This is a genomic window from Streptomyces sp. NPDC001292 (genome assembly GCF_042896465.1).
Lineage (GTDB): Bacteria > Actinomycetota > Actinomycetes > Streptomycetales > Streptomycetaceae > Streptomyces.
The window spans coordinates 1-57671 of record NZ_JBIAXG010000042.1 but is presented as its reverse complement, the minus strand read 5'-3'; the positions used below and the strand labels follow the sequence as shown (position 1 = coordinate 57671).

Below are 57671 nucleotides of genomic sequence, written 5' to 3'. Positions count from 1 at the left end.
CCTCGCCCCGCCAGACTTGACAAGAGAGCGCTCAAGTTTTATTCAGGCTTATAGGCAAGTTGATCCGAAATCGCAGCTCACAGCGGTCGAGGAGGTGGCCTGGATGGAGATGCCGGACCTGTATGCGGAGCTGGGAGTGGAGCCCTCGGCCACGGTCGAGGTGATCACCTCCGCCTTCCGGCGTCAGGTGCGGGAGCTGCGCCCCGACACCCGGGTGGATGCCGTCACAGCGGAACGGTTCGGGCAGCTGCGCTCGGCGTACGAGACGCTGCGTGATCCCATCCGGCGCGCGGCCTACGACCAGACGTACGAGCGGACGTACCGCAGCCCGGCCGAGTCCCCTCGGGCTCCGGCACCGCCCCGGCCGCCCCGCAGGTTCGTCGTCGTACTCGGCACCACAGACCCCGAACCGCCATTGCGCGCGGGTCCGGTCCGATGGGAGCCCCACAGCTGAACGAGGCCCTGGCAGACAGGGCAGGGACGAGGAGGGAGATTCCAGATGGCACGTCCGGTCGGTATTGACCTCGGTACGACGAACTCGGTGGTCTCGGTCCTGGAGGGCGGCGAGCCCACCGTCATCACCAACACGGAGGGAGCACGGACCACACCCTCGGTCGTGGCCTTCGCCAAGAACGGCGAAGTTCTCGTGGGCGAGGTCGCCAAGCGGCAGGCGGTGACCAACGTGGAGCGCACCGCCCGCTCGGTCAAGCGGCACATGGGGGACCATGCGTGGCGGTTCCCGGATCACGGTGACATCGACGGCAAGCGGTACACCGCGCAGGAGATCTCCGCGCGGGTGCTGCAGAAGCTGAAGCGGGACGCCGAGGCGTATCTCGCGGAGGACGTCACCGACGCCGTCGTCACCGTGCCCGCGTACTTCGACGACTCGCAGCGGCAGGCGACGAAGGAGGCAGGGGAGATCGCGGGCCTGAACGTGCTGCGGATCATCAACGAGCCGACGGCGGCGGCACTGGCCTACGGGCTGGACAAGGAGAACGATCAGACGGTGCTCGTCTTCGACCTGGGCGGCGGCACCTTCGACGTGTCGTTGCTGGAGATGGGAGAGGGTGTCATCGAGGTGAAGGCCACCAACGGTGACACGCACCTGGGAGGTGACGACTGGGACCAGCGGATCGTGGATCACCTGGTCAAGCAGTTCAAGAACGGCTACGGCGTCGACCTGTCCAAGGACAAGATGGCCGTGCAGCGGCTGCGCGAGGCGGCGGAGAAGGCGAAGATCGAGCTGTCCAGCTCCTCGGAGACCAACGTCAACCTGCCCTACATCACCGCCTCTGCCGAGGGCCCGCTGCACCTGGACGAGAAGCTCACGCGCGCCCAGTTCCAGCAGCTGACGTCCGACCTGCTGGAGCGGTGCAAGGGGCCGTTCCACAACGCGATCAAGGATGCCGGGATCAAGGTGTCCGACATCAACCACGTGATCCTCGTGGGCGGTTCGACGCGGATGCCGGCGGTGACCGACCTGGTCAGGGAGCTGACCGGCAAGGACCCGCACAAGGGCGTCAACCCGGACGAGGTCGTGGCGGTGGGCGCCAGCCTGCAGGCCGGTGTGCTCAAGGGTGAGGTCAAGGACGTCCTGCTGCTGGACGTCACCCCGCTGTCCCTGGGTATCGAGACCAAGGGCGGCATCATGACCAAGCTGATCGAGCGCAACACAACCATCCCGACCAAGCGTTCGGAGATCTTCACCACGGCCGAGGACAACCAGCCGTCCGTCCAGATCCAGGTCTACCAGGGCGAACGCGACATCGCCGCCTACAACAAGAAGCTCGGCATGTTCGAACTCACCGGTCTGCCGCCGGCCCCACGTGGCGTGCCGCAGATCGAGGTGGCCTTCGACATCGACGCCAACGGCATCATGCACGTCACGGCCAAGGACCTCGGCACCGGCAAGGAGCAGAAGATGACCGTGACCGGCGGCTCCGCCCTGCCCAAGGACGACATCGACCGCATGGTGCGGGAGGCCGAGGAGCACGCCGAGGAGGACCGCAGGCGCCGGGAGGCGGCGGAGACCCGCAACCAGGCCGAGCAGCTCGTCTACTCGACGGAAAAGCTCATCAAGGACAACCCCGACACGATCCCGGCCGACGCCAAGACCGAGACCGAGGCGGCGCTGGCCGACCTGAAGGAGAAGCTCAAGGGGGAGGACACCGCGGCCGTCCGCCAGGCCATGGACCGGGCGGCACAGGCGGCGCAGAAGATCGGCACGGCACTGTACGAGCGGTCGCGCACCGAGCAGCCCATGGGTGGGCAGGCTCCGGGCGCCTCGGGATCGGACGACGAGGTGGTGGACGCCGAGATCGTCGACGACGAGAAGGGGGAGGCGGGCTGACGATGGACAACGGCCGGCCACTGAACACGGACCCCACCGAGCTGCAGCGTCTGCTTCGGGAACGCACGGAGGACCTGCAGTGGGTGAAGGCCGAGTACGACAACTACCGCAAGCGGGTGCGACGGGACCGCATGGCCGTACGCCAGATCGCCGTGGCGAACGTCCTGCGCGTCCTCCTGCCGGTCCTGGACGCCGTCGACCGCACATGTGCCCACGAGCCCATGACGCCGGGCCTGAAGGACATCACGGACACCCTCCGGACCCAGCTGGGGTCCCTTGGGCTGGAGGCGTTCGGCCAGGCGGGCGACCTCTTCGATCCCGCCCGCCACGAGGCCGTGGTCCATCACGTCTCCCCGGATGCCGACCGGCTGATCTGCACGGAGATCCTGCGAACCGGCTACCGGCTCGGTGACCAACTGCTGCGTCCGGCCCACGTGGAGGTCACCGGGCCGCCCCCGCCCGCGAGGAACCCACTCGCGGGAGATGACGAAGAACCCCACGGCGACGCGGAACGAGACGACGAACGGCCCAGCCCCCCAGTCCGGCCCGCGGCACCGAATACGTGGGCTCCGTCGTCCCGGCGTGCTCCTCCCCGGCCCTCGATCTGACCGGGCTGCCGTCGCCCGCCGGTGGCCCTGCTCATTGTCTGTTCGCAACACGCAGCCGGGCTGTGTCGCCGGCACCGACTGGACGGCTGGGCGTTTGCCGCTTGGCGCTCGAGTGTCATTCCGGGCGGCGGCGTGGTGGCACCTCCGGGACGACCAGGGTTGCGGCTTCGGCGGTCTCCTCGTTCGGCAGGGAGCTTGACGGCGATGTCCGATGATCTGGCTGACCTGGCGCTAGTTCCGTGCCCAGGCCGCCGTGATGTTCGCCGCGGTGGCAGCCCTCGCCGCCACCCTCGCGGTCACCGGCCCGCATTTGTCCGACCTCTACCGGACGGCCGGCAGCAGCCTGGTGGACCAGGTCTCCAGTTCGGACCAGACCGTCTACTACGCCGGACTGCTGGTGGTGCTCGCCGTGCCGGCGGTCATCGGGATGTTCTGGGGCGCGCCGCTGATCTCCCGTGAACTGGACCGGCACCCACTACCTTGCGTGGAACCAGGGCGTCACCCGCACGCGCTGGCTGGTGACCAAGCTGGGCCTTGGTGCGGCGGCCGCCATGACCGCTGCCGGACTGGCCAGCCTCGCGGTGAGCTGGTGGAAGCCCCATCGACCGGGCTGTCAACGGCGGTGGCGCGACGGACACGTACTTCCCCCGGCTCGACCCCGTGGCCTTCGCCGCACGGGGTGTCGTCCCCATGGCCCATGCCGCCTTCGCCTTCGTCTTGGGCGTCGCCCTCGGCCTCGTCATCCGCCGCACCCTGCCTGCGATGGCCACCACGCTCGCCGTCTACGCCGCCGTCCAGATCTCTGCGCCGATGTGGATCCGGCCCCACCTGGCTGCCCCGGACCGGACCACCGTGCCGATCGCGGCCGGTAACCCCCTCGGCATCCACGAGGATGGCAAGGAACTTGTTGTGCCACTCGACGAGCCCGGTGCCTGGCTCACCTCCCAACAGAGCCTGATCGCTGCCGGTCAGCCGGCCCCCGCGCCGTCGTCCTTCGCCGACTGCCTGCACACCGAGTCGGTCCTGCCCTCCATGGAACAGGTTGACCGCTGCGTTGCCGACCTCGGCAAACTCGGCTACCAGCAGCAGGTGACGTACCAGCCCGCCGGCAACCGAAGCGGAACGGCACATCCGCAAGGCGAGCCAGTTCTCCACCGTGGTGCAGCGGATGTTCGAGCCGGTCCGGGAGGCACTCGGCGACCTCGCCACACGGGAGACCACCGTCTGCCGATGCGAACTGGTCACCCGCGACACCCTCGACGGCTTCCTCGAATCGTCCCCGTTCGTCAGCAGCGTCAACGCCGTCAAGCTCTCCTGCCGGACCGGTATGGGCCCCTGCTAGGGGCGCTACTGCAAGAGCAGCGTCGGCGCGATCCTCGCGACGGCGCGCAAGCAACCGATCGGACTCGGAGGACGTTTCTCCGCTCACCTGCCGATCAAACCCGCGCCAGTCGGGGACCTCCAAGCCCTCGACGCACCCCCCGAGCAATCCGAATCGCAAGGTCCGGGCACTCCGCCTCACTGAACGACGCGCGACGTCCGCTAAATGCCGTGCAGCCATCCGCGCTCGATGCGCCACACGCAGAAGTGCGACAGTTGACCTGGCACCAGGCCGCGGGGAGCAGCAGGCGGGCCAGGTCCTCCCCTTCGTCGTGGGCCCGATGCATCGCCAAAGGTGTTTCGCGTAATAGATCGGCGACCAGGACCTGCCCGACCGTCGAGGTGAGCACTCACGGCGTCCAGGGGCGGTCGGGCCTGCTCGCGTCGACAAGTCGCCCCTGCCGCAGGGACTCGAGGGGATATACCCGAATAGTTAATTAAGGGTAGTCAGATACGGGATGTGCAGCCATTGGTTCCACCCTCCTTGGTCAACATTTCGTCATGCCAGTTTCAGGGACTCCCCAACACTTCCCCGCCAAAGCCAAGTCTCCGACACCCTCGCCCCCTCATGCACCCTCACCACCAGCAGTGATAACTTTCCGTGCCTGATCAATCGCAATCCGTTGCGGCATGTTGCGCACCCCGGCCGGGCTTAGTGTTCCGATCAGGAAGTGATCACCACTAACGCCCCTTGGACCACCGGGTGTTGGTGAATTCGACGTGTCCTCTACCAGGGAGAAGGCATGCCTGCAGCAGGGCAGGTGGTGCAGCCTAGGGGCTGGGCTCCGGCCGATGTCGGACAGATACAGCTGCGAGGCATCGCACAGGTCGCACTCAGTGCGAGCCCGTGGACCGGGTTGTTCTTCACCGTCGCGCTGTTCGCGGGCAGTTGGCGGATCGGTGTGTACGGTCTGCTCGGCGCGGCAGCGTCCACCGTGGCCGCAGCCGTGCTGGGCGCCGACCGGGACGGCCTGGCCAAAGGGTTGGAGGGCTACTGCGGTTGCCTGACCAGCATTGCCGTCGTGGTCCGGCTCGGCGCCTCGTGGCAGACCGCAGTGCTCGCCGTCATCGCCGCAGCGGTCTGCTCGGTGCTGAGCGCGGCGGCCGGCCGCCTGCTGGGTCGCATCGGGCTGCCCGCGCTGACGGCCCCGTTCTGCCTGGTCGCCGGGGCGCTTGCGATCGCGCTGCCGACCGCCCCGGCCGCGCCGCCGATCCCCGCCGCCGGGGCAACCACCCTGGCGGCCTCGGAAGTCGGCCACGCCTTCTGCAACAACGTCGGTCAGGTCTTCTTCCTCGACAAGTGGTACGCGGGCCTGATCCTGCTCGCCGGGCTGCTCGTCGCCTCCCGGACCGCCGCCGTCGCCGCCGCCTGCGGCAGCGTCGTCGCGATCCTGACCGCCTGCGCCATGGGCCTGCCCGCCGACCGGATCACCGAGGGGCTCTACGGCTACAACGCGGTGCTCGTCGCCATCGCGCTGGCCGCGACCTTCCTGACCCTCACTCCGTGGACCGCCGGGTACGCCACGCTCGCCGCCGTGGCCTCGGTCCCCTTCACCGCCGCCTGGCAGGCCTTCGCCCAGCCCTCCGGCGGATCCCCCTTCACCTGGCCGTTCGTAGTGACGACCTGGCTCTTCCTCGCGGCCGCTCCAGCGCTGGACCGGCCCGGCATCTCGTTCGAGAAAGCGAAGTGACGCCATGAACCTCGCACCGCGGGAAATCGACAAACTCCACGTCTACGTGGTGGCGGACCTGGCCCGGCGCCGCAGGGCCCGTGGCACCAAGCTCAACTACAGCGAAGCCGCCGCGCTGATCACCGAGGCCGTCCTGGAGGCCGCCCGCGACGGCCACACCGTGGCCGAGTGCATGGAGCTGGGCCGCAAGGTCGTCTCCGGCGAGGACGTCATGCCCGGGGTGCGCGAGATGCTCACCGTCCTCCAGGTCGAGACGGCGTTCGTGGACGGGACGAAGCTGGTCACCTGCCACGACCCGATCAGCGCCTGAATCACCGCTGAAACACCGAGGAGACAACGATGTCGGGTGGAGCCCACTACCTCTACGGGGACGATCCCGTGGAGATCAATTCCGGCAGAGCCAAGGTCAGGCTCACCGTCGCCAACACCGGTGACCGTGCCGTCCAGATCGGCTCCCACTACCACTTCTTCGAGGTCAACCGCGCGCTGCGGTTCGACCGCGAGGCCGCGTACGGGATGCACCTGGACATCCCGTCCGGCACCGCCGTGCGCTTCGAGCCCGGCGACACCCGCGAGGTCGAGCTGTGCGCCTTCGGCGGAACCCGTCGGCTCGTCGGCTTCGCCGGACTCGTCGACGGCGGCCTGAACGCCGACGACACCAGGCGCGCCGCACTGCGCCGCGCCGCAGAACTGGGATTCGCCAACACCGACGGCATCGCCGACACCGAGAACGAGGGGGCCGACGCCTGATGGCCATCATCCCGCGCAAGCAGTACACGGATCTGTTCGGCCCCACCGTGGGCGACCGGTTCCACCTCGCCGACACCAACCTGATCGTCGAGGTCGAGCACGACCACAACGCCGGCTCCTACGGCGACGAGGCCGTCTACGGCGGCGGCAAGGCCATCCGGGACGGCATGGCCCAGGACCCCGCCGCGCTCAACCGCGAGGGCGCCCTGGACCTAGTGATCACCAACGTTGTGGTCCTCGACCCGGTCCTGGGCGTGGTCAAGGGCGACATCGGCGTCCGCGACGGCCTGATCGTCGGGGTCGGCAAGGCCGGCAACCCGCACCTGCAGAACGGCGTGGACCCCAAGCTCGTGATCGGCCCCGGCACCGAGGTGATCTCCGGCGAGCACCTGATCGCCACCGCCGGCGGCGTCGACACCCACATCCACTTCATCTCGCCGCAGCAGGCCGAGGAGGGCCTGTCCAACGGCATCACCAGCTTCTTCGGCGGCGGCACCGGGCCGACCGACGGCAGCAACGGCACCACCTGCACCCCCGGCCCGTGGAACATCCACCGGATGCTGGAGGCCGTCGAGGACCTACCGGTCAACGTGGGTCTGCTCGGCAAGGGCAACGGCAGCCTGCCCGAGGCGCTGCGCGAGCAGGTCGAGGCAGGTGCGGCCGGTCTGAAGGTGCACGAGGACTGGGGCGCCACCCCCGCCTCCATCGACAACGCGCTGCGGGTCGCCGACGAGCACGACATCCAGCTCGCCATCCACACCGACACCCTCAACGAGGGCGGCTTCTTCGAGGACACCCTGTCCGCGATCGACGGCCGGACCATCCACACCTTCCACACCGAGGGTGCGGGCGGCGGTCATGCCCCCGACATCATGCGGATCTCCGGCGAGCCCAACGTACTGCCGGCCTCCACCAACCCCACGCTGCCGTACACCATCAACTCGGTGGACGAGCTGCTGGATATGGTGATGGTCTGTCACCACCTGTCCCGCAACATCCCCGAGGACGTGTCGTTCGCCGACAGCCGGGTGCGCGCCGAGACCATCGCGGCCGAGACGGTGCTGCACGACCTCGGCGTGATCAGTATCTTCTCCTCGGACTCCCAGGCCATGGGTCGGGTCGGCGAGTCCTTCGCCCGCGCCTTCCAGACCGCGCACCACTGCAAGGAGCTGCGCGGCCCGCTGGCCGAGGACCACTCCCGCAACGACAACGCGCGTGTGCTGCGGTACCTGGCCAAGCTGACCATCAACCCGGCGATCGCGGTGGGCGCCGCCGACGTGATCGGCTCACTGGAGCCCGGCAAGCTCGCCGACATCGTACTCTGGCCGATCCACTCGTTCGCCGCCAAGCCCAAGCTGATCATCAAGGGCGGCATGGTGAACTGGGCCCTGATGGGCGACCCCAACGCCTCCCTGCCGACGCCGCAGCCGGTCTACTACCGGCCGATGTTCGGCGCCCACGGCCGCGCCAGGCAGCGCACCTCGGTCACCTTCATGTCCCAGGCGTCCATCGCCGCGGGCGTCCCCGGTGAGCTGGGCCTGCAGCGGCGGATCGAGCCGGTGCAACGCTGCCGGACCGTCGGCAAGCAGCACATGGTCCGCAACGACGCGCTGCCGCGCATCGAGGTGGACCCGGAGACCTACAAGGTCACCGTCGACGGCGAGCCCGCCACCATCGAGCCGGCCGAGCAACTCCCGCTCAACCAGCTCTTCTACATCGTCTGACCGACCCCCTCAACGGTCCGTCGGGCGCCCTGGGCGCCCGACGGCCACCAGCGGCCGGACCGCCACGGACGGCCACCCGGCAGGAATGGAACCCCGGCGTGAACGACCCGATGCCGATCCCGGCGCTGCTGACCGGGCTCCAGCTTACCGACTCGGCCTTCCCCAGCGGCTACTACACCCTCTCCCACGGGCTGGAGGGTTTCAAGCAGGCCCGTGAGGTCACCCCGCGCAGCCTGCCCGCACTCCTCCACGACCTGCTCCGCCACAGCGCGGGGCCGGCCGACGCGACCGCCCTCGCCCTCACCCACCGCGCGGTGACCGCGGACGACTGGGCCCAGGTGGTGGCCGTGGAACGGCGGCTGTACGCCACCAAGCTGGGCCGCGAGGCCCGGCAGGCCGCCGTCCGCACCGGAAGGCAGCTGCTTGACCTGGCCGGCGAGGTATACGGCACACCGCAGATCGAGCGGTACCGGACCCTGTACCGGGACGGCGCGGTGCGCGGCTGCCAGCCGGTCGTCGCCGGCGTCGTCCACGCGGCCAACGGGCTGACCACGCGGCAGGCGGTCACCTGCGAGCTGTTCGCCTTCGCGGCCAGCTTCGTGGGGGCCGCCCTGCGGCTGCGGCTCACCGACCACCGCCGGGCCCAGGTCGTGCTGCACGCCGCCGCCCCGGTGATCGAGGAGACCGTGGCGGCAGCTCTGCGCCGGGAGTTGGCCGACCTCGGCGGATGCGTCCCGGTGGCGGACGTCATGGCCGGCCGTCACGAGCGCGCCGAGGCCCGGCTGTTCGCGAGCTAGGGCTCGGCCCTGGCCGCCACCACGAAGACACCACTCTGGACAAGGATCACGATGCACGACCCCACGCAGGTCCGACACTCCCACAACCACAGCCACGACGAGTTCGTACAGCGCCCCAAGGACGGCGTGCTGCGCGTCGGCATCGCCGGGCCGGTCGGCTCGGGCAAGACCGCGCTGATCGAGGCGCTCGTCCCGGTGCTGATCGGGCGCGGCCGAACCCCCGCCGTGATCACCAACGACATCTACACCTCGGAGGACGCCGCCCATGTGCGGCGCACCCTGGACGGAGTCCTCGACGCGGACCGGATCGTCGGCGTCGAGACCGGAGCCTGCCCGCACACCGCGGTCCGGGACGACCCGACGATGAACCAGGCCGCAGCGGACGAGATCCTGGAACGCTTCCCCGAAGTGGACACGCTGCTCTTCGAGAGCGGCGGCGACAACCTGACGCTCACCTTCAGCCCGGCGCTGGTCGACCTCTTCCTGTTCGTGCTGGACACCGCCGAGGGCGACAAGATGCCGCGCAAGCGGGGCCCGGGCATCACCGAGTGCGAGCTCCTCGTCATCAACAAGATCGACATCGCCCAGTATGTGCGGTGCGACCTGTCCGTGATGGAGTCGGACGCCCAACGCGTCCGGGAGGGGCGGCCGGTGGTGCTGACCAACTCCCTGACCGGAGAGGGCCTCGCTACGATCGCCGACTTCCTCCTGGCCCACGAGGCCGCCCAGCAGAACGCCCCGGAAGCGGCTACAGCATGACCAAGGCGCCCGCGCGGCTGGACTCCGCACACTACGAACCCCGACGGACACCGGCCCGGATGCTCGACCTCACCGGCACACCGGACACCCTGGCCGCCGGGCGCCCCGGCAAGGTCGGCCTGCTCGAACTGCGCTACGTGCGGGTCGGCGACCGCACCGAACTCGTCGACCGCTACCAGAAGTCACCGCTGCAGATCATGCGTCCGCTGTATGTGGACCCGCTGCGGCCCGACATGCCGGTGACCTACCTGATGTCCACCGGCGGCGGCATCGTCCAGGCCGACCGCAACCGCATCGACATCGACTGCGGCCCCGACACCGCCGTGCACCTGACCACACAGGCCGCCACCAAGCTGCACCGGGTGGAGTTCGACCACGCCACCCAGGTCGTCAACCTCACCGCTGGACCCGGCAGCTACGTCGAATACCTGCCCGATCCGTTGATCCCTTACCGGGACGCGCGCTTCTACCAGCACACCCGGGTCACCGCCGACCCCACCGCCACCGTGCTGCTGGGCGAGACGATCGCGGCCGGCCGGCTGGCCCGCGGCGAACGGCACGCCTACCGCCTGCTCTTCAGCGACCTGGAGATCCAGCGCCCCGACGGGGAGTTGCTGGTGGTGGACACCGTCCGCCTGGATCCGCACGAGCCCGGCTCGGTGACCGGCCCGGCGGTCTTCGCCGGCCACGACCTGATGGCCACGCTCTACGCCCTCACCCCTCTCGCCCCCGCGACGGATGTCGCCGACACCCTGCACGAGGCTCTGCTGGCCACCGGCCTGGCCTTCGGCGTGAGCGTACTGCCCGATGACTGCGGAGCATGGGCGCGGATCCTGGGAAGCGACTCGCCCTCGGTCACCCGCGCCATGCGCACCGCCTGGGACGCCCTGCGCCGCCTGCTCATCGGCGTCCCCGCCCCCGACCTGCGCAAGAGCTGACGCCCCGTTGCCCCGGACCCGTCCGTTCCGACGTTGTTGGTTGGTCCGGGGCTGCGTGGCGACGAGACATCCTGATCTGCCACCGCGACATGTGGGAGTTCATCACCGCGCACGCCGGACGCCATCCCCACTTCCGCGTCCCGCCGCAGATCACCGATCACGGCAACAAACGGGTCAGTACCACCATCTCCGGCCGCTCCCTGATCGCTGTTCTGATCAGCCTGTACAGCATCAAGCACACTACCGAGGAGGGAGATGGCGACTGGGAACTTGCAACCACCCTCTATCGCCGGATCCACCACCAGCTGACCACCCTCGAGGCCGACGGAGAACCAGTCACTATCACCCTGGACGACCGCTCCCACCCCGGCCCCGACGACGCCGGCGACGCGGGCGGCACAGCACCACCCGCCACCGACTCGCTCAACGACGGGCCCGAAGCAGCTGGCGGCACCCCGCCCCCACACCCCTCCGAATGGAACACACGCCATCCCGGCCTGGCACACCACCGTCCGCTGTAGGCACAGCGTCACGTCCACGCCGTGTGCCGCACGATCCTGGCCAGCGGCGCGTCGGCCGTGGTGCGGCCGACGCGCTCGGACGCGAACCTCCCCCTTGGCAGGGCCAGTTCGGGGCAGAGGTTGATCACAGTGGGCGTATTCCATGGTTCCGGGCCGGTGGGAGGCGGCCGCCGCGTACGGTCGCTTCAGCCAATAAAGTGACTGGCCGGTCACACAGGGTCGCAAACCTGGGAGGGGTTGATCATGATGATCGCCGGGACGTACCCGCTGGTGCAGCAGCTCGCCGTCACGGAGGAGCTGCCGGACGAGGCGTTGCCCGCGGTGATCGAGGCGCTGTGCACGACCTCCCGTGCCTTCTATGGCGTGGACAACCGTGGCGAAGAAGGGCGCAAGGAGGCCTTCGCGGCCGCGCTTCCTGCTGCAGCGGATTCCCGCCGCTCTCGGCCACGATCTGCTCTCGAACCCGTCCGTCCAGCGGTCCGGTGACGCCTGCACGCCCTCACTCCGGCGGTCGAGGCGGGCTTGATGGACATGTCCACCAGGGTGTGCTTCCGGCATCCGCTGCTGCGATCGGCCGCCTACCGGTCCGCGTCGGCGGCGGAGCGGCAGGGGGCTCATCGGGCCCTCGCGGAGGCTACCGATCCGACGACCGATGCCGATCGCCGGGCCTGGCACCGCGCGCAGGCCGCCATCGGTCCGGACGAGGAGGTCGCGAGGGCTCTGGAGGCGTCCGCCGACCTCGCCCTGGCCCGCGGCGGTCCTGCCGCCGGCGCCGCATTCCTGCAGCGCGCGGTGGTGCTGAGCGACGATCCGGTACGGCGCACCGAGCGCATCCTGGCGGCGGCACGGCGAAGCCTGCAGGCCGGCGCGTTCGAGACCGCGCTCGACCTTCTCGCGGCGGCTGAGGCAGGCCCCCTGGACGAACTGCAGGGTGCTCGGGTAGACCTGCTGCGCGGCCATGCCGGATTCGCGTCGGCACTCGCCGGCCAAGCCCCCGCACTGCTGCTCAAGGCCGCTCGGCAGCTGGAGCCGCTGGACCGGGACCTGGCGCGGGAGGCCTATCTGACGGCCTGGAGGGCTGCCGTGTCCACCGGCAGTCTCGCCGTCGGCACTGACGTCGGCGAGATCTCCCGCGCCGCGCAGGAGCTCCGGCCGCCGGAGCGGGAAACCGGCACCGCCGACTTGGTGCTCCAGGCATGCAGCCTGCTGGGCACCGAGGGGCTGGGGGAGGCGGCACCCGCGCTGCGGCGGATCGTCTCCCTCTTCACAGGCTCGGCGATCGGTACGGCGGACGAACTCGAGCTGGGCTGGTTCGCGCAGGCGGCAGCCGTCGCCCTGTGGGACACGGACGCGTGGCATGCCCTCCTGACCCGACAGGTCCGCCTGGCCCGCGAGGCCGGGGCTCTCGACAGGCTGCCAGCCCTGAGCGCCTGCCTGGGCGTGTCCGCAGCCTGGAGGGGAGACTTCGCGACGGCCCTGAGGCTGGGTGCGGAGTGCGATGCGGTCTGCGCGGAGACCGGTGTCACCATCGCCCCGTACGTCGCGATCAGGGTTGCCGCTCTGCGCGGCGACGAGGACGAGGCCCTGCCGCTGATGGTCTCCGCGCCGCTCGAGAGCAAAGCACAAGGACAGGGCCTCGCCGCGTCGTTCGCCCATTGGAACGGCGCGACCCTGTGCAACGCCCTGGGCCGCTACGGCCGGGCGCTGGCCCTGGCCGTAGCGGCCGCGACGGAGACACCAGGGCTGTTCGTATCACTGTGGGCGCGGATCGAACTCATCGAGGCGGCCGTGCGGGCCGGACAGCCGGAGCCGGCCCGCGAGTCCTTCGAGGAGCTGCGGCGATCGACCCGCGCGAGCGGCACCGCCTTCGCGCTGGGGATCGAGGCCCGCTCGCGGGCGCTGGTGTCGACCGGCGCCGACGCCGAGGTGGCGTACCGCGAGGCGATCTCCCGTCTGAGACGCACGTGCCTGCGCCCGGAACTCGCCCGCGCCCATCTGCTCTACGGCGAGTGGCTGCGCCGCGAGAATAGGCGTAGCGACGCACGCACCCACCTGCGCACCGCGCACGACATGCTCGTCGACCTAGGTTTCGCGGCGTTCGCCGAACGTGCCCGACGCGAACTGCTGGCCACCGGTGAACGGTTGCGACGCCCGGGATCCGGCGCCGGCGTCGCGCTGACGGCGCAGGAGACGCTCATCGCCCGGCTTGCCGCGGACCGGTGCACCAACCCAGAGATCGGCGCTCAGCTGTTCCTGAGCGCCCGCACCGTCGAATGGCACCTTCGCAAGGTGTTCATGAAGCTGGATATCGCCTCGCGACGGGAGCTGTCCGCGGCTCTGTCACGGCTCGACTGAAACTCCGCCCGTACGGGATTCCTTCGACCGTCCGGATCCTGCCGCAGGTCACGGGGTGGTCGGGGCCGCGGAGTGGTCCAGAGCGGAGCTGAGTTCTCTGCGGGACGAGACACCGAGTTTCCCGTAGACCTTACGGAGGTGCCATTCGACGGTGCGAGCGCTGAGGAACAGTTGGGCACCGATCTCCGGATTGGTGCGGCCTTCGCAGGCGAGCCGCGCGATGAGGCTTTCCTGTGCGGTCAGGACGCTGGTGTTCGCGGCCGTGTGTTTGCGTACCCTCTCGCCGGTGGCCAGCAGTTCGTGGCGGGCGCGCTCGGCAAAGGCGTTCGCGCCGATCTCGGACAGCAAGTCGTGGGCGGCGTGCAGGTGGGTGCGTGCGTCGCTGCGCCGGTTCTCGCGGCGCAGCCACTCCCCGTACAGCAAATGGGCGCGGCCGAGTTCGGGCCGCAGCCTGGTGCGGGCCAGCAGGTCGATGGCCTTCTCGTACAGGGCCTTGGCGTTCGCCCCGGTACTGAGCAGGGCTCTGGAGCGTGCTTCCACCCCGAGTCCGAAGTCGGTGGCGCCAGCCCGTGCCGACTCCGCGAGCCGCTCCAATGCGGCCTCAGCCTTCTCCGGGGCCCCGCTTCTGGCCGCGGCCTCTATCAGCTCGGGCAGCGCCCACAGTGACACGTACAACCCCGGCGCATCGGAACTCGCCTGCTCCGCGGCTGTGAGCGCCTTGTCGTAGCGGCCGTGTCCGTTGTGCAGGATCGCTTCCGCCCAGTGGGCGAAGGCCACGGCGATGCCTTGTCCGCCAGCGGTGGCTTCGGCGACGGCCGCCTCGATCAGTGGCAGGGCGACGGCCTGATCGCCGCGCAGGCTCGCGAGCATCAGTGAGGTGAACGGCGCCGCCTGGGTGCCGGTAGCCTCGCATACCGCCTCGGACTCGGTGATCAGCGCGGCCGCCGCGGCGAAGTCCCCGGCCCAGACCGTCGCGGTGCCGAGTGCCGCCAGCATGACCGGGTACGAATCGAACACACCGGCCGCACGCATGATGCCAACCTGCCGCTCCAGCATGGCGCGCCAGGCATCCAGGTCCCCCAGGGCGCTGCTGGCCGCCTGCGCGAACCAGCCCCACCGCAGATCCTCTGCCGGGGGTATACCGGGATCCGTGAAGATGTCCGCGACCCGTCGTAGCTTCGGCGCTGCGGCGGACAGGCCCTCGGTGACCAGCAGGGTGAGCGAGTCGAGGACCAGCTCGGCTCTCTCGGGCCGCGCTGACCTTGGCAGTTGCTGGGCGGAGGCGGACACCTCGGCCAGTCCACCGCCCGTTGCCAGGCTGCCGGCGAGCAGGGCCGAGATCCAAGCTGTCAGGTAGGTGTCGAGTGCCAGGCCCAGATCGAGCGCCTCGAGTCGCTTGGCAGCCTTCAACAGCAGTGGAGGCGCCTCGCTCCCGAGCCCGTGGGCGAAGGCGACATGCCCGCGCAGCAGGTCGACGCGTGCGCTCTGCAGCTCGGTCAGCGGGGCAGCCTCGGCCGACGCCAGCAGTTCCAGGGCCGGGTCGTACGCCCCTGCCCGCAGGTTCGCCTGCGCGGCTGCCAGAACGCGCTCCACACGGCGCATCGGATCGAGGGAGAGCCGGACCGAACGCTCCAGAAACGCGGCGGCCGCAGCGGGTCCGCCGCGAGCCTGAGCCCGCCCGGCCGACCGCTCCAGCGCCGCGGCGATCTCCTCGTCGGGTGTGTCACTCGATTTGGATCGGTGCCAGACCTGACGGTCCGGATCTACCTGCGGGTCCGTCGCCTCCGCGAGCGCGAGATGCGCGGCCTCGCGGTCCGTGGGCGATCCCGCCCGGTACGCCGCCGACCGGAGCAGCGGATGACGGAACCGCACCCGGGTGCCGAACTCCGCGAGGTCGGCGTCGATCGCGGGCGTCGCCGCCCACCGCGGAATGCCGAGGCGGGCCGCGGCTCGCCATACGAGAGCCGAGTCGCCCGACGGATCGGCGGCGGCCAGCCGCAGGAGCGACTGGGTCTGGTCGGGCATCGTGCTCAGCCGGCGGTGGAAACTTTCCTCGATACGGCTGGACAGGGGCACCGTGCTGGGCAGTCCGAACCCGCCCGCCAGTTGCGCGGGGGTCAGGTCCCGCGGCAGCTCCAGCAGAGCGAGCGGATTACCGTCGGCCTCGGCCAGGATCTGATTGCGGACCTGTGGGTCCATCGGACCGATCAGTGTGGAGTCGAACAGTGCGCGTGCGTCCGCCTCTGGAAGACCGGTGATCCGCATTTCCGGCAGACCGGTGAGATCCTCGCCGGGAACCCTGGTGCCGAAGACGAGCGCGATCGGGTCCGCCGCCAGGCGGCGCGCCACGAATCCGATTGCCTGCGCCGAGGCCCGGTCGAGCCACTGCTGGTCGTCCACCACGATCAGCAGCGGCTGCTCCTCGGCCACCGTGGAGAGCAGACCCAGGACGGCGAGCGCCACCAGGAACCGGTCCGGGGCCGGACCTTCGTCCAGCCCGAACGCCACTCGCAGCGCGTCGCGCTGCGGAGCGGGAAGGTCCGTCGTCCGATCCAGGAACGGCGCGCACAGTTGATGCAGCCCGGCAAAGGCCAGCTCCATCTCCGACTGCAGCCCGACCACCCGCATCACATGGCAGCCGGCGGCCTGGTCGGCCAGGAAATCCAGCAGTGCTGTCTTTCCTACGCCCGGGTCGCCGTACAGCACCAGCGCACGGCTCTCGGCGGCCCGTAGGGCGGTGATCAGCTGGGTGAGTGCGACCCGCTCAGCCCTCCGGTCGACGAGGGTGTTCGCGAGATGACCCATCTCATGCTCCCAAAGTGGCCTGATCTGCACCAAAGTGTCCTGATCATGCCATGCGTAGGAACCCACGACAATCCCCGGCGCCCAGCAGGTCGCTGGGGGTGGGGCCCGTGCCGCGTCAGGCCTGCGGATTCAGCTGTCCGAGGTGCGTCAGCTCGCGGCGCGATCGGATGCCGAGCTTGCCGAAGACCTTGCGGAGGTGCCATTCGACGGTGCGGGCGCTGAGGAACAGTTGGGTGCCGATCTCGGCATTGGTGCGGCCCTCGCGGGCGAGCCTGGCGATCAGCGCCTCCTGCGCGGTGAGGCTGCTGACCGTCTCGGGACTGCGCGTGCGAACCTGCTCGCCCGTTGCCAGCAGTTCCCGGCGGGCCCGCGCTGCGAACGCGTCCGCTCCGACGGCGCTCAACAGGCCGTCGGCCGTGCGCAGATGCGTACGGGCGTCGGCGCGGCGGCCGGCGCGGCGCAGCCACTCGCCGTACAGCAGGTGCGCGCGGCCGAGGTCCGGTCGGAACCCGGTACGGGAGAGCCGTTCGACGGCCTCCCTGTAGAGCCTCTCGGCGGCCTCGCCCTCGTTGAGCAGTGCACGGGATCGGGATTCGATGCCGAGACCCAGGTCGGTGCCGCCGGCCGTGGTCGATTCGGCGAGTCTGGCCATGGGGCCTGCCGCGAGCTCTGGTCTCCCGGTGCGCACCGCCGCCTCGATCAGCTCCGGCAGCGCCCATAGCGCGACGAACAGGTCGGGCGAGCTCTCACTGGAGCGGGTGGCCGCGGCCAGTGCTTCCTCGTAGCGGCTGAGGCCGTTGTAGAGGATCGCCGCGCCCCAGTTCGCATAGGTCACCGCGACGCCCTGTCCGGTGACCGGGGCTCCGGCAACGGTGGCCTCGATGATGGGGACCGCCTCGTCGGGTTCGCCCCGCAACGCGGAGAGCAGCAGGGGAGCGAAGAACTGGGCGGGGGCACCGGTCGCCTCGCAGAGCGTGTCGGACTCGGCGATCAGGGCGGAGGCGTCGGCGATGTCCCCGGCCCACACCGTGACGGTGGCCAGCGCGGCCAGCACGATCGGCAGGAGGTCGAAGGCGCCGGCTCGGCGCATGACGACGCTCACCTGCTGCAGGATCGAGCGCCAGGCGTGGTGATCCCACCGCCCGACCGCCGCCGCGTGTGCGAACCAGCCCCAGCGCAGGATCTCCTCGTCGGTGAGGTGCGAGTCGGTGAAGATGTCCGTCGTTCTCCGCAGAGCTTCCTTCGCGGCCTTCGGTCCCTCCGCGATCACCATAGAGAGTGCGTCGAGCACCGCCTCTGCCGGGTCAGGACGCTCGGATGCGGGCAGTTCGCGCGCGGCTTCGGACACCTCCCGCAGGCCTCCGCCGGTTGCGAAACCTCCGGCGAACATCGCCGCGAACCACGCGTTGAGGTAGGTCTCACGGGCCAGATCGAGGTCGAGCGGCCTCAGCCGTTCGGCGGCCTTGAGCAGCAGGGGCGGTGCGTCGCTGCCCAGCCCGGAGGAGAAGGCGACGCGTGCGCGCACGAGGTCCGCCCGGGCGCTCTGGGAGTCATTCAGCGGTTCGGCCTCCGCCACGTACAACAGGTCCAGGGCCCTGTCGTATGCGCCGGCCTGCAGGTTGGCCTGTGCCGCTGCCAGCGTGCGGTCGGCGCGGCGTCCAGGATCCGCGGTGAGCAGCACGGAACGTTCCAGGAACGCCGCGGCTGCGGCCGGTCCGCCGCGTGCCTTTGCCCGGCCCGCGGACTGCTCAAGGTCGGCCGCGGCCGCTTCGTCCGGTCCGGACGCGGCCTGCGATCTGTGCCAGGCCCGCCGGTCGGGATCGGCCAGTGGGTCGGTCGCATCGGCCAGAGCTCGATGCACCGCCTGCCGGTCCTGCGCTGACGACGAACGGTAGACCGCCGAGCGCAGCAGCGGATGCCGGAACGAAACCCTCGTGGCGAACCGGGCCAGCTCCGCCTCCGCCGCCGGCGGTGTCGCCGCGTGGACCGAGACACCGAGTCGCCCGGCGGCCCGGTACACGAGGGAGGTGTCACCGGACGGGTCGGCCGCTGCGACGAGCAGCAGCAACCGGGAGTCTGCCGGGAGGGAGTCGAGCTGCCGAAGGAAGCTCTCCTCGATGCGGCTCCACAGCGGCACGGCTCCCGGCAGCCCGAACCCGCCCGCCAGATCCGCCCGCTTCAGTTCGCGTGACAACTCCATCAGCGCCAGGGGATTTCCGGCTGTCTCGGCTACCAGCTGTTCGCGTACGCGTTCGTCCAGTGGTCTGGTCAGCATCGAGTCCAGCAGCGTCCGGGCGCCCCCCTCCGACAGGCCGGACACTTTCAGCTCGGGCAGCGACCGCAGTTCCTCGGGGAGCGTCCGCGTCGCGAATACCAATCCGACCGGTTCCGCAGCGAGTCGCCGTGCCACGAACCCCAACGCCTGGGCCGAGGCGCGGTCCAGCCAGTGATGGTCGTCGACCACGCAGATCAGCGGACGCGCTGACGCGACCTCCGAGAGCAGGCTCAGCACGCCCATTCCCACCAGGAACCGGTCCGGCGGAGCCCCCTCGCTCAACCCGAGAGCGACCCGCAACGCCGCGCGCTGCGGCACCGGAAGGCTGTCCAGCCGATCCAGCAGAGGCGCGCACAGCTGGTGGAGGCCGGCGAAGACCAGCTCCATCTCCGACTGCACACCCGCCAGACGGAGGACCTGGCACTCGGACGCCTGAACGGCCAGGTGGTCCAGCAGCGCGGTCTTCCCCACACCCGGTGCGCCGCGCACCACAAGAGTCTGGCTCCGGCCGCCACGTACCGTGTCGATGAGCTGAATGAGCCGGTCACATTCGCTCCGGCGGTCGATCAGCCTCGCCCCGGGCACCCCTTCTTGTGCGGGCAATTACGTCCTCCCCAGCGGATCCGAGATCCGGGCGCGGTGCCGCCGGAACGGAGCGAAATTCTATGACGCCAAGGCGCAGGACGGCCTGCCACACAGTCAATTGACCTGGACAGATGGCCGTCAGTGTCGCAGGAAGGGCAGCAGGATCCGGTTGACCTCGTCGGCATGCGTCCAGAGCAGGCCGTGCGGTGCGTCGGGGATCTGGTGGTACGCGGCCTGCGGCAGCAGTTTGTGCAGGGGTCGGCTGGTGGCGTCCGCGGGGAGAAGGCGGTCGTGGGTGCCGTGCACGATCAGCAGGGGGATGTCCAGTGAAGCGAGGTCGGCGCGGAAGTCGGTGATCCAGGTCGGGATCACCGCCACGGCCGCCCTGGGCGACGCGGCGGTCGCGATGTCCAGGAAGTGGTCCGTGGCATCGACGGCGATCCTGCTGCCGAGGTTCTCGTCGCTGTTGAAGTAGTCGCCGCGGAGTGCGGTGAAGTACACCCGGAGGTCGCGGCGGGCCAGGGCGATCAGCGCGTCGAACGCGGACAGCTCGATGCCGTGCGGATTCTCGGCCGTGCGCAGCAGAAATGGGCCGAGCCCGGACAGGAACGCCGACCTGCTCACCCGAGCCGACCCGTAGGTGGCCAGATAGCGGGTGATGTCACCGGTCCCAGAGGCGTGGCCGACCAAGGCTGTGTCGGTCAGGTCCAGTTCGGTGAGCAGCGCGTCCAGGTCCGCCGCGAGGACGTCGTAGTCGTAGCACTCCCCGTGGTGCGACGAGCGGCCGAACCCCCGGCGGTCGTTATGTGATCACGCGGTGGCCTGCGGCCAGCAGCGGAGGGACCTGCCGGTTCCATCCGCGGCTGTCGAGCGGATAGCCGTGTACCAGGACCACGGGGCGCCCGGTGCCATGGTCCTCGTAGAACAGTTCAACCGCAGTGTTGTCTTGGTCGACGGTGATGTGAGGCATGACCATTCCCAGGGCGGAGAGGCGCGCGGAGCCTGGGGCGGATGCCTCCGGCTCCCGCCCAGCCTGGCCGCGCGCCCGTCGGGTTCGCATCGGTCATTTGACTGCGGTGTGCCGTCAACGCAGGGATCTGAAGGCGGTGCGAAGCTCCTTGGAGAAGGCCGCGTCTGCTCCCAGGCTGCGAAGTGGGCCACCCTGGCGAGAGACTTTCATGCCTGTACGGAGTGCCGCCGGGAGGGCCACATCCGGCCGTCTGCACCTCGCGCCCGGAACTCCCGCTGGTCGGCCAGAGCCAGGGGGCGATCCGGGCGCCAGCGCCGTGTCGGTACGGCGTCAGTGGTTCTTCCACCACTCGATCACCAGTGAGGCGTAGGTGTCCGGGGCCTCTTCCCAGACGAAGTGGCCGGCGTCGACCACATCGAGTGTGCTGTTGGACAGCCGAGCGTGCAGGTACTGGGCGTTGCTGGGCGGGACGACGGGGTCGTGCGCCCCCGCGATGATCCGGACCGGCGTCTGGATGCCGGGCAGGGTGTCACCGAGGGCGGGCAGTTCGGTCGGGTAGGTGCGGACGTACAGCATCGAGTCGACGAACCGCCGGCCGGCGTACGAGGCGAGGTAGTCCGCGCGGATGTGGTCGGGGATCGGGCGGGCCGGGTTGATCTGGGCCATCGTGGCGGTGATGACCTGCTCCGGATCCTGGGCCCGGTACTGGTCCAGGTCGCCGGTGACCCATCCGGCGAGGGGCTCGCCCAGCTCCAAGGGGAACGAGGTCCCGCCGCTTCCGACGACGACGCTGTGGAAGCGGTCGGGGTGTCCCGCTGCCGCGAAGAGCGCCGCGCTCGTCCCCACATCGGGCCCGACGACGTGGACCCGCTCCAGCGACAGCTCGTCCATCACACGGATGAGGAAGTCGGCCGTCGCGCGCGGCGAGAACAGGTCGGCGCGGCTGTCCGACTGCCCGAAGCCGGGCAGGTCCACAGCGACGACGTGGGCCTGCCGGGTCAGGGCGGCCCAGGTGGGCTCGAACGCGAACAGGCTCTCGGGCCAGGGGCTCAGCAGCAGTGCGTGCGGGCCGGCGGCGCCGCTGTCGGCGTATCTGATTGACAGATCGTCGACATTGATGCGCTGGGTCCTGATGGGAGATTTCGCTTCGGTGCCGTACACCGGTTCGCCTTTCATTTTTTGGGATCTACTCGGCGAGGAACGCCAGCAGGGCCTTGTTGACCTCGTCGGTGTGGGTCCAGCCGATCGCGTGCGGCCCCTGTTCGACGCTGACCAGACGCACGTCCTTGATCAGCCCGGGGAGCCTCGCCGCCGTGGCCTCGAAGGGCAGGATCCGGTCCTCGGTTCCGTGGACGACGAGGGTGGGCATGTCGATGTACGGCAGGTCGGTGCGGAAGTCCGTCAGCCAGGTGTCGACGCATGCGAGGGAGGCGTGGGGCGATGCCCCCGCAGCCACGTTCCACGAAGCGCGGACGGCCGCGTCGCTGACCTTCGTACCGCCGAGGACGTCGATGTTGTAGAAGTCCGCGAAGAACGCGTCGAAGTACGAGTAGCGGTCGGCGACGATCGACTCCTTGATGTTCTCGAACACCGCGCCGTCGACGCCTTCGGGGTTGTCGTCGGCCTTCAGCAAATAAGGCGCCAATACGCCCAGCAGCACCGCCTTGCGCACCCTGGCCGACCCGTGGGTGCCGAGGTAACGCACGACCTCGCCCGTGCCCATGGAGAAGCCGACGAGCACCACGTCGGTGAGGTCCAGGTGATCGAGCAGCGCGGCGAGGTCGCCGGCGAACGTGTCGTAGTCGTAGCCCAGCGTCGGCCGGCTCGACCGGCCGAAACCGCGGCGGTCGTACGTGATGACGCGGTAACCCTGGGCGAGCAGTGCGGCTTCCTGGTGCTCCCAGGAGTCGCCGTTCAGGGGGTACCCGTGGATCATCACCACCGGCCTGCCGTTCCCGTGGTCCTCGTAGTGGATCTCGATGGGGGCGCCGTTCTCGGCACCGACCGCCAACTGCGGCATGATCCCTCCTTCGCGTCGGGGTCTTTCCGCCAGCCTGCTTGGGGCAAGCGGCCGTCGCACCGGTCGATGACCCGGGCCGACACCCTGGTCGGCTGGCCGTCCACCGCACCCGTGGGCGGCGCATCACTCGTAGACCTGATGTCCCTGGCGTGAAGGGCCCGCGGGTGAGACCCGGCCGGGCACCGGGCCAGTGACTTCCACTGGTGTGACGCCTCGACCGGCGATGAACAGTGGCCATGTGGAATCCACCCCATCGAGGAATGGAGGGAGCATGACCACGATTCACCTCACTGAGGTGACTACCTCGACACCCGAGCAGTTCATCGCCGGACTCACGGACTTCGGTCCGGGTCGCTCGAAGCTCTTCGTGAACAGCCACGACGACCACCTGAAGGTGCACGACGTGGGACGTGACCACGCCAACGTCACCGAGGGCTCGGCAGGTGTGTGGGAGCGGCTGTACTACGACTGGTCCGATCCGGACCACGTCGTCGCGACCACCATCGACTCCAGTGTGTGGGCTGGGCACTCCGGCCACACCTACACCTTCAAGCGGCGGATCGACGGGATGACCGAAATCGACGCCGTCATCGTGCGGGACGGCAAGAACGCCAAGGGCCTTCTGCTGGAGTTCGTGCTCGCGATCTTCGGCAGACGCGTGCTGGGCAAGGCCTTCCACAACAGCATCCGGGCGATCGAAGCCCGGAACATGTCAGCTACCACGACGAACCGGGCGGAGGCCTGAGGACCATGAAAATGCCGAAGATCGGATCGCTCGGCCGCTACATTCTCACCGCCGTTCTCGGCGTACTGCTGCTGGCCGGCGGGACGGTGGCGCAGGCCGACGTTTCGCAGACGACCAAGGTGAAGCCGACCATCGTCCTGCTGCACGGGGCGTTCGCGGACGGCTCCAGCTGGTCCGGAGTCACGAGCCGGCTCCAGAGCGACGGTTATCAGGTTGTCGCTGCCGCGGTGCCGCTGCGGGGAATCGCGTCCGACGCCTCGTACCTGCGCGGTGTGCTCGCCGGTATTCCGGGTCCGAAGGTCCTTGTCGGGCACTCCTACGGAGGCGCCCTGGTCAGCCAGCTGGCCGACACTTCTGGAGTGAAGTCGCTCGTGTACGTGGCGGCGTTCATCCCCGAGGCGGGCGAGACGCTCGGAGCGTTGAACTCGCAGTTCCCGGGCAGCGAGCTCGGTCCGGACACGACCACCACGATCAGCTACCCCGGTGGGGTCGACCTCGCGCTCAAGCCCGAGACCGCCCACGCGATCTTCGCTGCCGACATCCCCGCCCGGCAGGCGGCGGTCGCCATCGCCGCCCAGCGCCCGGTGGCGGCCTCGGTCTTCACCGAGCCGGTCGAGCGGACCGCACCGGCCGCGCTTCCGAAGTACGCCGTCATCCCGACCGGTGACCACGCGATCGCGCCCGCAGCTGAGCGGTTCATGGCCAATCGGGCCGGCGCCAGGATCATCGAGGTTCCCGACGCCTCCCACCTGGTCGCGATCTCGCGACCCGATGCCGTGACCAAGGTGATCGAACGCGCCGCGCGCTGATCCCGCACCGACCACGAGCCGACCGACGCCCCTGTCCGGTCGGCTCGTGGCGTTGCGGTCTTCCCGCCGGCATCAGGTGCCGGCAGTAGGCAGGTTGTAACCCAAGGGCAGGTTGTAACCCAAGGGCAGGTTGTAACCCAAGTGGCCGGCCGCGCAGTCGATCACGCGGCTCGCCTCGCCCCGCCTTGGCTATCCGCCTGCGCCGACGCGCCGATCGTCGCGACGCGGCGGCAAGGCCTGCCGCAGCTCTCTGCGTGAATTGATCCCGAGTTTCCCGAACACCTTGCGCAGATGCCACTCCACGGTCCGCGCGCTGATGTAGAGCTCGCCACCGATCTCGAGGTTGGTGCGGCCGTCGCGCGCCATCCGGGCGATCTGATCCTCCTGCGGAGTCAGGTCGTTGAGGGTGTCGGAGGTGCGCCTGCGGACTTTCTCGCCGGTCGCGAGCAGTTCGTGCCGGGCCCGCTCGGCGAACCCGTCGGCGCCCATCGCGACAAACTCCTCGAACGCGTCCTTGAGGTGACCGCGCGCTTCCGCGCGGCGGCGCTCCCGGCGCAGCCACTCGCCGAACAGCAGCCGGGAGCGGGCCGATTCGAACCGCAGCCGCGTGCCGTCGAGCCGCTCCACCGCCTCGGTGTACCAGCGCTCGGCCTCCTCGCCGTTGCTGAGCAATGCGCGGGATCGGGCCCGCAGACCGGCTGCCCAGTCCGACTCCGGGACGTCCGTGTACGACGTCAGCCGGTCCATCGCCTGCTCGGCGGTCGTGGTCGCGCCGCTGCGAACGGCCGCCTCGACCAGGTCGGGCAGGGCCTGGGCGGTGAACGGGCCCAGGCTGCCTGTGGCCGCGCGGATTCCGGCCGCGGTCGCCTCGGAGTAGTGTCCGAGCCCCAGCTGCAGCAGCGCGGTGGCCCGGTCGGTGATCTGCAGCCCGAGTCCCTCGCCGCGCACGGTTGCCTCATCGGCTGCCGACGCCAGCAAGGGTGCGGCCTCGGCGGCGTGGCCCTGGTACGCGAGCAGGAACAGGTCGCCGTAGGACACCCGCCGGGTGCCGGTGATCTCCTTGACCCGCTGCTCCTCGTGACCGAGGTCGCGGGCCCGTTCGACGTCCCCTCGCCAGAGCGCGATTACGCGGTGCGCGTTGAGCGCGTTGGCCAGCGGGGCGAGTGCGCCGGACGACCGGGCCAGTTCGACGTGCCGGGTACTCACGGAGTCCCACGCCTCGAAGTCCCACAGCGACAAGGCCGCGTTGGCGACCGGCACACCCCAGTGCAGGAATGCGTCGGCCGGCACCTCGGCGGCGAGGAAGGACGTCACCGCCCTGCGCAGGCCGGCCGCGGCCGCAGCGGTGCCGTCCGTGACCAGCGTGGCCAGTCCCTCGAGCAGCGCGTCTCCCGGATTCGGGTCATCGGGTGCCAGCCGCGCAGAGCGAGCAGCACGGGACACCGTGGTGAGGTCACCATCGTCGTACGCCAGTCCGCCGGCCACCAGCGACGCCCCCCATGCGTCCAGGTAGGTGTGCCTAGCCAGCCGCAGGTCGAGCGGCTCGAGCCGGCGGGCCGCTCGCAGGAGCGCGACCGGCGCCTCCCGTCCGGACCGGGCGGCCCGCTCGGTGAGGCCGCGCATCAGATCCACCCGGGCACGCTGCAGGTCGCCGACCGCATCGGCCTCGGCGCCGGCGAGGAGGGCGAGCGCCGTGTCGTAGTTGCCGGCGTCCAGGTGTGCGTGTGCGGCGGCCAGTGTGCGCTCGGCACGCAGGCCTGGATCCGAGGTCAGCACGGCCGACCGTTGGAGGAAGGAGGCTGTCGCTGCCACGCCGCCGCGGGACTCGGCCCGGCCCGCCGCGTCGGCCAGGGCAGCCGCGACCTCATCGTCGGGTGCGGTCGTCGCGGCGGCCAGGTGCCAGACCTGGCGTTCCGGTTCGGTGTCCGCGTCGAGTGCGGCGGCCAGCGCCGCATGGGCCGTACGACGATCGTCGACGCTGCCGACGGCGTACGCGGCCGAGCGCACCAGCGGGTGCCGGAAACGCACCTGGCTCCCGCCCCCGAGCAGTTGCTCTTGCTCGGCAGGGGCAGCGGCGTCCGGATCCAGCCCGAGCGACTGCGCGGCCCGCCAGAGCAAGGTGGCATCCCCGACGGGGTCGGCGGCCGCAAGAAGGAGTAGTCGGCGGGTGGGTTCGGGCAGGGCCCGGATGCGCTGCACATAGTGGTCGTGCAGACTCCCGCTGCCGACGGCCGGGAGGGCGAAACCGCCCATCAGCTCGGCCTTGCCCTGGCCGGACAGCTCCAGAAGCGCCAGCGGGTTGCCACCTGTCTCGGCAATGATCCGGTCGCGGACCTGGCGGTCCAGCCGTCCCGGAAATGTGTCGGTGAGCAGGGCCGCGGCGTCCTCGTCGGCAAGTCCTTCGAGGCTCAGTGTGGGGATCCCGGCAAGCAGCTTCTCCGCGGCGAGCTCGCGGACCGCGAACACCATGAGCACCGATTCGGCCAGCAGACGCCGGGCCACGAACCCGAGGAGCTGGGCCGAGGCCTCGTCGAGCCACTGTGCGTCGTCGATCAAGCAGACCAAGGGCTCCTTGGAGGCGGCCTCGGCGAGCAGCCCGAGTACCGCGAGGCCGACGACGAACTTGTCCGGGGCCGCCCCGGACACATGGCCGAAGGCCACCCGCAGCGCCTGCTGCTGCGGCTCGGGAAGCGCCTCGATCAGGTCGAACATCGGTGCGCAGAGCTGGTGCAGTGCCGCGAACGGCAACTCCAGCTCGGACTCGATGCCCGTGACCTGGGCCACCCGGCACCCGGTCGCCCGCTCTGCGAGATACTCCAGCAAGCTCGTCTTGCCGATACCGGCCTCGCCGCGCAGCACCAGCACCGCGCTGTCGCCACCCCGTACCCGGTGCAGCTCACTCTCGAGGCGGTCGCGCTCTGCCGAGCGACCGTGAAGGGCAGTGATCCGTGCGGCCATTCCGCCACCCTAGGGCCACTGCCCTCCGTATTACTTCTAGTCCGCGGTGCCGGACAGGAACTCCTCGACGAGCTCGGCGAACTGCCGCGGGTACTGAAACAGGAACCCGTGGGCCGCATCGCTGAAGACGCGTAGCCGCGCGTTCGGCAAGTGGTCGACCAGCAGCTGCGAGTTCACGGTTGGGATCATCAGGTCGTTGTCACCGTTCGCGACCAGCGTCGGCTGGGTGATGCCGGCCAGCCGGGCCAGCCGGCTCGGGTCCGGGATGCCCCACTCGACGATCGCGTCGTATTGGGCGCAGGCGACCGCGGGGCTGGTGGGCTCGTCGGCGTTCTCGGTGCGGCTGAAGATGCGCTGCACGTACTCGATGCCGAGCGCCCTGCTGGTCTCGGTGACCCCGAAGAAGATATGCAGCAGGTCCTCAAGGCCGTTGTCCGCCTGGTTCGCGGTCCGCTCGATGTCGAACGTCCAGCCGTGCATCTGCCGACCGCCGCGGGGACCGGTTCCGGCCAGCACGATCCGGCGCACCATGCGGGGCCTGAGCAAGGCGAGCTCCTGGGCGACCATGCCGCCCAGGGAGAAGCCGAGCAGGTCGATCCTGTCGAGGCCGACCGCGTCGAGGAACGAGATCGCGTCCCTGGCCATCTCGGTCACGGTCGTCGGCACCTTGCCGGTGGACAGGCCCACCCCTGAATTGTCCAGGAGGATGACTTCGCGGTGCTGGGCGAGGCCGTCGACCAGGATCGGGTCCCAGGAGTCGAGGTTGCCGCGGAAGTGCTGCAGGAACACCAGGGGCGGCTGCCCGGCCCCGGTGTTGCCGAAGCGGCGGTAGGCGTAGCTCACGCCGTTGGCGGCGTCTACGGTCTGGATCGGAGCCGTCATCTGCGACGGCTCGGCTGTCTGGACGGTGCTCATGGGGGTCCTCCTCGGATGCTGAATATGTGCGTGTCGGTGTGCCGGCGACCCCCGGGTGCCTGCGGTGCGCACCCACCAGGGGGACTGCTCGGACTTCCTAGGCCGCCTGGGCCGGGACGAACAGGACCTTGCCGTTCCGCTCGGTCTGCTGTGCGTGGCGCAGCGCGTCGACGTGTTCCTCCAGCGGGTACGTCGCGGCGACCTCGGCGCCGATCACACCCTCCGTGATCAGACCGGCGAGCTCGCCGTACATCTGCTCGAGCTGTTTCGGCGAGGCGGATCGCAGCCAGCCGACGATGTAGACGGACCGCAGCGAGATGCCTCGGTAGATCAGGTCCGGCAGCGGGATCACGGGTGCCTGTCCGGTGACGGAGGAGAAGGCCACGACCGTGCCTCCGTCCTCGACCGCGGTCACGAGCCGGGCCACCTGGGCAGGGTCGCCGGTGCCTTCGTACAGCACGCGCAGCCGGGCGCCGTCCAGGGTGGTCGCCATGCGCTCGGCGAGGTCGTCGCCGTCCACCAAAACCACGTCGGCCCCCAGCCGCCGCACCTCGTCGATCACCTCCTCGCGCCGCACCACGGCCAGCGTCCTGACGCCGGCCCGCCGCGCGAGCGGGATCAGATAGTGCGCCACCGCCGAGTTCGCCAGGTTCAGGCCGACCCAGTCGCCCGGCTGCAGGTCGACGTACTCGTGCAGCAGCACGTATGCCGTGGCCGGGTTGACCGCGAGCATGGCCAGCTGCAGCGGGTCGGCCTCCTCGGGCACCGGCACCACGTTGCTCACGGGCACCACGGTCCTCGTCGCCCAGGTGCCGAAGCGGAACGTCGGCAGCATCACCACGCGCCGTCCGACCAGCGCCGGGTCCACACCTGGCCCCACCTCGACGACCCGGCCGACGCCCTCGGCGCCCATATCCGCCGGCACCTCCGGGTAGACGCCGAACCAGCCCATGGCGAACAGCGGGTCCGCCCCGTTGATCGGCGCGGCCTCGACATTGACCACGACCTCGCCCGCTCCGGCCGAGATCTCGGCCTCGCCGACCAGGGTGATGGTCTCCTCGAGGTCACCGCCGACGGCGTTGAGCACCAGCTTGCTTGTCATCGTCCCTCTCCTCGTTCTGTTGTCGTTTCGGCCGGTGTTTTTCAGTCGGGGAGCTGCTCGCCGTGGCTTTCGGCGACCATGTAGGCCGCGTACCACTCCGGCCAGTTCGCGTCGTGCTCGCCGCCGTTGCGGGCCTCGTGCTCGCCGTGAGCGGCTGCGGCGCGCTTGAGTGCCTCGACCAGGTCGGTCACCGACGCGTACGACGTGGCAGTGGCCTCGATACGTCCGGGCAGCCGTTTGGTGACCTCCTGCAGCAGGAAGACGTTTCCGTCCGGGTCTGCGAACGTCGCGAACGACCCGTAGCTCGCCCGGTCCCCCGCGGTGCCGTCGGCGCGGCCCTCGTCGGCCATCGGCTGGAACTGTGAGCCCGGGGTCTCCGGGTGGAAGACCTTGCTGATGTCGAGGCCCTGGGCGGCGAGGAAGTCGCGTGCCCGGTGTACGTCGGAGACCACCAGGTACAGACCCTCCGCCGTGCCCGGCTCCGCGTTGGTGATGTTCGTGCCGAACTGGATCGACGCGGGCGACCCCGGAGGCGTGAACTGCACGACCCGGAACCCGTTGTCGAAGCTGAAGTCGGCGTCCAGCCGCCAGCCCAGGCCTTGGTAGAACGTCTTGGACCTGTCGACGTCGCGTACCGGGATGACGACCGCTTCGAGCTTCAGGTCGGCGGTAGCTGAAGTGCTCATTTCCTTCACTCCTCGATGCTTGTCAGCCGGGCTGCTGTCACGACCGAGGGTGCGCCGCCGTCCGCCTGGTAACACCAGGGATCGACCCTGGTCGGTGCCCGGGCTGCGGGCACCGGACGAACGGACACGGGGTGATCCGGCCGGCGGCATGTGAGGTCGGCGGTGGGGGGCTGCTGGACGCCGTCGGCGCCGGCGCCATTGGCGATCCCGGCCGTGCCGTGGCGCACGTAGTCGTGGTTCATCACGACTGGGTGGTGGGCAGGATCGGGCGCGGTGCGGTCGATGGCCTTGTGGGTGCCGGAAACCGCGTCCACGCAGGTCACCTCGCTCGCGGCCTTGTGCCCAGGGCGCGGCACGATCATCGCTCGTGCTGATCCGCTTCGCCTGTCTGGCCGTCACCCATGCCTTCGCCGCACTTCTGCTGCTGCCGATGAGCGACCGCGACAAGGATGTGGAGATCCTCGCGCTGCGCCGGCTCCGGTTACTCGTCCAGCCGGATACCGTGCTGCGTTCGCACCGCAATCTGATCGCTCACCGCCACGCCGTCGCATCCCGACCCAAGCGGCCCGGACGCCCCCGCACCGTGCGCTCCATCCGCGTCCTCGTCCTGCGCCTCGTGCGTGAGAGCCCGCGGTGGGGATACCGCAGGGTGCACGGCGAACTCGCCACCCTCGGCATCAAGATCGCCGCCTCCACCGTCTGGGAGATCCTCAAGCAGGAGGGCATAGACCCTGCCCCCGGCCGGACCAGCAGCAGGGCGGACTTCCTATGCTCCGAGGCTGGAGCTTTGCTGACCAGCGACTCCATCTAGACCGTCACGCTTACCGCCGCGCCGGTACATCCCGCATGAACTCGATCATGGAACGCTGGGTCCAGAGTTGCCGTCGCGAGCTCCGCGACCGCACCTTCGCCACGCACTCCGCGAGTGCGAACGGCACCACAACGAGCACCGCACGCTCCACGGACACGATCAGCCATACCGAGGGTCCGACGTCGTGATGCGGCACGATCGTTCTGCCGTTCTTCGGCGCCGACCTGCCGGCCGCCGAGGCTGCGCTCCTCACTGCCTCGCAACGCCCGGTGTCCGCAGCGGTGTTCACCGAACCCGTGCTGCCGGGTGTCTTCGGCGCGTTGCCGAGGTACGCCCTCACCCCGACCGGTGACCACGCCAGAACCCCGGTCGGCAATACGTGCGCGCTGCCTGGACCGGGGGACGGCCCACCTCAGGAACTCCGAGGTAGGGGCCTGAACTTCATGCCAGCACTTGGTACCCCGTCATGCGCCCCGCCAGATGTTGTCGAACGCTGCCTCCTCGATGCTTCGGCGCTGGCGCTCGCCCTCCAACTCGAGTTCCGCATCGCCGACGGCGGCCAGCACGGTTGCCGTATCGTCCGTCAGATCCGATGCGTCGGCGGCTGTTTCGGCCGCCAGCCCGACGGTTGCCGCGAGCGCGGCGAGAAGGGGCTCGCCCGCCTTCCAGCGCTCCTGCGCCCGGCGGCGCGCGGGGGAGTCAGTGAGCACCGGCTCGCCCCCGCCCCGAAAGGACAGTCGGCGCCGGCGCGTCCGGCTGAGGTCTCCGTCCGATTCCAGTGCCGCTTCGTAGCCGTCTGCCAGAGCGCGGCCTCGGCGCCACAACCAGTCGTCCAGCGGCTCGAACGGCTCGTGCCGAACGAGCGCGGTGCATGCCTGGTGCAGGAGGGCGTCATGCGGCGTCGGGTCGCCGTCCGGCACGATGCGGTCGCCGTCCAGCCGGATGGCTCCGAGGTCCAGCAGGTCGATCACCTCGGCGCCTGCGAGCGCCAGCGACAGGGCGCCCCGGCCCACGGAACGGCTCGGGTCGAGTTCCATGACGGTGATCCACAGATCGCGTGCTGTGCTCACAGCTGACTCCCGGAGAGTCCGACGACGTACACGATCAGGATCCGCCGGGCAGGCCCTGGGAGCGATCCGTGGCGTCGGCACGTGCCTCGACGGCTGCTATGGTGCCGTCGAAAGCCTTGCCCAGGACGCGTTCACCGACGAGCCCGAGTACGAGCCCGAGAATACGTCCCTTCAAGTTCTTGCCTTCGCGGATCACCACGACGTCGATCTCCGTCGTGCCGTTCGGCCCCCGGCGCAGGCTGTAGGTATGGCCGGAGTCGTCTCCCCAGACGTTGGAGTCGATGGTCGTGAGGACAATGTGGCTCGGGTCGGACCAGTCGTAGTACAGGCGTTCCCACGTGCCTGCCGAGCCCTCGGTGACTTCGGCGTGGTCGTTTCCGCGGTTGTGGCACCTTCAGGAAGTTGTCGGAACTGTTGGCGAAGAGTTCGGAGCGGCCCGGTCCGAAGTCGGTGAGTGCGGCGAGGAACTGCTGGGGTGTCGCGGTGGTCGACTTCGTGAAGCGAATCGTGGACATACGCCTTCCTCCGTTGCGCGATCCGGTTTCCCCACTGTCCGCACTGTGGGAGTGCGCCACACCCGTGGAGGGCACTGGCCCGTCACCTGGCCCCTGGCCCCTTCGGACCCGCGTGCCGGCCAGGGCTCCGCACGGGTGCCGGGTTGCCGGGCCGCTGCGAGCGTGGTCGCGACCCTGTACCGGCGAACCAGGAGATACGTCATGAACCGACATGAGGAGCCGAGGCCATGAGATTGATGCGCTCAGGGCGTGCTCGGCTTGCCGCCCTGTGTACGACAGCTGTCGGCCTGACACTCGTAGTGGCCGGCATCGCGCCGGCGACCACGGCCGCGGGCGGAGCGGACTCGGCCGACGCCCCGGTCGTGATCGTTGAAGGCGGCCCCGTTCGTGGCGTCACCGTCGGCGATGCCCAGATCTATCGAGGCCTGCCGTACGCGGCCCCGCCCACGGGGCAGCTGAGGTGGCGGCCTCCTCAGGCCCCCGCCGCGTGGACCGGCGTCCGTGACGCGTCCGACTTCGCGCCGAATTGTCCCCAGCCGGAGACGCCGTTCACGGCCGGGCCCCAGGCGGAGGACTGCCTCTACCTCAATGTCACGGCACCGCGGACCAGCCCCGGCCACGCGGGTGACCGACCGGTGATCGTGTGGATCCACGGCGGCGGACTGACCCTCAGCGCCGGCCGTGACTTCGACGCCGCCAAGCTCGCGGCGGCGGGCAGTGTGGTCGTCACCGTCAATTACCGGCTCGGCGCACTCGGCTTTCTGGCGCATCCGGCGCTGGAGTCGAGTCGCGGCTCGGCGGGCAACTACGGGCTGATGGACCAGCAGGCGGCGCTTCGCTGGGTGCAGCGCAACATCGGCCGGTTCGGCGGCGATCCGTCCAACGTGACCATCGCCGGCCAGTCGGCCGGTGGCCTGTCGGTCCTCGCCCACGTGGTCTCCCGCAGCTCCACCGGGCTCTTCCAGCGGGCCATCGTCAGCAGTGGGACCTTCGCCCTGACACAGCAGTCCCTTGCCGCCGCCGAGGCCGGTGGCAAGGAACTCGCCAGCCGCGCGGGCTGTGCCGACCAGAGCGCACGCTGTCTGCGCGCCCTGCCGGTGAAGAGCCTGCTCGACGCCACACAGGGCTTCGAGATCCCGGGCGTCGTCGACGGCGCCGTACTGAAGGAGTCGATCGGCACGTCGTTGGCCGCCGGACGCTTTACGCAGGTGCCGATCATGAACGGTGAGAACCACGACGAACAGCGCGGATTCATGCCGAACGGCGCGGTCGTCAGCGGTGGCAGGTTCGTGCCGCTGCCGCAGGGCGGGGTGACGGCGGACAACTACCAGTCGGCGATCGCGTCCGTGCTGGATGTACCGGCCGATCGCGCCGCGGCGATCGCGACGGAGTACCCGCTCGGCTCCTACCCGTCCCCCGACTGGGCCTTCAGCGCGCTGACAACCGATTCCGAGTTCGCGTGCACGGCACTGCGGACGAACGAGTGGACCGCTCTGCGGATGCCCACCTTCGCCTACGAGTTCAACGACGACGCGGCGCCGCCGCGCTACCCGCCGCAGCTCGACCCGCCGGTGGCGACGCACGGATCCGAGCTCCCGTACATCTTCGACCTGCCGAGCGCGACCTACCAGGACCCCCTCAGTCCTGATCAGGAGCCGCTGGCGGACGCGATGCGGGAGGCGTGGGTGAACTTCGCGGCCACCGGCAACCCCTCCACGTCCGACGTGCGCTGGCCCGCGTACCGCCCAGGCGGCCGGGGGCTGTCACTCGTGGCACCGACACCGCAGACCGACACTTCATTCGCGGCGCGGCACCACTGCTCCTTCTGGGCCGCGGGCTGAACCGGTGAGAGGCGGGTCCGTGCTCCGGGGGAGCGCGGACCCGGCCACTTCGCGCAGGTGCCGCTCCCGCCCGGTCGTCCGCGCCACACCCTGGGGTCCGGGCGCGACGACCAGGTGGAGTGGCCAGTGGATCCCCCTGGCGCGTCGGCGGGCTGTCGCGGACGAACCTGTGGTGGAACTCAGTCGAGAACTGCACAGGAGGCGCCGCCATGCGAACAGTCCCACTCGGCTCCGAGGGCTTGACCGTGAGCGAGGAAGGGCTCGGCTGCATGAGCATGAGCAGCACCTACGGCCCTGCTGACGAACCGCTTGGACTGGCGACGCTGCGCCGGGCGGTCGAGCTCGGGGTCACCCTCTTCGACACCGCCGAGTCGTACGGCTCGGGCCACAACGAGACGCTGGTCGGCAGGGGACTGGCGCCGTACCGGGACCAGGTTGTGCTGGCGACGAAGGTCGGATTCGTCTTCGACGACAACCACGACCTCGTCGTCTCCGGCGGGCGACCGATCGTGGATGGACGGCCCGAGCACATCGTCGCAGCGATCGAAGGATCGCTCGGACGGCTCGGTGTCGAGTACATCGACCTGGTCTATCTGCATCGCATCGACCCCGAAGTACCGGTCGAGGACACCGTCGCGGCGATGGCCGGGCTCATCGATGCCGGGAAGATCGGGCACATCGGGCTGTCCGAGGCGTCCGCCGAGACCATCAGGCGCGCCCATGGCACGCACCCGGTGACCGCTGTGCAGACCGAGTATTCGCTGTTCGAGCGCGGCGTGGAAGCCAACGGAGTCCTGGCCGCCGTGCAGGAGCTGGGCATCGGGTTCGTGCCCTACTCTCCGCTGGGCCGCGGGTTCCTGACCGGCACGCTGGACACGGCCACGCTGCATGCCTCGGACTTCAGGAACGACGATCCGCGGCTGAACGGGGAGAACCTCGCGCGTAATCGAGGCCTCCTGGACGCGATCACGGCGATCGCTGACGCGAAGGGTGTGAAGCCGGCTCAGCTGGCGCTGGCGTGGACCATGGCACGCGGCGGGGTGCCCATTCCTGGCACCCGGCGGATCAAGTACCTGGAGGAGAACGTCGCCGCCGCCGATCTCGACCTCACGCCGGCGGAGATGAAGCAGCTGGACGAGGCCGCCCCGGTCGGCGCGGCCTCGGGAGACCGGTACTCGCCCGCGAACATGGATCTGCTCACCCGGTGACCACCGCGACCCGCGAGCGACAGGAGGCAGGTGTGCTACGGGAAGTGTGGCCGTTCGTCGATGCGCATCGTCGGTCGGGGCGGCCGGTGGCGCTGGCGCGGCTGATCGACCGGGACGGCCCCGGGGCGCGTCCGCTGGGGGCCACGTTGGCCACCGCTGAGGACGGCACCTGGCGCGGCTCGCTGTCCGGTGGCTGCGTCGAGGGGATCGTTCTGGAAGCGGCGCGTGCGGTGCTGGCCGGGGGTTCTCCGGAGATCATCGCGGTGAATCCGGGGGAGCAGCTGCTGCCCTGGGAGGAGGCCCCGGTCTGCGCGGGTGAACTGCGGGTGCTCATCACGGCTGCCCCGCCGGATCCGGTGCACGGTGCCATCACCACGGCTCTGGCCGAGGATCGTGTGCTTGCCGTGCGGGTCGGGCTCCGGCCGCCGTACGCCTGGGCCACTGCCGCCGAGCCCGGCCGTCTGCCGGACGACGGGCCCGCGTTCACCGAGGAGCTCGCCGTCCGGCCGAAGCTGGTGCTGGCCGGCGCGACCGATCTCGCCGCGATCCTGGCCGTCCTGGCGGTGCCGCTGCAGAGAAGGGTCGTGATCGTCGATCCGCGGGTCGGTCATGTCACCTCGGGCGCCTTCCCGGGCACCGCCGAGGTCGTGCGTGCCTGGCCCGACGATTGGATCGCCGCGCATCCGCTGACCGAGTCCGACGCGGTGGTCTCGCTGAGTCATGATCCGCGCATCGACGACCGGGCCCTGCGCGCCGCGCTGGCCGGTCCCGCCGGCTATGTGGCCGCTCTCGGCAGCCGGGCAACTCACACCCAGCGGCTGCGGCGGCTGGCCGACGCCAGGGGCGTGGAGCGCTTGATCGGACCGGCGGGGCTCGACCTCGGCGGGGCTTCGCTCGCCGAGAGCGCCCTGTCGATCCTCGCCGAGCTCGCCGCCGTGACCAACGGACGCGACGGGCGCCGCCTGCGCGACGGCACACACCGCATCCACGCCGAGCGTCTGACGGCCGAGAGCGCCGCCCGGCATGTCGTCTGATCGAGCGCCAGTGTCCCTGAGGGCGAGCCCGGGAGCAGGGCCAGTGTGTCCCCTGGTGCGCGGCGCACCGACCGTTGCCAGGCTCTTGAGTTCGAAGCGAAGGCACAGCTCGAAGGGCGGAACACAGTGAAAGTCGCGGTGGCATTGCGGGTCAATGACAGTGATGCGCGGTTGTCGCTCGACAGCCGCGAGACCCTGTTGGACGCGCTGCGGGATCAGCTGGGGCTCCAGGGGACGAAGAAGGGGTGCGACCAGGGGGCGTGCGGTGCGTGCACCGTGCTGCTCGACGGGAAGCGGGTGCTGTCGTGCCTGACCCTGGCGGCGCAGTGCGACGGCCGTGAGGTGACGACGGTCGAGGGACTGGCGCCCGACGGGGACATGCATCCGGTACAGGAGGCCTTCGTCCGTCACGACGCCTTCCAGTGCGGCTACTGCACACCGGGGCAGATCATGTCGGCCGTCGCACTGCTGAAGGAGGGACGGGCGGGGTCCGACGAGGAGATCCGCGAGTTCATGAGCGGGAACCTGTGTCGCTGCGCCGCCTATCCGAACATCGTGGCCGCGATACGCGACGTCGCCGGACAGGAGGAGTCGCACGATGCTGGGCTTTGAGTACGTACGAGCCACCACCGTGGACGAAGCGGTCGCCGCTGTCACCCACGATCCCGAGGCCGCCTACCTGGCCGGCGGCACCACGCAACTGGACCTGGTACTGAAGGACGGCGTGTTCTCCCCGCAGAGGCTCGTCGACATCACCCGGCTGCCGCTGCGGGGCGTCAGCCGGATCGGAGGGATGCTCCAGGTCTCGGCTCTGACGACGATGGAGGATCTCGCGGCCGATCCGACGGTGGCCGAGGAGCTGCCGCTGGTGCGCGAGGCACTGTTGGCGGGCGCGTCGACGCAGCTGCGCAACATGGCGACCATCGGAGGGAACGTGCTGCAGCGCACGCGCTGCCGCTTCTTCCGCGACCCGGGGGTGGCGGCCTGCAACAAGCGCACCCCCGGTTCCGGCTGCGCGGCGGTCACTGGCCCCGCCCGGATGCACGCGATTCTCGGCGCGAGCGAGCGGTGCATCGCGCTGCACGCGTCCGACCTCTGTGTGGCTCTGGTCGCGCTGGACGCCGTCGTGGAGATCCGGGGCGCCGCGGGGCAGCGCACTGTTCCACTGCGGGAGTTCTACCTTCCGGCAGGGGAGCGGCCCGACCGTGAGAACGTGCTGGAGCACGGAGAGTTGGTCACAGGCATCCGCATTCCGCTGCTGCCCTCCGGTGCCCGCTCCGGATACCTGAAGGTGCGAGACCGCGCGTCGTACGAGTTCGCGCTCACCTCGGCGGCCGCCGCGCTGGTGATCGAGGACGGCGTGATCGTCACCGCGCGTCTGGCTCTCGGCGGTGTCGGGACCGTGCCCTGGCGCGCACCCGAGGCGGAGGAGATCCTCGTCGGCGCTCCGGCGGACGAGACGACGTTCCGCGCGGCCGCCGAGGCCGCGATCCTCGACCCGTTCACGGTGCCCGGTACCGCGTTCAAGGTCGAGCTCGCCAAGCGGACGGTCGTCCGAATCCTGCAGACCGTGTCGAGGAGTGAACGATGAACCGGACCAACGCGGGCGCGGCGCTCATCGGCGCCGGCGTCGACCGTGTCGACGGGCAGCCGAAAGTACACGGCCAGGCGCCCTTCCCCAACGACGTCACCTACCCGAACCTCGCCCACGCCGCGCTCGTCCGCAGCACGATCGCGGCTGGACGCGTCAGCCGTATCGACACCGGCACGGCCGAGTCCGCGCCTGGGGTTCTGACGGTGATCACCCACGAGAACATGCCCAAGCTCGAGCGCGGTCCGGCGTCGGTGCTCGGCCCCGCACCGATATCCCCCCTGCAGGACGACCTGGTGACGTACCACGGCCAGATCGTCGCGGTCGTCGTCGCCCAGACACCCCAACAGGCGACTGCGGCGGCACGCCTGGTCGAGGTCGAGTACGAGGCGACCGAGGGGGTTTTCGACCTTGACGACCCTCGCGGTGAACTGCGAGTCAACCCGTGGGGCACTGGCGGGCAGCGCGGCGATGCCGAAGCAGCGCTGGCGTCGGCGGACGTCACCTTCGAGGCGGAGTACGAGACCGCCGCCAACACCAACAACCCGATTGGCCTGTTCACGACCGTGGCGACGTGGGAGGGCGACACCCTCACGCTGCACGACTCGACTCAGTGGACGTCCAACGTCCGGACGGGCATCGCGACGCTCTTCGGCCTGTCCGAGGACGCGGTGCGCGTACACGCCCCCTTCCTCGGCGGCGGCTTCGGCGCGGGCCTGCGCGTGTGGCCCCACACGATCCTCGCCGTCGTCGCCGCGCGCGAGACGGGGTGTCCCGTCAAGCTGGTGCTGACCCGCCCGGAGATGTTCACGGGGCTCGGGCACCGGCCCCGTACCAAGCAGACCGTCAGGCTCGGCGCGACACGAACCGGGGAACTCGTCGCCCTCCAGCACTACTCGACCCTCGCGATCGGGATGGTCGACGAGATCCTCGAGCCGGTGACGCTCATCAGCCGCTCCGCGTACGCGTGCCCGAACATTGATGTCAGGGATGACGAGCGCCGGCTGAACATCCCGACGCCCGGGGCGTTTCGGGCACCGGGTGCGGCGCAGGGCGTCTTCGCGTTCGAGTCTGCGATGGACGAGTTGTCGTACCGCCTCGGCATGGACCCGGTGGAGCTGCGCTTGCGCAACTTCGCGGAGGTCGAGCCGGATTCGGGGCTTCCCTGGTCGAGCAACGGGTTGCGTGAGTGCTACTCGGCCGGCGCGGAGCGATTCGGCTGGTCGGAGCGGAATCCCGCGGTGGGGTCGATGCGGGACGGGCAGTGGCTGGTCGGCTACGGCGTCGCCGGAGTCTCCTACCACTGGTGGCAGGTGCGCTGTGAGGCGAGGGCGACCATCGGCCGCGACGGAACCGCGGTCGTGCGCAGTGCGGCCAGCGACATCGGAACGGGCACCCGCACGGTGATGACGCAGCTCACGGCGGAACTGCTGGGGCTCGATCTCGAGCAGGTCCGCTTCGACCTGGGCGACTCCAGCCTGCCGTGGTCGCCCGCGGCCGGCGGGTCAGGTCTCACCACGTCACTGGGTGGGGCCGTGCACGTCGCCTGCGGGGCGCTGCTGCGGAAGTTCCTCGGCTTGGCCGGGGGCGAGGCCGATTCACCGCTGGCAGGGTGCGGGATCGACGATGTCACGGTCACGAACGGGCGTGTGCACCGCAAAGGCGACCCGGGCGCGGGTGAGAGTTACACGGAGATCCTGGCCCGGCACGGCCTGGACGAACTGACCGCCGACGGGGAAGCGACCCCACCCGATCCGAGACAGACCCGCACGGCGCTCACACCGCCGTTCGCCGTGAAGTTCGCCGAGGTCAGGATCGATGCCGATCTGGGTATCCTCCGTCTTGCCCGCCTGGTGACCGCTGTGGACGCCGGACGGATCCTGAACGAGAAGCTCGCCCGCAGCCAGATCATCGGCGGCACGGTCGGCGGCATAGGCCAGGCGATCTTCGAAGACACCATCTTCGACCCCGGCACCGGGCGGGTCGCGAACGCAACGTTCGGCGACTACCTGATCCCCGTCAACGCCGACGTGCCGGACCTCGATGTCGTCTTCGTCGGACGGCCCGACCCGCAGACGCCGATCGGCACCAAGGGCGTCGGCGAGCTGGGGATCCCGGGCACGGCCGCCGCGATCGCGAATGCCGTCTACCACGCCACCGGGCGTCGAATCCGTTCCATCCCGATCACCATCGAGCAGCTGTTCTAGGGTTGCATGCTGATCGGGCCGCTCCCGCCGACCGGCGGGAGCGGCCCGATCGACGTCATGGAGCGGTCACCAGCGGGCGGCGTCGACGACGGCCGCGGCGAAGCCCCGGGGGTCCTCCTGGGGGACGTTGTGGCCGACGTCGAGGACGCGGTGGTCGTACTTGCCGGTGAACATGGCGCGGTACGCGGAGCCGTTGCCGGCCGGGGTGAACGGATCGTAGCGGCCGTCGATCGTGATCGTGGGTACGGCGATGGTCGGGGCCTGCTGCAGTACACGTTCCAGGTCCGCGTACTCCGGTTCGCTGGGCGCCAGGCTCTGCCGCCAGCGATAGTTGCCGACCACGATGGCGACATAGTCGGGGTTGTCGAAGGACGCCGCGGTGCGGTCGTAGGTGTCCTGGGAGAAGTCCCAGGTGGGTGAGTTGAACTTCCAGATGAACTGGCCGAGGTCGTGGCGGTACTGGGTGAGGCCCGCCACGCCGCGCTCGGTGGTGAAGTAGTACTGGTACCACCAGGCGTTCTCGGCCATGGGCGGCAGTGGCTTGCGGTTCGCGGCCAGATTGGTGATCAGATAGCCGGTCACCGAGACCAGGGCCCGGCAGCGGTGCGGCCATAGGGCCGCGATGATGTCGGCGGTGCGCGATCCCCAGTCGTAGCCGGCGATGACGGCCTGCTGGATGCGCAGCGCGTCCATCAGAGCGATGGTGTCCAGTGCGAAAGCGGCCTGATCGACGTTGCGCCGGGTGTCGGAGGACAGGAACGTCGTGCTGCCGTGGCCGCGGAAGTACGGGACGATCACTCGGTAGCCCTCGCTCGCCAGCAGCGGTGCCACCTCGACGTAGCTGTGGATGTCGTAGGGGAAACCGTGCAGCAGCAGCACGGGACGCCCGTGCGCCGGTCCCATCTCGATGTATCCGATGTTCAGTACACCGGCCTTGATCTGTTTCACCGGGCCGAACATCGTGCTCGTCGCCGCCGAACCGGCGCTGTGTGCCGGGAGGGGCTGCCCGGCGGCAGGGGCGGTGGAGCCGAGCTGGGTGAATGCCGCGGTCCCGGCGGCGATGCCCAGGAAGCGCCGTCGGTCTGGGCGAGAACCCATGAGTGACCTCCTTCGGTCAGGTCCGTGGTCGGCGTGCGGGGCCGGACCCGGAGCCGCGGCCCGCACCGGGATCACTGTGTGTGCGTCGGCCCGCACGTCGCGCCCGTGACTCACCCGGGCGCGGACCAGTGAAGTCCCTGGTGCGCCCGGTACCCGCCCCCTACCAGGCTGGTGGGCGGCGCCGGTGGCGGCGAACGGGATTCTCGCGGTGACCGTCGGGTCGGCGTCCCGACAGAGACGACTCCTGGGAGACAGCAGTGAGCCCGACCACGCCGGCCGCGACCGGAAGGCAGCGAACCCACCGGCTCCGTCCGCTACTGGGGCGCGATCCGAACGAGCAACACCGGACCGCGACACCCCTGGAGCTGCTGTACGACCTGTCCTTCGTCGTGGCGTTCGGCACCGCCGCGGAGCACCTCGCCCACTACCTGACGGCCGGGCAGGCGGGGACTGCGGTCACGGGCTTCCTCATCGCGGTGACCGCCGTGGTCGTGGCCTGGACCGACTACTCCTGGTTCGCCTCGGCGTTCGACAACGACGACTGGGCGTTCCGCGTCGCCACCATGGTGCAGATGGTCGGTGTGGTGATGGTGGCGCTGGGAACCGAGGAGATGTTCGCCTCGATCGAGGCCGACGGCGTGCTGGACGTCCACGTCATGGTGTTCGGGTACGTGGTGATGCGCAGCTCCACGGTCCTGCTGTGGTGGCGGGTCGCCCGCCGGGACCCCGCACGCACCGCGGCGGCCGGATCGAGGATCTGGACCATCGGGATCGCCCAGGTCGGATGGGTGGTCCTTGCCTTCTCCGGGCTGCGTCTGACGCCCTTCCTGATCGCGGGAGCCGGCTTTCTCGCCCTGGACGTCTTCGGACCGTGGATCTCCCAGCGCCACAAGCCGACCCCCTGGCACGCGCGTCACATCGCGGAGCGGCACGGACTGCTCGTCATCATCACCCTGGGCGAGGGGATCCTCGGAACGGTCGCCGCGCTCAACGTGCTCGTGCACACCGAGCACGGTTGGACGTTCGACGCGGTCCTGCTGGCTGTGGCAGGCATCGGGCTGACGTTCGGCACGTGGTGGATGTACTTCACCGTGCCCTGGGGCGAGGTCCTGAACCGGCACCGGGAGAGGTCCGCCTTCTGGAGCATCGGCCACATCGTGCTCGGGTAGAAGGTGCGGGCCAGCCGGTTCATGGCCAGGACGTCGAGACGGTGGTCGAGGATCAGTGCGGGGATGTTGGTGATGTTGTCCAGGGCGTGGAGCAGGCCGGGGCGTACTGACTCGGGCGCCTGGCGGGGCTGCGGCCGGGTGGGCTTGGCGAGGGCGAAGAGGTGGTCGCGTTCGGCGGCATCCAGCTTCAGGGCGCGGGCCACGGCGTCCAGGACGGCGGCCGAGGCGTGCGGGTTGCGGCCGCGTTCAAGGCGTACGTAGTAGTCGACGCTCACGCCGGCGAGCTGGGCGACCTCCTCGCGGCGCAGGCCGGGGACGCGGCGTACGCCGGGAGGTCGGGGCAGGCCTGCGGCCTCGGGGCTGACGCGGGCGCGGCGGGAGCGCAGGAAGTCCCGCAGGTCACTGTCGTTCATGGCTGGCGAGAGTAGCCGACCGGGGTGCTCAGAGGGGGGTAAGGCGTAACCCCCGTACGCCGTGCCAGGGGTTCGGTTCCCGTCTGCCGCTCCCTTCGCGGCGGTGGTGATCTGGATACGTCGCAACCGGGACCCACCTCTTCCGGAACTCCGAAGGGAACGAACCATGAGCACGTCCAAGATCGTTCTGATCACCGGTGCCTCCAGCGGTATCGGCGAGGCCACCGCCCGCCGGCTGGCCGCGTCCGGCCACCACGTCGTCCTCGGTGCCCGCCGCGTGGACCGCCTTGCCCGGCTGACGGCCGAGCTGAAGGAGGCCGGTCATGACGCGGAGTACGCGGAGCTGGACGTCACCGACCTCGACAGTGTGCGCGGCGTCGTCGACGACGTCCTCGCCCGGCACGGCCGGCTCGATGTCCTGGTCAACAACGCGGGCATCATGCCGCTGTCCATGGTCGAGGAGCTCCGGGTCGACGAGTGGAACCGGATGATCGACGTGAACCTGCGCGGCGTGCTGCACGGCATCGCCGCCGTCCTGCCGTCGATGCGCGAACGCCGCTCCGGACAGATCGTCAACGTCGCCTCCACCGCCGCCAACCGAGTCGACCCCACCGGCGTCGTGTACTCCGCGACGAAGTACGCCGTGCGCGCCGTGTCCGAAGGGCTGCGCCAGGAGACCCCCGACATCCGCGTCACCGTCGTCTGCCCCGGCCTCACTCGCACCGAACTCACCCACTCCGGAGGCACGGCCCAGCTCCAGGACGCGATCCGCGACGCGCTCAGCGCGGTCGGTCTCGACGCCTCGGCCATCGCGGACGCCATCGGCTACGCGGTCGACCAGCCCGAGGGCGTCGACGTCAACGAGCTCATCGTCCGCTCCACCGCCTCGCTCCAGGGCTGACGTCCACCCACCACCACACCAGCACGCCAGAAGGGAAGAAGGACAATGACGCAGCAGTTTGCGGGGAAGTCGGCACTGATCACCGGCGGGGGCAGCGGAATCGGCCGGGCCAGCGCCCTGGCGCTCGCGGCCGAAGGCGCCCTCGTGACCGTCGTCGGCCGCACCGAGGAGTCCCTGAAGGAGACGGTGCGCCTCATCGAGGCCGACGGCGGCACCGCCCGGTACGTCCTGGCCGACGTCTCACGGGAGGACGCCGTGGAGCGGGCGGTCGCGGCCGTGGTCGAAGGCACCGGCCGGCTCGACATCGCGCTCAACAACGCCGGCTACGACGGTGAGTTCCAGTACACCTGGGAGTACGACGCCGACATGCTCGACCGGATGCTCGCCACCAACACGCGCGGCGCGTTCCTGTCGATGAAGCACGAGCTGAAGCACATGGTCGCGCAGGGCTCCGGCGTCATCGTGAACATGGCCTCCGGCGCCGGGCTGGTCGGGGTCACCGGATTCTCCGGCTACACCGCCACCAAGGCGGCCGTGATCTCCATGACCAAGAGCACGGCGCTAGAGGCCGCGCCGCACGGAATCCGCGTCAACGCGGTGGCGCCCGGCCTGGTCGAGACCCCGATGATCGCGGTCATGGACCCGGACACCGAGCCCATGAAGTCGATCGTCGCCGCGCACCCGCTGGGCCGGATCGCCAGGGCCGAGGAGATCGCCGACGCCGTGGTCTGGCTCAGCTCCGAGCGGTCGAGCTTCGTCACCGGCGCGGTCATCCCGGTCGACGGCGGCTACACCGTCCCGTAACCGCGCACACCCTTTCGCCCGGCGTCGGGCGGGACTGGGCCCCAGCGGCCCGGTGATCCCGCCCGACGCCGGCCCAGCCACCGAGCGAAGCGACCAGAGGAGAACGACATGACCACCGGGACACCGGCCGCCGCGACGCGGGAGGCCACCATGCCAGCAGGCGGAACCGTCACGATCGGCGGGGACCTCACCGTCAGTCGCATCGGCTACGGAGCGATGCGACTGACCGGGCCGCGAGTCTGGGGCGACTACCCCGACCGCGCCCGGGCCGTGGGCGTGCTGCGCGCCGCCGTCGAGCGGGGCGTGAACCTCATCGACACCGCCGACGTCTACGGACCGCACAGCAACGAGGAACTGATCCGCGAGGCGCTCCACCCCTACCCGGACGACCTGGTGATCGCCACCAAGGGCGGCTTCGTGCGCGGCGGTCCCGACTACAGCGACCTGGGCGCGGTCGGCAACCGCAACTACCTGCGGCAGGCCGCTCACATGAGCCTGCGGCGGTTGGGCCTGGACCACATCGACCTCTACTACCTCCACTCACCAGCCATGACCGACGTCCCCTTCGAGGACATCGTCGGCACGCTCGCCGACATGCGGCGCAGCGGCCTCATCCGCCACATCGGACTGTCCAACATCAGCGCCGGCCAGCTCCGTACGGCCATGGCCATCACCGACATCGCGGCCGTCACCGTGCAGCACAACGTGGCGGTACGGGAGAACGAGGCCGTACGGCGGCTGGCGGGGGAGGCCGGGATCGTGTTCTCACCCTGGCACCCGGGAGATGTGCCCGCAGAAGGCGAAGGCGACCTCTTCCACGCGGTGATCGACCCGATCGCCGCCGCGCACAAAGCCACGCCGCGGCAGATCGCCCTCGCGTGGCAGCTGCACCTCGGCCCACGGACACTGCCCATCCCGGGCACGACCAGCGTGCGGCATCTGGAACAGAACCTCGCCGCCGCACGCATCCGCCTCAGAGCGGACGAGGTCGACGCCATCACGGCGCTCGTCCCCGAAGAGCACTGAGCAGGGGAGCAGCCTCTGCCCGGTTCCGCCTCCCCCTTCCCGGCCGACCGGCTCCTCATGACCACATCGACACCCTGCAGGACGACGTCGACCAGCGTGCCCGCGCCATGTGGCCCCATCGACACCCGAACGCCTCACCTGGCCCTTAAGCACTGGCCGGCGGCGGGAGCTCGGCCGCGACCCCTACGGCGATCTCGATGGCCCGGCCGGCAAGTGGTGAGTGGGTACGTCCGGCCCGCCAGTGCAGTCCGCGACACCGCCGACATCACGAATTCAAGTTCAGCAGCGGCCTGCCGGCCGGGCAGCACGGGCGGTCTAACGACCTCGTTGGACGCCTGCTGTTCTGCAGCCCCACCAAGCCCGGAAGCTGCGCGGACATCACCCACGCCCGCCAGTTGGGGCTGGTCAAGCTCCTCGCCAACGGGCCTGCGGTCGAGATCCTCGCCGATGCCGGATACCAGGGCCTGGGTGCGAAGACCGGCGGACGCGTGGTGACACCGCCGCACCGCAAGTTCAAGAAGAACGCCCCCGACTGGTATGAGGAGATGTACGAGCGCCAGCGCAAGGCGCATTCCTCGCGCTGTATCCGCGTTGAGCACGGCATTGCACACCTGAAGAACTAATCCCTTTCCAAGGGCATCCCGAGGGAGTCCCGCAGTTCCTCGGATGTTCGAGTCGGGTGCTGGATGTATGCCTTCTGAAGAACGGGCCTTGATGCCTCTCGCCAGACCGGTGACATCCAGCACTCACGAGCGTCAACACCTATCACGTCGGCCACTCGTTGGTGTTGGTGGTGCGAGCCCACTCTGCGGTGACCTCTTGATACGCCCGAGCCTTCAGGCTCCCGCGCGGACCGAGGCCCGTGGGATGCGCTGGTGCCACGAACGGCTCGTGAGGTGGCGGCACATCCGCGCAGCGGTTTGATGCCTGGGTTAGGGCCTGTGTGATGTCGTGATCAGTCTTGCTGATCCGGATCCCTCTGGAAGGCGGATCCGGTAGGAAGGCGGTCGTGACACGCAGGCAACTCACTGACGAGCAGTGGAAGTTGATTGAGCCGTTTCTGCCGATAGGCGAGTACGGCCCGTACCCCGGGCGGTTGCGGGATCAGTTCGAGGGGGTGATCTGGCGGTTCAGGACAGGCGCGCAGTGGCGGGAGATGCCGGGCGAGTTCGGGCCCTGGCCGACCGTGTACGGACGTTTCCGGGTCTGGAGGAACGCCGGCGTCTTCACCGCCCTGCTGGAGGGCCTGATCGCTGAAGCCGCGCGCCAGGGCAAGGCGGACTTGTCCCTGGTCAGTGTGGACTCCACGACCGTCCGCGCTCACCATGACGCCGCCGGGATGATCGTCGGCAAGGACGTCATGGAGGCTCTCGAGGAAGCCGCCGCCGAGCAGGAACAGGCCCGTCAAAAAGGGGCAACGAGGCGGAACAGAACGGGCGGGACGGCGGAAATGAGCCCGAGCGCGAAGAACGCCGACGCGTCCGCCGCCGACGCAGGCTCCGCCTGAAGGAAGCCCTGCTCGGAAGGTCCCGCGGCGGGTTGACCAGCAAGATTCATCTCGCTGCCGACCGAAAGCGCCGACCGCTGTCGTTCGTTCTGACCGCCGGGCAGGCCGCGGATAGTCCGCAGTTCGTCCCCGTGCTGAGGAAGATCCGCGTCCGTGTGCCGGTCGGCCGGCCCCGCACCCGGCCGGGCGCAGTCGCCGCGGACAAAGCGTACTCGTCTCGTGCCAACCGCGCCTACCTGCGGAAACGCCGCATCAAGGCGGTCATCCCGGAGAAGAAGGACCAGGCCGCCAACCGCAGGAAGAAAGGCAGCCGGGGCGGCCGGCCGGTCAGCCACGACGCCGGCCTTTACAAGGAACGCAACACCGTCGAGCGACTGATCAACCGGCTGAAGGACTGGCGCGGCATCGCCACACGCTTCGACAAGACGCCCGAGAGCTACCTCGCCGGCCTCGAACTCCGCGCCTCGATGATCTGGCTCGGAGATCTCCTGCAAGCAGCCGATTGATCACGACATCACACAGGCCCTAGTGCGACGCGTGGCCCGCATACGCTCGTGACCAGTCCCACACCCTCCGCAGGCGCCGCGTACTTGTCATGGCCGTAGCCAGCCTGCCCGCAGCGGCTGTGGGGTGTTGCCTACCGTAGGGCGCGAGGGACGCGGGGTGCGGTCGCGCTGCCCATGGCCCGTGCCACGTCGGGCTGCTGGCAGGGGGTTCGGCTGTGCCGGGGAGCCAGTGCAGCAGGGCGAGGGTGGACGGCTCGTCATGGCCGGGGACGTCGATCGGGACCACGTAGTGGCCGCTGGTGGTCGTGACGGGCTCGGGCACGGCGGACCGTACGGGAGGCGGCCAGGCTCTCCAGCTACCGCATCTCGCTGCGCTGCTGGCGGGCGGGGCGGCCGTCGCGTACGGAGAGACGGCCCACGAAGGAACTCCGGCCGGGCGGGGTGATGCGCCAGACGGCGTTGTCCTCGTACTGCTGGACATCCATCCGTACAGCTGTGTCTTCGAGGCCGTAGTGCTCGGTCAGCGCGGTGCGCGTCAGGTCTTCGAGCAGTTCAAGCTGCGGCATGAGGGAGCTGGGAAAAGGACCCTCCTCGGGGCGGGGGCGGGGTGGGCACGAGCCTAACGCGGTGGGTTCTCCCTGACGATCAGGCGTAGACGCTGTTGCACTGCTGGGCTGCCGTGTGCGGGAAGCCGCAGGCGGCGGACACGATGGCGAGGAAGCCTCTGCTGTAGCTGTCCCGCTCCTGCGCAAGCTAGGTGGGAGGGCGTCGTCGGTGGGGCCACGCCTCGAGGATCGGCTGCGCGCGACCTCGTTCGCGTCCTGTCGGCCCCCTGGTCCCCGGCCCCCTGGTCCCCGGGCCCCTGGCCCGGGGACCAGGGGGCCGACCAGGGAGGGACCAGGAGGGCCGACCAGGGACTCCACGGGCGCGAGCCCGGCACCTGGACGAGCAAGCTGGCCGGCACGACGACCGCACCGGGCCCGCTCCCCGACACCGGAACCGGAGACCGCCATGACCCACCGCGAGCTCGACGGCGTGTGGACGAGCCGCGAGGCCACCGCCATGAAGGCGGTCCCGCGCCGCCTGGTCATCCTCGGCGGCGGGCCCGTCGGCGTGGAGATGGCCCAGGCCGTACGCCGGCTCGGCGGCGAGGCGGCCATCGCCGACACCACCGCACATATCCTCGGCCGCGAACCCGCGCCCCTGGGGGAAACGTTCGGCGAGGTGCTGCGCCGCGACGGCGTCGAACTCGTGCTCTCGGCGAGCGCGATCGCCGCACGCGCGACGGCGACGCCTCCGTCCTGGAGTTCGCCGACGGGCGGGAGCTGCGCGGCGACAAGCTGCTCGTCGCCACCGGCAGACGCCCGCGCGTGCACGGCATCGGCCTGGAAAGCGTCGGGATCCAGCCGGACCCCCGCGGTGTCCCGGTCGACGCGCACCTCCGCGCCGGGGAACGCCTGTGGGCGATCGGTGACGTCACCGGCCTGTGGCCGCTCACCCATGTCGGCAAGTACCAGGGCCGTGTGGTCGCGGCCAACATCCTGGGGCAGCCGCTTACGGCGGACTACACGGCCGTACCGCGCGTCGCCTACACCGACCCACAGGCCGCGGCGGTGGGCTCGGCGGACAGTCGGTTCAGCGCCACGGTTCCCATCTCCGAGGTTGCGAAGACGGCGACGTACACCCGCGCGTATGCCGAGAGCCCCGGCTTCCTCACCCTGGTCAGCGACGGTGAATGCCTGACCGGAGCCTACGCGCTCGGCCCTGAGGCACGCGAGTGGCTGCAGCAGGCAACGCTGGCTATCCGGGCGCAGGTGCCTTTGGACGTCCTGATCTCACCGCCACGCTCCAAGCCCTCCGCGCCAAGATCGCGGCAGCAGGAACGGCCACGTGAAAGGTCCCGCAGCATGCGCTCACACATCGTGCCCGGCGGCACCCTCCCCGACTACGAGCTTTTCGACCATACCCACGTGCCCCGGAAGCTCAGCGAGTTGCAGGGCGACGACCCGCTCATCCTCACGCTCGCGCGCGGCCACTACTACCCGAAGGAGCACCAGCAGCATCTCGAACTCGCCGCCGCATACCCCAAGATCGCCGTGGCGTACACACGGATCGCCACGATCTCAACCGACGAGGACCGCACATCCCAGGAGTTCCGGAATTCCGTCGGCGCACCTTGGCCGTTCCTCTCGGACCCGGGGCGCATCGTTCAGCAGGACTTGGACATCCAGCCTGTGCCACGACCTGCGCGACGCCTCGCGCGAAATCCGTCCCGACTGGGACCTGGCCGCGCCGGGGCTCCGCGAGGCGTGGGACTCGGGCGACTACTCGCCGTTCCACGGCTGGAACAAGCGCGGCGGCCCCGAAGCGACCGCGCCGTAACACCGCAGCCCGGGCGTCCGCGACCGGGCCCGCGGTTCGGCGGCTCGCACTGTCGTGGTGCCGAGTCACCGCAACCGTCTTGCACGGTTTTCCGAGGGCGATCCTGACCAGATTCCCGTTCGAGAGACAATTCGGAGGACGCATGTTCGACAAATGGAGAAGATTCCTGCTGGCCGCAATGGCGCTCATAGTCGCCTGTGCTGTCGTTTTCGGAATGACGGCGCCGGCTTCGGCCGGGATCCAGGGTTTTCCCGGCGAGGAAACTCAGTACCATCCGGTGACCTATTCGGGCGGGCAAATTCATAGCCGCACCATCGAAGGGGAGGCGCGCGATAACCGCGGCAACATCCTTCATGTGTGGCGCGGCGCGGACAACGACAATATCTGGATCTCGTTGAGTAACGGGCCCGCGTACTCGCTGCCCGCAACGGCGGGGTCGCCCGATCAGGCGCAGACGGGGGCCGCCCCAACGGTGATCTGGACCGACGACGGGTACCGCGGGAACTTCCGGATCTTCCACACCGGTACGGATGGCCATATCTACCAGCACCGTATCCAGCTCACCACCGCATACGAGCTGCCGGCGACGCTGCCCTACGCGACGCAGATCCCCAACAACGCGCGAACCAACACTTCACAGCCCGTGGCGGCCGCCGCGCTTCCGGGCAACTCCTACATGCTCGCCTGGAACAGCCAGACCAACGACGACATCTGGACGATGTTCTACGACGGCACCACCACGACCTTCCAGTCTCCCCGGCTGGTTCCGAATGCCCAGAGCAGCAAGGCGCCGGCACTCGCCGCTCAAGTGAACGACGGTAACGATTCCGGTCCCTGGAACCAGGTCGTTCTCGCCTTCACAGGCATCGACGAGCACGTTTACATGGTGCGACAGCAGTACGGGACTTCCACCTGGACAAATCCGAAGTGGACTGAGGCCTGGACACGCTATTCGCCATCCGTCGCACTCTCCGGAAGCGGCTATGGCGTGATCACCGTCTCGGGATATGATTTCTATGTGGACAGCCTGCTGATCAAGCGGAATGGGGAGGTTTCGGGTCTTTACGACGATGCCGCCCTCTTTCAGTGGACAGGTTACTCCCCACTGGCCGTGATAAGCGGTAACTCTCTCTTTTACGTCCGTAACGGTGGCGTCAGCGATGGACTCTGGTGGAAGTTTGTCACCGATTTCGGGTCCTGGGCCACGCCTCCGGCCCCGCAGTGGTGAGGCCGGGAAAGGTTTCGGGTCCAGGACTTCGGCCAGGTCGGACGACGTCCGAATCGCCGTTGTCTGCCATCCCAGCGAGGACTGAAAGCCTGGCAGGCATGGGCCGGGAAGATTATGGACTTCTCAACGCCCCGTGGTCCGAACCGTGTCCGCCATCCCAGCCTGCACGGGCCTTCGCACCTCAGCGGGCTCCTGGGCGATCACCCGGTCCTGACACCGACGCCCAGCGTCGGTGTCAGGACCGACCGGGCTCGAACCCGGTGGTGCGCATGAGCTGCCGGCAGCGCCCGGGAGCTCGAAGACGAGCTGAGCTCTGGCTGCGGATCATGCGGGCGGCTCCCTGAATCGGCCTCACCCCGCATACAAACAACGCGATGACGCAGAAATGAGATCACGTGAGACATTTTCGACGAGCGGCCGTTTTTCTGTCCGGCCTGCTGCTCGCCCTATCATCGCCGGTGCTCGCGCCAGGGGCGTCGGCGGCCGTCTCGGCGCCGACCCTCTCAACGACGGCCGGACCGGGGGCGGACGGACCGGATCTCAGTTACGCCAACCGTACGCTCCCGCCCACCGGCCTGCCGGACTGGTCGCGCGTGGGATATCTGGGCGGCCAGACGCTGCCCGGCGACGGAGACGTGACCGACGATGCCTCCTGCCGGATCAGCCCGGGACAACTCGCCTCCAGGTACCAGGTGATCCCGGACGACGGGGCCGATGACACCACCGGGCTGCAGAACGCGATCAACGACATCAAGAGCCAGTGCTCGTCGAACGCCAACTTCCACCGGCTCTCGCTCATCACGTTGCCGTCCGGGCGCCTTGATGTGTCCCGGCAGATGTACGTCGATGCCAGCTTCCTGATCCTGCGCGGGCAGGGCTCCGGCGAAGGCGGCACGCAACTGGTGTTCCGGCCGGACGTCAACACCCGCTACGACACGCTGACCAACGGCCGCTGGAATCAGGACGGCATGCAGGCCGGCAGCGGCAACGACATCGGAACGGGCGGGTGGATATGGCCAGGGCGTGGCATGTTCCGGGTGCAGACCCGGGACATCGCGGATCGGTACAAGGACGACCACGCGGCGGCCCCGGCCAACCGCAAGGACATCTTCGAGGGCAGCGTCAACCAGCACTGGGTCTCCGGCATCAAGCTGTCCGCCGCGTCGTACGACCCGGGGTTCTCGGCCCGGCAGGGGGACAACATCGTCCGGCTGGCCTCGAATGCCGACATGTCGAAGTTCACGCTGGGCGGCTACGTCTGGGTGGGCGCGGCCAACAGCGTCAAGTTCTACGAGCAGCAGGGCGTCACTGACCGGAGCATGATGGAGAACCTCCACATGCGCCAGCAGCTGTTCCGGGTCACCCGCATCGACCCCGCGGCCAAAACGATCACGCTGGACCGCCCGCTGGAGTGGGACCTGCCCGTCGACTCCGCCTCGGACGGCTCCGATCCGCTGGGCGACACGCCGTATGCCAGCAAGGTCACCCCGCTGAAGACCGTCGAAGGCGTTGGGTTCGAGGACTTCGCCTTCACCCAGGACATGAACGGCCTGCCGAAGCTGGCTGGGGGCACGTACCAGCTGACCGCTGACCAGGCCGTGCACAACTACGGCAACATGGCGCCCGAGTACGCGATGCATGGCATCGTCTTCAAATGGGCCGCCAACAGCTGGGCGCGCGGGCTCAAAGCCACGATGACCGGCTCGCACCCGATCGTCACGGAGAACGCGCGCAACCTGCAGATCGAGCGCAACAGCTTCGACGGCGCCTGGAACAAGGGCAAGGGCGGCAACGGCTACCTGCGCGGCAGCCGGGTGTGGGACTCGCTGTGGGCCTACAACATCAGCCGCAACCTGCGCCACTTCACCTTCCAGTGGTCGGCCAGCGGCAACGTCGCCTTCCGCAACGACCTCGATTCGGACCTCAACCTGCACGGTGGCTGGGAACACTACAACCTGTTCGAGCAGAACACGGTGAGGGTCCCGTACGAGCACCGCTCGGCCAACTGCCAGACCAACTGCGGCGGGGAGGGCGGCGAGACAGACGCAGGGACCTGGTATCCGATCTGGTGGGCAGCCGGTCCCAAGGCGGTCAAGTGGTCCGGCTCCTCGGGACCGCAGAACGTCTTCTACAACAACACGCTGATCAAGCAGACCACGCCGGGCGGGCTGTTCGAGCCGTATGCGCCGTACTCGACCGGCAGCTCGGGCGCCCAGGCCGGAACCATCTTCCAGTTCGGCTCCAACAACGCCGACCCGCACCGGTTCCAGCCACTGAGCCAGGAGGGCCAGGCGATCCCAGACTGGACTGGCCGGGAAACCCTGGGCTACCAGGGGAAGGGAGTGGTGACCCAGGACGCGGGCAACCGATCGTCGCTGTTCCTGCGTGACACCGGCGGCGAGCTCGACCCCCGCCGGAGCAACAGCCGCAAGGTGATCACCTGGAATATGCGGGGCACGGGCACCGGCTCCGGATCGTACGAGGACAAGTACAGCCAGGTGAACGCGCTGGCGCAGCAGACAGGCGCTGACGTCATCCTCCTGCAAGAGGCCGGCGGCCCGCCCGCAACCGCCCAGCACCTGCGGGACATTCCGGAATACCCGCCAGTAATGGAGACGCCCGACGAGGACGATCCCCCCGTGGAGAGCGGCATCATCCTCACCGATGCCGCGGTGGCCAGGGTCAGGAGCCTGATTGAGCAGGAGGAGGACCACGACAACCTCGCGCTGCGTGTCTTCGTTCAGCCGGGTGGCTGCTCAGGGCTGAACTACAGGTTACTTTTGGACGACCGATTGCTCGACGGCGACGTCGTCGAGGAGTTCGGTGGCGTGCGCGTCGTCATCGATCGGTTGAGCGCCCCGTACTTGAACGGTGCAACGGTCGACTTCGTCGACACCTCCGAGGAGTGGGGCTTCACCATCGATAACCCGAACGCCCCCCGCTCCTGCCACGAAATCATTGACCTTACCCCCCCGGTCCAGGAGTACCGAATTGGCCAGATGGCAGCCCGGCCGGCTGGATACCTGTACTGGCTGCACACAGACGAGGTCAACCTGGCCATCGCGACCCGTACGCGGGTCCGGAATGTGTACACCACCGAGGCAGCGTTCGGTGTGGAGGTGGACGGCGTTGTCTACTTCACGGTGCACGGGCTCTCGGAAAGCGGCAACGAGGCTGCCCACCTGCTGGGCGACATCCGAACCAGGATGGCGAACGCGGGCCCCGGCGGGACGGCGCTGCCCTGGATCGCCCTGGGCAGCTGGAACCGCGCCCCGTATTCCCCGGCGGATGGCACACCGGACACGTCTTTGTCCACGGCGCTCAACCAGCGATTCCCTGCGCAGTTCACCGTTTTCGCCCCGCCGTTGCCGACGTATCCGACTCGTCCGATTCAGGACCCGAATTATGGCGGCACGCCGAGAACCCTCGACTACGCGGTCACTCTCACCGGCCCCTACGCGGCTCCCACCGTCACCGGAGTAGCCCGGATCAACGGGACGCAGTCGGACCACTATCCTGTCCTGTACCAGCTCGCCGATTTGCCGAATCCCCCGACACCTGCGGCGCAGGCGGTGCCGAACCCGCCGGTTGCGGCTGTGATGCGCAACGCCGCCACCACCAACGTGGCTGGCCCTTCCAGCAGCGACAGCCACGTGATCAGCGACGGGCCGATCAACCAGGCCAACCTGCCGACACAGACGTTCAGTCTGGCGCCCGAGCCTGAGTTCCCCGGCTACTACCGTCTGATCCACCGCGCGAGCGGCCGCTATCTGGGCCAGGAGAGCAGCGTCCGCAACGCACGGATGGTGCTGTGGCCGAACGAGGCGCATGATCAGCTCTGGCGGCCGGTCTATCAGGGCGACGGCACCTGGACCCTGCAAAACCTGGTCACCGAGCAGTTGCTCACGGCCGTCAACAGCGGCGACCCGCTGGCGGGTCGCGACTTCGACGGCTCGGCCGCCCAGCGCTGGTTCCTTCAGGCCCCCCACCTAGCTGCAAACGTCGAAGAGATCGCCCTGAGAGAGACGCCTCTGGTGGTCAATGTCACGGGAGGCTACACCGAGGAGGACACCCCGCTGGAACTGCGCCAGAACAATGCTGCGTCCAGCAAGCGGTTCACCGTGATCTACGCTGATCGAACCGGCGAGGATAACTGCTATTACCTGGCCTATGGCGGGAAGTACATCAACTCGACGGCGGTCCATCCACGAGAACCGCGCGACGGCGGCGGGATCACGCTGAACGCATTCCGCCCCAACGACGACGGCTACCTGTGGTGTACAACGCTCGACGACACGGTCGGGTGGTTCATCAGCAACCACACGGCCCCGGACGAGCGCCTGTACCTCACCGCTGACGGGGCAGGCACCCAGTTGACCATCAGTTCGCGCGGACCCGGTCTCCCTGTGGACGTCTGGGAATGGGTGCCGGTCACCCAGTGAGCCCCTTCCGTGCGCCCAGCAGAACAGGAGGTGACACCGTGACGTAGCGATGTTGTCGCTGTTCGGAAGCTCGTCGTTGCCTGCCGGTGGAAGTCCGGTCCGGGTAGCTGCCAGGAGGCCCGGTAGCAGGCTGGCGGCGTCGGAGGGAAACGTCCGGTGCAGCCATTCCCCCCGCTGCTTCAGCAAGATCGGCAGATTCGCGAGGGAACGCATCGCGCACTTCATCAGCCGCAAGCACCGGCGCAGCCGGGCCTTCGGCTGGTGGGTGCTGACCGTTGCGTCCCCGAACGAACTTTGCTTGATCAGCCCGTACGGGACCGTCGTGGCACCTAGGGCCTGTGTGATGTCGTGATCAGTCTTGCTGATCCGGATCCCTCTGGAAGGCGGATCCGGTAGGAAGGCGGTCGTGACACGCAGGCAACTCACTGACGAGCAGTGGAAGTTGATTGAGCCGTTTCTGCCGATAGGCGAGTACGGCCCGTACCCCGGGCGGTTGCGGGATCAGTTCGAGGGGGTGATCTGGCGGTTCAGGACAGGCGCGCAGTGGCGGGAGATGCCGGGCGAGTTCGGGCCCTGGCCGACCGTGTACGGACGTTTCCGGGTCTGGAGGAACGCCGGCGTCTTCACCGCCCTGCTGGAGGGCCTGATCGCTGAAGCCGCGCGCCAGGGCAAGGCGGACTTGTCCCTGGTCAGTGTGGACTCCACGACCGTCCGCGCTCACCATGACGCCGCCGGGATGATCGTCGGCAAGGACGTCATGGAGGCTCTCGAGGAAGCCGCCGCCGAGCAGGAACAGGCCCGTCAAAAAGGGGCAACGAGGCGGAACAGAACGGGCGGGACGGCGGAAATGAGCCCGAGCGCGAAGAACGCCGACGCGTCCGCCGCCGACGCAGGCTCCGCCTGAAGGAAGCCCTGCTCGGAAGGTCCCGCGGCGGGTTGACCAGCAAGATTCATCTCGCTGCCGACCGAAAGCGCCGACCGCTGTCGTTCGTTCTGACCGCCGGGCAGGCCGCGGATAGTCCGCAGTTCGTCCCCGTGCTGAGGAAGATCCGCGTCCGTGTGCCGGTCGGCCGGCCCCGCACCCGGCCGGGCGCAGTCGCCGCGGACAAAGCGTACTCGTCTCGTGCCAACCGCGCCTACCTGCGGAAACGCCGCATCAAGGCGGTCATCCCGGAGAAGAAGGACCAGGCCGCCAACCGCAGGAAGAAAGGCAGCCGGGGCGGCCGGCCGGTCAGCCACGACGCCGGCCTTTACAAGGAACGCAACACCGTCGAGCGACTGATCAACCGGCTGAAGGACTGGCGCGGCATCGCCACACGCTTCGACAAGACGCCCGAGAGCTACCTCGCCGGCCTCGAACTCCGCGCCTCGATGATCTGGCTCGGAGATCTCCTGCAAGCAGCCGATTGATCACGACATCACACAGGCCCTAGGGCAGGAAAACCCTTGCGGGAAAGACCGAATGCCGCCGGTGAACGGCGTCGGTGAGCCGTGTGCGGGGAGAACCGCACGCACGGTTCGATGCGGCGGGGGCTGGAAACGGAGCGGACGTACTCCGCCACCGCGCCAGCCCCCCGACCCTACAAGCTGCTTCTGCAGTACGGTGGTTGGGCTGACAACGTGGTGAAGCCCCTGGTAGATGGGTTTTCGACCAAGGGAACCGTCTCCAGCAGAGGCTTCAACACGCTTGTTTACCCGTCGGGCGTCGACGTGTCCAGCTCTGCCCTCCGTTTCCTCACGCAGCAGTTGCGGCGGCACCGCCGTGCGATCGGTTCCGTTGGCCGCGCTTGAGCGCCGGCCGTCAGGCCCTGCTGACACTCGCCCATCTGCGGGTGGGGCACACGTATGCCCAGCTCGCGGCCGGGTTCGGCGTCGGAACCACGACGGCCTATGTCACCGAGGCTCTCGAGCTCCTGGCCGCCCTCGCCCTCAGCCTGACCGACGTGGTGCGGACCGCGTCGGTGAAGGCATACCTGATCCTGGACGGCACGGTGCGCCACGAGGCGCTTGAAGACCGGGCGGGGGTGAAAGGACCCCGCCACCGGGCTGTCGCAGCAGTCCGGTTGAAGCTGAGGGCAGGCTGATCCGGGGGACGCCGGTGAGGGTGGGAAGCGGCCCTGACAGCGCCGGGGCGTGCTGGCACTGCCGGACGGTGCGGGCCCGGCAAGCGAGACG

Annotated in this window: 45 protein-coding genes and 8 pseudogenes; 37 read left to right on the top strand and 16 right to left on the bottom strand. The window is 69.5% G+C overall.

The window, feature by feature from the left end; translation table 11 throughout:
* Window positions 1-103 precede the first annotated feature (103 nt).
* From ACFY4A_RS33065 to grpE, 3 genes are read left to right on the top strand one after another with little or no spacing between them, the layout of a single operon-like run.
* On the top strand, window positions 104-454 hold the full coding sequence (locus tag ACFY4A_RS33065) for a J domain-containing protein (protein WP_390833012.1): 351 nt from the start codon (window positions 104-106) through the stop codon (window positions 452-454).
* A 45-nt stretch (window positions 455-499) separates the two neighbouring features.
* The gene (gene dnaK / locus ACFY4A_RS33060) at window positions 500-2350 is read left to right on the top strand and encodes a molecular chaperone DnaK (protein ID WP_390833011.1); all 1851 of its coding nucleotides are present in this window, start codon (window positions 500-502) and stop codon (window positions 2348-2350) included.
* Window positions 2351-2352: 2 nt separating this feature from the next.
* Window positions 2353-2958 (top strand): nucleotide exchange factor GrpE, encoded by a 606-nt coding sequence (gene grpE / locus ACFY4A_RS33055; protein WP_390833009.1) that lies wholly within the window; start codon window positions 2353-2355, stop codon window positions 2956-2958.
* 498 nt (window positions 2959-3456) lie between these two features.
* Here grpE and ACFY4A_RS33050 read toward each other — a convergent pair whose 3' ends face one another.
* Window positions 3457-4113: a hypothetical protein gene (locus ACFY4A_RS33050; protein WP_390833008.1), complete on the bottom strand. Its 657-nt coding sequence runs from the start codon at window positions 4111-4113 to the stop codon at window positions 3457-3459.
* A 13-nt stretch (window positions 4114-4126) separates the two neighbouring features.
* Between ACFY4A_RS33050 and ACFY4A_RS33045 the strand changes: the two genes are divergently transcribed.
* The 11 genes from ACFY4A_RS33045 (at window position 4127) to ACFY4A_RS32995 (ending at window position 13873) form a co-directional block, all read left to right on the top strand.
* Window positions 4127-4300, top strand: a complete 174-nt coding sequence (locus ACFY4A_RS33045; protein ID WP_390833007.1) for a hypothetical protein — start codon at window positions 4127-4129, stop codon at window positions 4298-4300.
* A gap of 781 nt (window positions 4301-5081) precedes the next feature.
* The gene (locus ACFY4A_RS33040) at window positions 5082-6029 is read left to right on the top strand and encodes an urea transporter (protein ID WP_390833006.1); all 948 of its coding nucleotides are present in this window, start codon (window positions 5082-5084) and stop codon (window positions 6027-6029) included.
* A gap of 4 nt (window positions 6030-6033) precedes the next feature.
* Complete coding sequence (locus ACFY4A_RS33035) at window positions 6034-6339, top strand: urease subunit gamma (RefSeq protein ID WP_390833005.1); 306 nt, start codon at window positions 6034-6036, stop codon at window positions 6337-6339.
* A gap of 29 nt (window positions 6340-6368) precedes the next feature.
* Window positions 6369-6779 (top strand): urease subunit beta, encoded by a 411-nt coding sequence (locus ACFY4A_RS33030; RefSeq protein WP_390833004.1) that lies wholly within the window; start codon window positions 6369-6371, stop codon window positions 6777-6779.
* A complete protein-coding gene (gene ureC, locus ACFY4A_RS33025; RefSeq protein ID WP_390833003.1) occupies window positions 6779-8503 on the top strand; it encodes an urease subunit alpha in 1725 nt (574 codons plus the stop codon). Before ACFY4A_RS33030 ends, ureC begins: the two co-directional genes overlap by 1 nt.
* A gap of 110 nt (window positions 8504-8613) precedes the next feature.
* Window positions 8614-9300, top strand: a complete 687-nt coding sequence (locus ACFY4A_RS33020) for an urease accessory protein UreF (protein ID WP_390833036.1) — start codon at window positions 8614-8616, stop codon at window positions 9298-9300.
* A 51-nt stretch (window positions 9301-9351) separates the two neighbouring features.
* Window positions 9352-10059: an urease accessory protein UreG gene (gene ureG, locus ACFY4A_RS33015; protein WP_390833002.1), complete on the top strand. Its 708-nt coding sequence runs from the start codon at window positions 9352-9354 to the stop codon at window positions 10057-10059.
* Window positions 10056-10997, top strand: coding sequence for an urease accessory protein UreD (locus ACFY4A_RS33010; RefSeq protein ID WP_390833000.1), 942 nt, complete (start codon window positions 10056-10058; stop codon window positions 10995-10997). Before ureG ends, ACFY4A_RS33010 begins: the two co-directional genes overlap by 4 nt.
* 89 nt (window positions 10998-11086) lie before the next feature.
* A complete protein-coding gene (locus ACFY4A_RS33005; RefSeq protein WP_390832999.1) occupies window positions 11087-11518 on the top strand; it encodes a hypothetical protein in 432 nt (143 codons plus the stop codon).
* Between the two features lie 243 nt (window positions 11519-11761).
* The gene (locus ACFY4A_RS33000; RefSeq protein WP_390832998.1) at window positions 11762-12004 is read left to right on the top strand and encodes a hypothetical protein; all 243 of its coding nucleotides are present in this window, start codon (window positions 11762-11764) and stop codon (window positions 12002-12004) included.
* Between the two features lie 45 nt (window positions 12005-12049).
* Complete coding sequence (locus tag ACFY4A_RS32995; protein ID WP_390832996.1) at window positions 12050-13873, top strand: LuxR C-terminal-related transcriptional regulator; 1824 nt, start codon at window positions 12050-12052, stop codon at window positions 13871-13873.
* Window positions 13874-13921: 48 nt separating this feature from the next.
* On the opposite strand, the gene ACFY4A_RS32990 is transcribed toward ACFY4A_RS32995, so the two are convergent.
* The 5 genes and pseudogenes from ACFY4A_RS32990 to ACFY4A_RS32970 form a co-directional block, all read right to left on the bottom strand.
* Entirely contained in the window at window positions 13922-16678 is a 2757-nt protein-coding gene (locus ACFY4A_RS32990; protein ID WP_390832995.1) for an AAA family ATPase, read from the bottom strand.
* Between the two features lie 115 nt (window positions 16679-16793).
* Window positions 16794-19538, bottom strand: a complete 2745-nt coding sequence (locus tag ACFY4A_RS32985; RefSeq protein WP_390833035.1) for an ATP-binding protein — start codon at window positions 19536-19538, stop codon at window positions 16794-16796.
* Between the two features lie 138 nt (window positions 19539-19676).
* Window positions 19677-20508, bottom strand: a pseudogene (locus ACFY4A_RS32980) (alpha/beta fold hydrolase).
* Window positions 20509-20838: 330 nt separating this feature from the next.
* The gene (locus ACFY4A_RS32975; protein ID WP_390832994.1) at window positions 20839-21669 is read right to left on the bottom strand and encodes an alpha/beta fold hydrolase; all 831 of its coding nucleotides are present in this window, start codon (window positions 21667-21669) and stop codon (window positions 20839-20841) included.
* 25 nt (window positions 21670-21694) lie between these two features.
* Window positions 21695-22528, bottom strand: coding sequence for an alpha/beta fold hydrolase (locus ACFY4A_RS32970; protein ID WP_390832993.1), 834 nt, complete (start codon window positions 22526-22528; stop codon window positions 21695-21697).
* Between the two features lie 271 nt (window positions 22529-22799).
* On the opposite strand from ACFY4A_RS32970, the gene ACFY4A_RS32965 reads away from it, so the two are divergent.
* Complete coding sequence (locus tag ACFY4A_RS32965) at window positions 22800-23273, top strand: hypothetical protein (protein WP_390832992.1); 474 nt, start codon at window positions 22800-22802, stop codon at window positions 23271-23273.
* A gap of 11 nt (window positions 23274-23284) precedes the next feature.
* Window positions 23285-24082 carry an alpha/beta fold hydrolase gene (locus tag ACFY4A_RS32960; RefSeq protein ID WP_390832991.1) on the top strand — a complete coding sequence of 266 codons (798 nt, stop codon included), beginning with the start codon at window positions 23285-23287 and terminating at the stop codon, window positions 24080-24082.
* A gap of 189 nt (window positions 24083-24271) precedes the next feature.
* Here ACFY4A_RS32960 and ACFY4A_RS32955 read toward each other — a convergent pair whose 3' ends face one another.
* The 5 genes from ACFY4A_RS32955 to ACFY4A_RS32935 all read right to left on the bottom strand — a co-directional run bounded on the left by ACFY4A_RS32955 (window position 24272) and on the right by ACFY4A_RS32935 (window position 30057).
* Window positions 24272-27040 carry an AAA family ATPase gene (locus tag ACFY4A_RS32955; RefSeq protein ID WP_390832990.1) on the bottom strand — a complete coding sequence of 923 codons (2769 nt, stop codon included), beginning with the start codon at window positions 27038-27040 and terminating at the stop codon, window positions 24272-24274.
* A gap of 36 nt (window positions 27041-27076) precedes the next feature.
* Complete coding sequence (locus ACFY4A_RS32950; protein WP_390832989.1) at window positions 27077-27955, bottom strand: alpha/beta fold hydrolase; 879 nt, start codon at window positions 27953-27955, stop codon at window positions 27077-27079.
* Between the two features lie 97 nt (window positions 27956-28052).
* The gene (locus ACFY4A_RS32945; RefSeq protein ID WP_390832988.1) at window positions 28053-29057 is read right to left on the bottom strand and encodes a zinc-dependent alcohol dehydrogenase family protein; all 1005 of its coding nucleotides are present in this window, start codon (window positions 29055-29057) and stop codon (window positions 28053-28055) included.
* 41 nt (window positions 29058-29098) lie between these two features.
* A complete protein-coding gene (locus tag ACFY4A_RS32940) occupies window positions 29099-29743 on the bottom strand; it encodes a VOC family protein (protein WP_390832987.1) in 645 nt (214 codons plus the stop codon).
* Window positions 29744-29748: 5 nt separating this feature from the next.
* The gene (locus ACFY4A_RS32935; protein WP_390832986.1) at window positions 29749-30057 is read right to left on the bottom strand and encodes a hypothetical protein; all 309 of its coding nucleotides are present in this window, start codon (window positions 30055-30057) and stop codon (window positions 29749-29751) included.
* 53 nt (window positions 30058-30110) lie between these two features.
* Between ACFY4A_RS32935 and ACFY4A_RS32930 the strand changes: the two genes are divergently transcribed.
* Window positions 30111-30554 (top strand): hypothetical protein, encoded by a 444-nt coding sequence (locus ACFY4A_RS32930; protein ID WP_390832985.1) that lies wholly within the window; start codon window positions 30111-30113, stop codon window positions 30552-30554.
* A gap of 464 nt (window positions 30555-31018) precedes the next feature.
* On the opposite strand, the gene ACFY4A_RS32925 is transcribed toward ACFY4A_RS32930, so the two are convergent.
* Window positions 31019-31624, bottom strand: coding sequence for a GPP34 family phosphoprotein (locus ACFY4A_RS32925; protein WP_390832984.1), 606 nt, complete (start codon window positions 31622-31624; stop codon window positions 31019-31021).
* Window positions 31625-31658: 34 nt separating this feature from the next.
* Window positions 31659-31823, bottom strand: a complete 165-nt coding sequence (locus tag ACFY4A_RS32920) for a hypothetical protein (RefSeq protein WP_390832982.1) — start codon at window positions 31821-31823, stop codon at window positions 31659-31661.
* A 615-nt stretch (window positions 31824-32438) separates the two neighbouring features.
* On the opposite strand from ACFY4A_RS32920, the gene ACFY4A_RS32915 reads away from it, so the two are divergent.
* From ACFY4A_RS32915 to ACFY4A_RS32890, 6 genes are all read left to right on the top strand, one after another.
* On the top strand, window positions 32439-33980 hold the full coding sequence (locus ACFY4A_RS32915; RefSeq protein ID WP_390832981.1) for a carboxylesterase/lipase family protein: 1542 nt from the start codon (window positions 32439-32441) through the stop codon (window positions 33978-33980).
* Between the two features lie 209 nt (window positions 33981-34189).
* Entirely contained in the window at window positions 34190-35188 is a 999-nt protein-coding gene (locus tag ACFY4A_RS32910; protein ID WP_390832980.1) for an aldo/keto reductase, read from the top strand.
* Between the two features lie 32 nt (window positions 35189-35220).
* Window positions 35221-36222, top strand: coding sequence for an XdhC family protein (locus tag ACFY4A_RS32905; RefSeq protein ID WP_390832979.1), 1002 nt, complete (start codon window positions 35221-35223; stop codon window positions 36220-36222).
* A gap of 138 nt (window positions 36223-36360) precedes the next feature.
* Window positions 36361-36834 carry a (2Fe-2S)-binding protein gene (locus ACFY4A_RS32900; RefSeq protein WP_390832978.1) on the top strand — a complete coding sequence of 158 codons (474 nt, stop codon included), beginning with the start codon at window positions 36361-36363 and terminating at the stop codon, window positions 36832-36834.
* Entirely contained in the window at window positions 36821-37813 is a 993-nt protein-coding gene (locus ACFY4A_RS32895) for an FAD binding domain-containing protein (protein ID WP_390832977.1), read from the top strand. Before ACFY4A_RS32900 ends, ACFY4A_RS32895 begins: the two co-directional genes overlap by 14 nt.
* A complete protein-coding gene (locus ACFY4A_RS32890; protein WP_390832976.1) occupies window positions 37810-40020 on the top strand; it encodes a xanthine dehydrogenase family protein molybdopterin-binding subunit in 2211 nt (736 codons plus the stop codon). Before ACFY4A_RS32895 ends, ACFY4A_RS32890 begins: the two co-directional genes overlap by 4 nt.
* A 66-nt stretch (window positions 40021-40086) precedes the next feature.
* On the opposite strand, the gene ACFY4A_RS32885 is transcribed toward ACFY4A_RS32890, so the two are convergent.
* The gene (locus ACFY4A_RS32885; protein WP_390832975.1) at window positions 40087-41118 is read right to left on the bottom strand and encodes an alpha/beta fold hydrolase; all 1032 of its coding nucleotides are present in this window, start codon (window positions 41116-41118) and stop codon (window positions 40087-40089) included.
* 257 nt (window positions 41119-41375) lie between these two features.
* Here ACFY4A_RS32885 and ACFY4A_RS32880 point away from each other — a divergent pair, with 257 nt between their 5' ends.
* Window positions 41376-42287, top strand: a complete 912-nt coding sequence (locus ACFY4A_RS32880) for a low temperature requirement protein A (RefSeq protein WP_390832974.1) — start codon at window positions 41376-41378, stop codon at window positions 42285-42287.
* A gap of 44 nt (window positions 42288-42331) precedes the next feature.
* Here ACFY4A_RS32880 and ACFY4A_RS32875 read toward each other — a convergent pair.
* A pseudogene (locus ACFY4A_RS32875) lies at window positions 42332-42700 on the bottom strand (helix-turn-helix domain-containing protein); the annotation flags it as partial.
* A gap of 166 nt (window positions 42701-42866) precedes the next feature.
* On the opposite strand from ACFY4A_RS32875, the gene ACFY4A_RS32870 reads away from it, so the two are divergent.
* From ACFY4A_RS32870 to ACFY4A_RS32850, 5 genes and pseudogenes are all read left to right on the top strand, one after another.
* The gene (locus ACFY4A_RS32870; RefSeq protein ID WP_390832973.1) at window positions 42867-43601 is read left to right on the top strand and encodes an SDR family oxidoreductase; all 735 of its coding nucleotides are present in this window, start codon (window positions 42867-42869) and stop codon (window positions 43599-43601) included.
* 45 nt (window positions 43602-43646) lie between these two features.
* A complete protein-coding gene (locus tag ACFY4A_RS32865) occupies window positions 43647-44405 on the top strand; it encodes an SDR family NAD(P)-dependent oxidoreductase (protein ID WP_390832972.1) in 759 nt (252 codons plus the stop codon).
* A gap of 108 nt (window positions 44406-44513) precedes the next feature.
* Window positions 44514-45431, top strand: a complete 918-nt coding sequence (locus ACFY4A_RS32860; protein WP_390832971.1) for an aldo/keto reductase — start codon at window positions 44514-44516, stop codon at window positions 45429-45431.
* Window positions 45432-45628: 197 nt separating this feature from the next.
* On the top strand, window positions 45629-46054 hold the full coding sequence (locus tag ACFY4A_RS32855) for a transposase family protein (protein ID WP_390832970.1): 426 nt from the start codon (window positions 45629-45631) through the stop codon (window positions 46052-46054).
* A 386-nt stretch (window positions 46055-46440) separates the two neighbouring features.
* Window positions 46441-47444, top strand: a pseudogene (locus tag ACFY4A_RS32850) (IS5 family transposase).
* Window positions 47445-47800: 356 nt separating this feature from the next.
* On the opposite strand, the gene ACFY4A_RS32845 reads toward ACFY4A_RS32850, so the two are convergent.
* A complete protein-coding gene (locus ACFY4A_RS32845) occupies window positions 47801-48010 on the bottom strand; it encodes a hypothetical protein (RefSeq protein WP_390832969.1) in 210 nt (69 codons plus the stop codon).
* A 445-nt stretch (window positions 48011-48455) separates the two neighbouring features.
* Between ACFY4A_RS32845 and ACFY4A_RS32840 the strand changes: the two are divergent.
* From ACFY4A_RS32840 to ACFY4A_RS32805, 8 genes and pseudogenes are all read left to right on the top strand, one after another.
* Window positions 48456-48713, top strand: a pseudogene (locus ACFY4A_RS32840) (FAD-dependent oxidoreductase); the annotation flags it as partial.
* Between the two features lie 26 nt (window positions 48714-48739).
* Window positions 48740-49264, top strand: a pseudogene (locus ACFY4A_RS32835) (FAD-dependent oxidoreductase); the annotation flags it as partial.
* 87 nt (window positions 49265-49351) lie between these two features.
* The gene (locus ACFY4A_RS32830) at window positions 49352-49933 is read left to right on the top strand and encodes a redoxin domain-containing protein (RefSeq protein ID WP_390833034.1); all 582 of its coding nucleotides are present in this window, start codon (window positions 49352-49354) and stop codon (window positions 49931-49933) included.
* A 35-nt stretch (window positions 49934-49968) separates the two neighbouring features.
* Window positions 49969-51054: a hypothetical protein gene (locus ACFY4A_RS32825; RefSeq protein ID WP_390832968.1), complete on the top strand. Its 1086-nt coding sequence runs from the start codon at window positions 49969-49971 to the stop codon at window positions 51052-51054.
* 2609 nt (window positions 51055-53663) lie between these two features.
* Window positions 53664-54002 (top strand): annotated as a pseudogene (locus ACFY4A_RS32820) (HesB/IscA family protein); the annotation flags it as partial.
* Window positions 54003-54053: 51 nt separating this feature from the next.
* Complete coding sequence (locus ACFY4A_RS32815) at window positions 54054-55496, top strand: RICIN domain-containing protein (RefSeq protein WP_390833033.1); 1443 nt, start codon at window positions 54054-54056, stop codon at window positions 55494-55496.
* A gap of 406 nt (window positions 55497-55902) precedes the next feature.
* A pseudogene (locus ACFY4A_RS32810) lies at window positions 55903-56906 on the top strand (IS5 family transposase).
* Window positions 56907-57128: 222 nt separating this feature from the next.
* Window positions 57129-57490 (top strand): annotated as a pseudogene (locus ACFY4A_RS32805) (transposase family protein); the annotation flags it as partial.
* Window positions 57491-57671: the final 181 nt, after the last annotated feature.

What these genes read in the sequence shown, in the direction of transcription:
- ACFY4A_RS33065 (WP_390833012.1), top strand. Translation starts at nt 104, where the DNA reads ATGGAGATGCCGGACCTGTATGCGGAGCTGGGAGTGGAGCCCTCGGCC.
- dnaK (WP_390833011.1), top strand. Translation starts at nt 500, where the DNA reads ATGGCACGTCCGGTCGGTATTGACCTCGGTACGACGAACTCGGTGGTC.
- grpE (WP_390833009.1), top strand. Translation starts at nt 2,353, where the DNA reads ATGGACAACGGCCGGCCACTGAACACGGACCCCACCGAGCTGCAGCGT.
- ACFY4A_RS33045 (WP_390833007.1), top strand. Translation starts at nt 4,127, where the DNA reads ATGTTCGAGCCGGTCCGGGAGGCACTCGGCGACCTCGCCACACGGGAG.
- ACFY4A_RS33040 (WP_390833006.1), top strand. Translation starts at nt 5,082, where the DNA reads ATGCCTGCAGCAGGGCAGGTGGTGCAGCCTAGGGGCTGGGCTCCGGCC.
- ACFY4A_RS33035 (WP_390833005.1), top strand. Translation starts at nt 6,034, where the DNA reads ATGAACCTCGCACCGCGGGAAATCGACAAACTCCACGTCTACGTGGTG.
- ACFY4A_RS33030 (WP_390833004.1), top strand. Translation starts at nt 6,369, where the DNA reads ATGTCGGGTGGAGCCCACTACCTCTACGGGGACGATCCCGTGGAGATC.
- ureC (WP_390833003.1), top strand. Translation starts at nt 6,779, where the DNA reads ATGGCCATCATCCCGCGCAAGCAGTACACGGATCTGTTCGGCCCCACC.
- ACFY4A_RS33020 (WP_390833036.1), top strand. Translation starts at nt 8,614, where the DNA reads ATGCCGATCCCGGCGCTGCTGACCGGGCTCCAGCTTACCGACTCGGCC.
- ureG (WP_390833002.1), top strand. Translation starts at nt 9,352, where the DNA reads ATGCACGACCCCACGCAGGTCCGACACTCCCACAACCACAGCCACGAC.
- ACFY4A_RS33010 (WP_390833000.1), top strand. Translation starts at nt 10,056, where the DNA reads ATGACCAAGGCGCCCGCGCGGCTGGACTCCGCACACTACGAACCCCGA.
- ACFY4A_RS33005 (WP_390832999.1), top strand. Translation starts at nt 11,087, where the DNA reads ATGTGGGAGTTCATCACCGCGCACGCCGGACGCCATCCCCACTTCCGC.
- ACFY4A_RS33000 (WP_390832998.1), top strand. Translation starts at nt 11,762, where the DNA reads ATGATGATCGCCGGGACGTACCCGCTGGTGCAGCAGCTCGCCGTCACG.
- ACFY4A_RS32995 (WP_390832996.1), top strand. Translation starts at nt 12,050, where the DNA reads ATGTCCACCAGGGTGTGCTTCCGGCATCCGCTGCTGCGATCGGCCGCC.
- ACFY4A_RS32990 (WP_390832995.1), bottom strand. Translation starts at nt 16,678, where the DNA reads ATGGGTCATCTCGCGAACACCCTCGTCGACCGGAGGGCTGAGCGGGTC.
- ACFY4A_RS32970 (WP_390832993.1), bottom strand. Translation starts at nt 22,528, where the DNA reads ATGCCGCAGTTGGCGGTCGGTGCCGAGAACGGCGCCCCCATCGAGATC.
- ACFY4A_RS32965 (WP_390832992.1), top strand. Translation starts at nt 22,800, where the DNA reads ATGACCACGATTCACCTCACTGAGGTGACTACCTCGACACCCGAGCAG.
- ACFY4A_RS32960 (WP_390832991.1), top strand. Translation starts at nt 23,285, where the DNA reads ATGCCGAAGATCGGATCGCTCGGCCGCTACATTCTCACCGCCGTTCTC.
- ACFY4A_RS32955 (WP_390832990.1), bottom strand. Translation starts at nt 27,040, where the DNA reads ATGGCCGCACGGATCACTGCCCTTCACGGTCGCTCGGCAGAGCGCGAC.
- ACFY4A_RS32950 (WP_390832989.1), bottom strand. Translation starts at nt 27,955, where the DNA reads ATGAGCACCGTCCAGACAGCCGAGCCGTCGCAGATGACGGCTCCGATC.
- ACFY4A_RS32945 (WP_390832988.1), bottom strand. Translation starts at nt 29,057, where the DNA reads ATGACAAGCAAGCTGGTGCTCAACGCCGTCGGCGGTGACCTCGAGGAG.
- ACFY4A_RS32940 (WP_390832987.1), bottom strand. Translation starts at nt 29,743, where the DNA reads ATGAGCACTTCAGCTACCGCCGACCTGAAGCTCGAAGCGGTCGTCATC.
- ACFY4A_RS32910 (WP_390832980.1), top strand. Translation starts at nt 34,190, where the DNA reads ATGCGAACAGTCCCACTCGGCTCCGAGGGCTTGACCGTGAGCGAGGAA.
- ACFY4A_RS32895 (WP_390832977.1), top strand. Translation starts at nt 36,821, where the DNA reads ATGCTGGGCTTTGAGTACGTACGAGCCACCACCGTGGACGAAGCGGTC.
- ACFY4A_RS32890 (WP_390832976.1), top strand. Translation starts at nt 37,810, where the DNA reads ATGAACCGGACCAACGCGGGCGCGGCGCTCATCGGCGCCGGCGTCGAC.
- ACFY4A_RS32885 (WP_390832975.1), bottom strand. Translation starts at nt 41,118, where the DNA reads ATGGGTTCTCGCCCAGACCGACGGCGCTTCCTGGGCATCGCCGCCGGG.
- ACFY4A_RS32870 (WP_390832973.1), top strand. Translation starts at nt 42,867, where the DNA reads ATGAGCACGTCCAAGATCGTTCTGATCACCGGTGCCTCCAGCGGTATC.
- ACFY4A_RS32865 (WP_390832972.1), top strand. Translation starts at nt 43,647, where the DNA reads ATGACGCAGCAGTTTGCGGGGAAGTCGGCACTGATCACCGGCGGGGGC.
- ACFY4A_RS32860 (WP_390832971.1), top strand. Translation starts at nt 44,514, where the DNA reads ATGACCACCGGGACACCGGCCGCCGCGACGCGGGAGGCCACCATGCCA.
- ACFY4A_RS32855 (WP_390832970.1), top strand. Translation starts at nt 45,629, where the DNA reads ATGGCCCGGCCGGCAAGTGGTGAGTGGGTACGTCCGGCCCGCCAGTGC.
- ACFY4A_RS32845 (WP_390832969.1), bottom strand. Translation starts at nt 48,010, where the DNA reads ATGCCGCAGCTTGAACTGCTCGAAGACCTGACGCGCACCGCGCTGACC.
- ACFY4A_RS32830 (WP_390833034.1), top strand. Translation starts at nt 49,352, where the DNA reads ATGCGCTCACACATCGTGCCCGGCGGCACCCTCCCCGACTACGAGCTT.
- ACFY4A_RS32825 (WP_390832968.1), top strand. Translation starts at nt 49,969, where the DNA reads ATGTTCGACAAATGGAGAAGATTCCTGCTGGCCGCAATGGCGCTCATA.
- ACFY4A_RS32815 (WP_390833033.1), top strand. Translation starts at nt 54,054, where the DNA reads ATGGCAGCCCGGCCGGCTGGATACCTGTACTGGCTGCACACAGACGAG.